Origin of the sequence: Mycobacterium sp. 1274756.6 (genome assembly GCF_001668625.1) — a bacterium.
GTDB lineage: Bacteria > Actinomycetota > Actinomycetes > Mycobacteriales > Mycobacteriaceae > Mycobacterium.
In genome coordinates this window covers 1-44,537 of the sequence record NZ_LZLJ01000042.1, presented here as the reverse complement: position 1 = coordinate 44,537, position 44,537 = coordinate 1, and the positions used below count along the sequence as shown (strand labels likewise).

Here is a 44,537-nt window from a genome sequence, read left to right as displayed (position 1 = left end):
TCGTGGATGGTGGAGGCTCGCGAGTCGGGTATGTCGACCACCGAATCCATCCGGATCGGTGCTGCGCACCACCGGGCGTTTGCGTTCGTCGGGCAGGTGGATCTCGCCGAGCCCGATCCGGTTCTGCAGCCGCTTCATCCAGCGCGGGGCCCACCAGCAGTCGTCGCCGAGCAGCTTCATCACCGAGGGCACCAGGAACATCCGCACCACGGTGGCGTCGAGCAGCAGCGCAGCCATCAACCCGAACGCCAGATACTTCATCATCACCAGGTCGGAGAAGACGAACGAGCCGGCGACCACGGCCAGCACCAGGGCCGCCGCGGTGATCAGCCGCCCGGTGGTCGCGGTACCGATCCGGATGGATTCGGTGGTCGACATACCCGACTCGCGAGCCTCCACCATCCGGGAGACCAGGAACACCTCGTAGTCGGTGGCCAGCCCGTAGCCGACCGCCACGACAAGCGCGATGATCACCACCATCAGCGGTGTCGGGGTGAAGTTCAGTATCCCGGAGAAATGCCCGTCGACGAAGATCCAGGTCAAGATCCCCATCGTCGAGCCGAGCGTCAGCACGCTCATCACCGCGGCCTTGATCGGCAACACCAGCGACCCGAACGCCAGGAACATCAGCAGCATGGTGGTGGTGAGCAAAACCACCAGCATCAGCGGTGCCTTGGCGATCAGGCTGTGGATGCTGTCCTGCTCCAGCGCGGGCGTGCCGCCCACCCAGACCGTCAGCCCCTTGGGCGGGGTGATGTCACGCAACTCCTTGATCTTGTGCGCGGCCTCGTTGCGGTTCTCCAGCCCGCTCTGGATCACCCGGATCGAGTCGTCTTTGGGATGACCGTCGACGCACGGCCCGTCGGCGATCTCCGGACACGGCCGCTCCTCCCAGTGGTCGTCGGTGAACCCGGAGATCGCGCCCGCCTTACTGCGGATGTCGTTGACCTGCGCGTCGGTGACCTTGCTGCCGTCGGTGCTGCTGATCACCAGGGTCAACTGTTCGGTGCGGTAACTGGGGAACAGGTGGTCGAAGTCCTCCTGGGCCACCCGCGCCGGGTTGTCCGGCGGCAGATACTTCTCACTCATGCCGCCCAGCGCCATCTTGTTCAGCGGGATGATCAGCATGATCATGCCGATGATGATCGGGATGGCGAAGATCAACGGGCGTTTCATCACGAAGTTGGTCAACCGGCCCCAGAACCCGGCCTCGACCTCCTCGCGGGTCTTGGTCTTCTGGGTCTTCTCGGCGAACCAGTCGACGATGCGGCGCAGGAACGGGGTGTCGCGCAGCAACGGGATGCGCAGCAACGTGCGCACCCCCAACGCGTCGACGTGGCTGCCCAGCACACCGAGGATGGCCGGCAGCAGCGTGATCGACAGCAGCGCCGCCAGCGACACCGCGGCGATCAGCGCGTAGGTCAGCGACTTGACGAAGCCCTGCGGCAACAACAGCAGGCTGGCGCCGGAGGCGATGATCAGCACCGCCGAGAACACCACGGTGCGCCCGGCGGTGATCACCGTGCGCCGCACCGCGGCCTCGGTGTCATAGCCCTCGGCGATCTCCTCGCGGAACCGGCTGACCACGAACAGCCCGTAGTCCACCGCGATGCCCAACCCGATCAGTGAGACGACCGGTTGGGCGAAGAAATGCACCGGGCCCAACATGGCGATCCCGCGCAGGATGCCCATCGCCCCGGCGATGGACAGCCCGCCCACCAGCACCGGCAGCACCGCGGCGACCACCCCGCCGAACACGAAGAACAGCACGACGGCCACCAGCGGCAGCGCCAGCACCTCCATGCGGCGCTGGTCGGTGGCGATGGTGCCGGTCAACGCGTCGGCGATCGGCTGCAGCCCCGCCAGCTCCACCCGGCCGCCGTTGAGTTTGGCCAGGTCGGGGGCGACCCCGCCGGTGTCGGCGCGGTAGTTGTTCAAGATCTCGTCGTCGTCGTCGCCCTTGAGCGGAATCGACACGAACGTGTGTTTGCGGTCCTCGGTGGCCATCCCCTTGACCACCGGGTCTTCGCTGGTGGGGGCGCGCAGCCAGCCGACCCAGCCCACGACCTGGTCCTCGTGCTCGTCGACGAAGGTGTTCAACTCGTCGACGATCTCCTTCTGCCAGGCCTTGTCGTCGACGGTTTTGCCGTCCGGTGGGGTGAACACGGCCACCACGTGGCTGGTGCGGTCCCGTCCGTAGGTGTCGTCACCGGCGATGGAGGCCTGCACCGATTCGCTGCCGTCGTCGTAGAAGCCGCTCTGGGTGACGTGGTCGCCCAGGCTCATCCCGAAAACACCGCCGCCGAGGCACACCGCGACCATCACGCCGATCACGATGAACCGGTATCGATAGACGATCCGACCCCACCAGGCGAACACCTAAACTCCTTGCTGATTCTGCGCCGATTCGCGCAATGGGTTCATCGATCCTCCCGGGTTCTCCAGTTGTCACACCCGCGAGGACAGGAGTGAAGTCAGCGGCCGGAACGGCTGCAACCACGCCCCCTGCTCTGGTAGCGAATCGAGACCGATCCGCGGCAGCGGCTCCCGGAATACACCAGCGATGTCCTCCAGGTCTACAAACTCCAAGGTATCCGAGGCTAGCGCCCAACTGGCATGTTCGCGAAATCCCAGCACCTGGACGGGGGTGCCGGTCGCGGCGATCTCCTCGAGCGGTTCGCGGAAGGCCTGACCGTCGGCGGAGGCGACCACGAGCGCGGCCAGCCCCTGCCCGTTGCGCAGCGCGATGTGCTCGAGCATGTCGGTGTCGACGTCGCTGTCCTCGTCGAGCTTGGGCTTGGCGAACACGGCGAACCCGACGTTGCGCAGCGCCTCGACCCAGGGCCGGACCACATCGGCGGTGCCCGGCGCGATGTTGGTGAACACCGTGGCCTCCGGTTCGACCACCGCGCCGGGGCGCTGCGCGGCGACATCGCCGGTGCGGGTCAGCAGCCAGCGGCCCAGCGCGTCGAAGCGGGGCCGCTCCACCCCGGTGGGGCGGCGGCCCAGGATGGAACCCAACCCCATGTCGAGGTTGGGGGCGTCCCACACCAGCAGCACCCGCTGCGGCTCGTCCTCGTCGCTCACCCCGGTGGCCTCTCCCAGATCAGTTCGGTGACCGCGCGGCCGGCCTCCCGCGCCTTGCTCTCGTATTTGGTGACCGGCCGGGCCACCGAGATCGGCAAGGCGGTGCCGGGGCCGGCCCGGCGCAGCCGCGGCTCGGCGTCGCCGACCTCGGCGATCTGCTCGGCGTAGTCGGCGTGATCGGTCGCGGCGTGCAGCACCCCGCCGGGGCGCAGCCGGTCGGCGATGAGCGCCACCGTGGGCGCCTGCAGCAGCCGGCGTTTGTGGTGACGCGCCTTGGGCCACGGATCCGGGAAGAACACCCGCACCCCGGTCAGGCAGCCCGGGGTGAGCAGGTCGTGCAGCACGTCGACGGCGTCCCCGCGGATCAGCCGGATATTGGGGACGTTCTCCCGCTCGATCCCGCTGAGCAGCTGCGCCAGTCCGCGCCGGTAGACCTCCACGGCCAGGATGTCGAGCTCGGGTTCGGCCTGCGCCATGGCCAGGGTGGCGCTGCCGGTGCCGCAGCCGATGTCGAGCACCAGCGGGGCGCGGCGCCCGAACCAGGCCGCGGTGTCCAGCGGCGCGGGCGGGCCGGTGTCGGCCGGGGAGCGCACCTCGGTGCCCAGTTCGGGCCAGCGCTGCTCCCAGATCCGGCGCTGGGCGTCGGAGAGCGCCGAGCGCCGCGACCGGAAACTGGTGGTGCGCGGAAACATGCCGCCGCGCTGCGGGGCCGCGGACTGCGGCGGGGCCGCTTCGTCTTGCGCATGCACCCGTCCATGGTGGCCCATCGGCGCCGCCGCGCTCAGCCCGGAGGCCCAGATTGATACCCAACAGTTGCCTGGGTGACTCGCGCCCGGCCCGGGCCCGCCCCACCATGGCGGGGGATGGCGACGGCCGAGGGGGGACCGGAGGGAACGAAGATGTCCACCGAGGACGGGGGCGCGTCCGGGGCCGGGCCCCGCGCGCGGCTGCACCGGGCCGGCCTGCAGGTGGGCTATCTGGCCCGGTACCGCTGCGATGCCCTGCGCAGCGCGCTGCAGCACGAGACCACCGAGCTGCCCCGGCGGGACCTGGCCGGGTTCCCCGCGCGGGTGCGCCGGCTGGCCGCCGCCACCGTCGCGGAGGTCGACGCCGACATCTCCGCGACCCTGGCCGGCGTTGTCGCGCTCACCGCCCCGGCGGTGACGTTCCCGCAGGCCGGGCCGTGTCCACAGCCGCAGCTGCCCGACCCGCCGGCCGCGCGCCCGCTGGAGGCGCGGCTGACCCGGCTGCTGGGGACCGGATTCGGGATGGGGGCGGGGCTGTCCCTGACCCGGCTGCTCACCGAGATCACCCCCGCGACCACGCCCGCGGAGCTGGCCGCGGGGGCGACGGCCGGGCTGGCGGTCGCGTCGTGGCTGGTGAGCGTCCGCGGCCTGTTGCAGCGGCGGGCGCTGCTGGAACGGTGGGTGGGGGAGGTGGCCGCGACGTTGCGGGCGGTCACCGCGCAGCGGATCGCGACCCGGATGCTGGCGGCCCGAACCGTGCTCGCGGCGGTGTCGGCCGAGCGTATGCGCCCGCTGCACCCCGACGGCGCTGGTCACGATAACCTCTATTAAAGGGTTATTAAGGACCGCGCAACCGACACAGGAGAGTTCCATGACCTCAGCGACCGTCCCCGGGTTGCAGAACGCGCCGACCACCCATCAAGGGCTGCTGGACTGGGTGCGGGAGATCGCCGAGCTCACTCAACCCGACCGGGTGGCGTTCGCGGACGGCTCCGACGAGGAGTGGCGCCGGCTCAGCGACCAACTGGTCGAGGCGGGCACCTTCCAGCGGCTCAACGACGAGCTGAAACCCAACTCCTATCTGGCGCTCTCCGACCCGGCGGACGTGGCCCGGGTGGAGTCGCGCACCTTCATCTGCACGGAGCGGGAGATCGACGCCGGACCGACCAACAACTGGATGGACCCGGCCGAGATGCGCGCGAAGATGACCGAGCTCTATCGCGGCTGCATGCGCGGGCGCACCATGTGGGTGGTGCCGTTCTGTATGGGGCCGCTCGGCGCCGAGGACCCCAAGCTCGGGGTGGAGATCACCGACTCCGAATACGTCGTCGTCTCGATGAAGATCATGACCCGGATGGGTAAGGCGGCGCTGGACAAGCTCGGCGACGACGGGTTCTTCGTCAAGGCGCTGCACTCGGTGGGCGCCCCGCTGGAGCCCGGCCAGACCGACGTGCCGTGGCCGTGCAACGACACCAAATACATCACCCACTTCCCGGAGACCCGCGAGATCTGGAGCTACGGCTCCGGCTACGGCGGCAACGCGCTGCTCGGCAAGAAGTGCTACTCGCTGCGCATCGCTTCGGCGATGGCCCACGACGAGGGCTGGCTGGCCGAGCACATGCTGATCCTCAAACTCATCTCCCCGGAGGACAAGGCCTACTACATCGCGGCGGCGTTCCCGTCGGCGTGCGGCAAGACCAACCTGGCCATGATCCAGCCCACCATCCCGGGCTGGCGCGCCGAGACCCTCGGCGACGACATCGCCTGGATGCGGTTCGGCGAGGACGGCCGCCTGTACGCGGTCAACCCCGAGTTCGGCTTCTTCGGGGTGGCGCCGGGCACCAACTGGTCGTCGAACCCGAACGCGATGCACACCATCGAGGGCGGCAACACCATCTTCACCAACGTCGCGCTCACCGACGACCGCGACGTGTGGTGGGAGGGCCTGGAGAACGAGCCGGAACACCTGATCGACTGGAAGGGTCAGGACTGGATCCTGCGGGAAGCGGAAACCAAGGCCGCCCACCCGAACTCGCGCTACTGCACCCCGATGTCGCAGTGCCCCATCCTGGCCCCGGAGTGGGACGACCCGCAGGGTGTGCCGATCTCGGCGATCCTGTTCGGCGGCCGGCGCAAGACGACGGTGCCGCTGGTGACCGAGGCCCGGGACTGGCAGCACGGGGTGTTCATCGGCGCCACCCTGGGCAGCGAGCAGACCGCCGCCGCCGAGGGCAAGGTCGGCACCGTGCGCCGCGACCCGATGGCGATGCTGCCGTTCTGCGGCTACAACGTCGGCGACTACTTCGCGCACTGGATCAACCTGGGCAAGAACGCCGACGAGACCAAGATGCCGAAGGTGTTCTTCGTCAACTGGTTCCGGCGCGGCGAGGACGGCCGGTTCCTGTGGCCGGGCTTCGGGGAGAACTCCCGGGTGCTCAAGTGGATCATCGAGCGGGTCGAAGGCCGCGGCGAGGGCACCAGCACCGCGATCGGCACCGTGCCCAGCGCCGACGACCTGGACCTGTCGGGCATGGACATCGACGCCTCGGACGTGAACGCGGCGCTGGCCGTCCACGTCGACGAGTGGCGCGAGGAGCTGCCGCTGATCGAGGAGTGGTTCTCCTTCGTCGGCGACCGGCTGCCCTCCGGCATCCGCGACGAGTTCGAGGCGCTCAAGCAGCGACTCGACGACGCCGGCTAGGCGCCGCTTTCTCGGCGGCGCTCCGTCGGCGCCGGCGAGTGCAGAACCAGGGAGCGATCCGGGCGATTTCTCCTACCTGAGGGTGCACTCGGGGTGGCACGGCACGGTCCTCACAGGCCGCCGCGGGCCACCAGCTGCGCGGCGATCACGTTGCGCTGGATCTCGTTGGTGCCTTCGCCGACGATCATCAGCGGCGCATCACGGAAATAGCGTTCCACGTCGAATTCGGTGGAGTAGCCGTAGCCGCCGTGGATGCGAACGGCGTTGAGCGCCACCTGCATCGCCATCTCGGAGGCGAACAGCTTGGCCATTCCCGCCTCGAGGTCGGCGCGCTCACCGCTGTCGTAGCGGTCGGCGGCGTGCCGGGTGAGCTGGCGGGCCGCGGTGAGCTGAGTCGCCATGTCGGCCAGGTAGTTGCCGACGCTCTGATGCTTCCAGATGGGTTTGCCGAAGCTCTCCCGCTGCTGGGCGTAGGCCAGCGCGTCCTCCAGCGCCGCGGTGGCCACCCCCAGCGCCCGCGCGGCCACCTGGATGCGCCCGGTCTCCAGCCCCTTCATCATCTGGGCGAACCCGCGGCCGGGCACCCCGCCGAGAATCGCCGCGGCCGCCACGCCACAGTCGTCGAAGACCAGCTCGCAGCTCTCCACCCCCTTGTAGCCCAGCTTGGGCAGGTCCCGCGAGACCGTCAGCCCGGCGCTGGGATTCTCCACCAGCAGCACCGAGATCCCGGCGTGCGCCGGGCTGGCCGCCGGATCGGTCTTGGCCAGCACCGCGATCAGCCCGGAGCGGCGCGCGTTGGAGATCCAGGTCTTGGCCCCGGTGATGCGCAGCGTGCCGTCCCCGCCGTCGACGGCGGTGGTGGTCATGTTCTGCAGGTCGCTGCCGCCGCCGGGTTCGGTCAACGCCATCGTGGCCCGCACCTCGCCGGTGGCCAGCAGCGGCAGGTAGGTCCGTTTCTGTTCGGCGGTGCCGAACAGGTCCAGCAGCCGGGCGACGACGGTGTGCCCGCCCATCGCGCCGGCCAGGCTCATCCAGCCGCGCGCGAGCTCCTGGGTGACCAGCGCGTAACACCAGGTCGACACCGGCGTGCCGCCGTGCTCCTCCGGCACCGCCAGCCCGTAGATGCCGAGCTGTTTCATCTGCTCGATCCAGGCTTCGGGGTAGGTGTTGGCGTGTTCGACCTCGCGCACCGAGGGTTTGACGTCCCGGTCGATGAACGCGCGCACGGTCTCCACCAGCAGGGATTCCTCGGTGGTCAGCTCGGTGCGCACCGGCGCTCCTTCGGTTGTGCCAGTATCGGTACCGCCATGGTGACCCAAGCGGAGGCGGCATGAACGACGGGCCCTACTTCGACGAGCTGTCGGTCGGGCAGGTCTTTGACCAGGCGCCGTCGATGACGTTGTCCGCCGGGGTGGCGGCGGTGCACCAGTCGATCGTCGGGGACCGGCTGCGGCTGTCTTTGGACGGCGAGCTCGCCGCGGCGGTCACCGGGGCGCCGGGCCCGCTGGCGCACCCGGCTTTGGTCACCGACGTCGCGATCGGGCAGTCCACCCTGGTCACCCGGCAGGTCAAGGCCAACCTGTTCTACCGCGGGCTGGTCTTCCACCGCTTCCCGGTCCTCGGTGACACGCTGCGCACCCGCACCGAGGTGGTCGGGTTGCGGGCGAACTCGGTGCGGCCCGGCCGGGCACCCACCGGGCTGGCCGCGCTGCGGATGACCACCGTCGACCAGCAGGATCGGCTGGTGCTGGACTTCTACCGGTGCGCGATGCTGCCGGCCCGCAAGCCGGTCACCGAACCGGCCGACGACCTGACCGAGGTCGGTGCCGACGCGGCGCTGCCGCCGGTCGACCCGACGGAGCACTGGGACGCCGCGGAGTTCCGCAGCCGGGTGCCCGGACCGCACTTCGACCCCGAGTTGGCCGGCGTCCGGCTGGTCAGCAGCGCCGACGTCGTCAGCAGTGCCCCTGAACTCGCCCGCCTCACTCTGAACGTCGCTGCCGCGCACCACGATTCGCGGGGGCGTGGGCGACGGTTGGTCTACGGTGGGCACACCATCGGGCTGGCCCTGGCGCAGGCCGGCAGGCTGCTGCCGAATCTGGCCACCGTGTTGGCCTGGCAGTCCTGCGACCACACCGCGCCGGTGTACGAGGGCGACACCCTCCACAGCGAACTGCACGTCGAATCCGCCGAACCCACCGACCGGGGCGGGCTGCTGCGCCTGCGGTCGCTGGTGTACGCCGCGGCCGGCGCCGACGACGCCGCGGACCGACCCGTGCTGGACTGGCGGTTCTCCGCGCTGCAGTTCTAGAGCGTCAGCCGAACGGCAGGTCGCGAAACGGGCTGTCCCGGTAAGGATCCGGCTCTTTCGGCAACCCCAGCACCCGCTCGCCGATGATGTTGCGCTGGATCTGGTCGGTGCCGCCGCCGATCGAGGTGAAGTAGGCGTTGAGCGCGCGGAACGTGACGCCGTCACCGATCGGGTTCTCCGGGCCGGCGAGCATGGCCTCCGGCCCGACGATCTCGGTCTCCACCCGCGCGGTTTCGTGCAGGATCCGCGACATCGCGATCTTGCCCAGCGCGGAAAGGGTGGCCGCCTCGGCACGGTCGGCGGTGGCCTTGGCTCGCCGGGTGTTCCAGCGGTTCACCGTCGCCAGTGCCGCCAGCCGGGCGATCTGCTGGCGGAGGTGCGCGTCGTGCAGGCAGCCCAGTTCCCGCGCCAACTCGACCAGCCGGTGCTCGCCCTGCGGGCGCTGGCCGCGCTGGGTGGTGCGGGCCAGATCGCCCATCAGCCTGCGCTCGTAGCCCAGCGCCACCTGCAGCACCGACCAGCCCTCGCCGGGCGCGCCCACCCGGTCGGCGTCGGCGACCCGCGCGCCGTCGAGGAAAACCTCGTTGAACTCCGACTCCCCGGTGATCTGATGGATCGGGCGGACCTGCACCCCGGGCTGCCGCATCGGCAGCATGAAGAACGTGATGCCCTGGTGTTTGGGCACATCCACGTCGGTGCGCGCCACCAGCATGCCGTAGTCGGCGGTGGTGGCGAACGAGGTCCACACTTTCTGCCCGGTGATCACCCACTCGTCGCCGTCGCGTTCGGCGCGGGTGCGCAGACCCGCCAGGTCGCTGCCCGCCCCCGGCTCGCTGTAGAGCAGACACCACTTGCTCTCCCCGCGGATCGACGGCGGGATCAGCCGACGCTTCTGCTCGTCGCTGCCGCGGTCGTGCAGCGTGCAGGCGAACAGGTTGGCCCGGTCATGCCCGGAGCCCGGCGCCCCGGCGGACCGGAATTCCGCTGCCACCAACCGGGACTGGGCGTCGGACAGGCCGCGGCCGTACCATTCCGGTTCCCAGCTGGGCACCGCCCAACCGGCGTCGACCACCGCCTGGGCGTAGCGCGCCCGCTCGGCGTCGGGCGACCAGTTGGCCGCGAGCCACTCCCGTACCTCGTCGCGCAGTTCCGCATCGGTTGCCACGGTCATGCTCCGATCTGCTGTAGGTAGCGTTCCCGGTGCCAGGCGGGGGCGCCCAGCAGTTGGGCGTCGCTGCGGGCCCGGCGCAGATACAGATGCGCCGGATGCTCCCAGGTGAAGCCGATCCCACCGTGCACCTGGATTCCGGTCGCGGCGACGAAGACGAACGCCTCCGAGCAGTAGGCCTGCGCCAGCGCCAAATCGGCGACCGCCGAGGGGGAGCCGTCGGCGAAGGCGGCGGCGACATGACGGGCGGCCGAGACCGCCGACTCGGCTTCCAGCAGCATGTCGGCGCAGAGGTGCTTGACCGCCTGGAAGCTGCCGATCGCCCGACCGAACTGGAACCGGGACCGCGCGTAGTCCACCGCCATCCGCATCGCCCGGTGCGCGCCGCCGGCCTGCCCGGCGAGCAGGGCGATCGCGGTCTTATCCAGCGCCTCGGCCAGCGCCGCCGCGCCGGAGCCGGCCGTCCCGATCAGCCGGGCCGGGGTGTCGACGAACTGCACCCGGTACTGCTTGCGGGTCTGGTCGACGGTGCTCACCGCCGTGCTCGTCAGGCCCGCCGCACCGGCGTCGACGGCGAAGATGCCCGGTCCGGCGTCGGTGGCGGCCAGCACGTACAGCAGATCCGCCCGGCCGGCGTCGAGCACGTAGTGCTTGTAGCCGGTCAGATGCCAGGCGTCGCCGATCGCACCGGCGGAGGTGGCGATGCGCGCCGGGGGCCGCGCCGAACCGTCCTCGGCGAAGGCCACGCTGACCACGACCTCGCCGGCGGCGATGCGCGGCAGCACGGCGGCCTGCTCGGCGGTGTCGCCGGTGGCGGCGAGCAGCGCCGGTGCCAGCACCGCGGTGGACAGGAACGGCGCGACCAGCAGCGCCCGACCCATCTCCTCGGCCGCGACGGCCAGCTCCACGGGCCCGGCGCCGGCCCCGCCGTAGGTCTCCGGGATGGTCAACCCGAGCAGGCCCGTCGTCGCCAGCTGTCCCCACACCTGCGGGTCGAATCCGGTTTCGGTGGCCATCAGGGCCCGCACGGCGGCCTCGGTGCTGTGTTTGGCCATCAGGTCGGCCACCGCGCTGCGCAGCGCACTGTGTTCGGACATTCGATCAGCTCCCCGTGGCGAACGCGGCGTGCAGTGCGCGGCACTGACTGGCGAAATAGTTCTGCGACACCGTCTTCCAGGGAGCCAGCAAGTCGAATCCGTGGAAGGCGCCCGGGACGACCTCGAGCTGACAGGCCACGCCGGCGCTGATCAACCGGTCCGCGTAGGCCAGGCATTCGCCGTGGAACAGGTCGTGGGTGCCCACACCGATCCACGCCGGCGCCACCCCGCGCAGATCCTCGCGGCGGGCCGGCACCGCCACCGCCGGGTCGGCGTCACCGAGATAGCACGCCCAGGCGAACCGGTTGGCCGCCGGGGTCCACAACCGGTAGCGCCGATTCGGCGGCAGCCCGGCGCTGCGGTCGTCGAGCATCGGATACGACAGCACCTGTAACACCGGGTCGGGCAACGTCGCGTCGTCGCGGGCGCGCAACGCCAGCGCCGCGGCCAGTCCACCGCCGGCGCTGGCCCCGCCGACCGCCATCCGCGCCGGGTCCACGGTCGGCATCGCGGCCAGCCGGGTCAGTGCGGCGGCGCCGTCGTCCAGGGCGGCGGGATAGGGGTGCCGCGGCGCCAGCCGGTAGTCCAGGGCGGCGACGGTGGCGCCGAGCAGCGCGGCCAACCGCCGGCACAGCCGGTCGTCCTGGCGGGCCGTGCCGAGTACGTATCCGCCGCCGTGCAGCCACAACAGCGCGGGGGTGGGGCTCGCTGGCCGAGGCGGCTGGTGCAGGCGTAGTCGCGCGCCGGTGGGCAGGGTGAGCACCTCGACACCCCGGATGGGCGGGGCCAGTCGCGACCCGGCGCGGACGAGCCGCAGGTTGCGCCGGCTCAGCGAGGCGCGCGGGATCAGCCGGGACAACCCGGTCAGATCGCTGTGGACGCCGCTCACGGTGCCGCCTCCAACCGGTCGACCTGCGCGGTGAACAGGTCCAGCACCCGGTCGTCGGTCTCGGGTTCGGCGTCGGTAGCGGTTTGGCGGCGGTCCATCGCCTCGACGAGCACACCGCGGTAGTAGCCGGCCAGCACCCGGGCGGTCAGGTGGTTGGTGCCGCCGGTGGCGGCCGACGGTGCGGTCACCCGCACGGTGTAGCCCAGCGACCAGGGCGGCGCCCCGTCGATGCGCAGCGGCTCCACCGTCGCGTGGCCTTCTTGGCGCTGCCCGGCGCTCTGGTTGACGATCGTGAACTCGCGGCAGCGCCCGAGGTAGTCCGCCAGCGGCAGCGGCTCGGGAGCCACGCTGAGCATCACCTCGAAGGCTTGCATGGAGTCGACGCCGAAGCGGGACAGCACCGCGTCGGCGACCTGTTCGGAGGCGGCGGGCTCACCGAGCAGATCGGCGCATTCGCTGGGGCTGAAACTCATGTCGTGCGGCGGCCCGAACGTCTTGTCGTCGGAGCTGTCGAGCGAGTTGATCCAGATGGCGTCGGCGCCGAGATCGGGGAACGCCGAACGATCGACGAGCATCTCCTCGGCCAAGGTGGTGATGTCGGGTTTGGTCGACGGCTTCTGCTCCGCGCCGCCGCCGCGGCCGACGACCACGACCGCTCCGATCGCGAGGACGAGCACCGCGCCCACCCCGGCCAGGGTCAGCCACAACGCTTTCCGCGACCTCGCGGCGGGCGGTGGCCCCGGCGCGTCGTCGGGCAGCCACAGCGGCCAGCCGGGCGGCACCGGCCCCCACGCGGGGTCGGGCTGCCAGGACGGGTCGGGAACCCAACCGGTCGGGGCGGGCGGCCAGTTCGGCGGCGGGTTGAAACGCATCTCGGCTGGTCCTGCTCTCGAGTGGGGTGGTGCCCGCAGCCTAATGCCCGCTCAATGCCCGGCCGAGCGTGAAACCAGGTTCACGATGGGCCTCGAGCGTGAACCCAGCCGCACGTTCGGCGCGGGCGGAACGCGGCATCGGGGCAGCCGGCTCAGGGGGCGGCTTCGAGCTTGTCGACCTGGGCGTTGAACAGCCGCACCAGATCCTCGACCTGGTCGGAACCTGACGTGGTCGGGTCGGATTTGCCCGACACGATCTGCTCGGAGGAGGCCTCCACCAGCACCCCGCGGTAGTACCCGCTGATCGCGGTGGCGTCCATCGCGGTGGAGAACGGGATCCCCGGCACCGACGAACTGGTGGTGGTGCGGTAGCCGACCGCCCAGGACGGGATGCCGTCGACGTCGAGCGGGCTGACCTCACCGTCCATGTCCATCGACTTGTCCAGCCCGGGCAGGCTGGTGCTGATCGTGAACGACCGGCACTTGTCCAGATAGTCGTGGACGTCGCGCTGGTCGCCGCCGAGCACCAGGTTCACCCCCACCGAGCGCATCCCCTTGGAGTCGCGGCTGGACAGCCGGGCCGCCGCGCGCTGGGTGGCGGTGGCCGGGCCGCCCAGCAGGTCGGCGCACTCCTGCGGGCTGACCGTGATGTCGCCGGGCATCAGGTCGTCGTCCTCGTCGCTGTCGTTGAGGAAGTCGCGCCACTCGCCGTCGGCGATGTCGGGGAACACCGACCGGTCGACCAGCAGATCCTTGCTCAGCGTGGTCAGGTCGGCCTTGGCCGAGGGTTTCGCGCCACCGCCGCCGCGCGCTGCCAGGACGACCAGGGTCCCGGCCGCCAGCACGACCACCACGGCCAGCGCGGCCAGGCCCAGCCACAGCCCGGTCCGCGACTTGGCCGGACCCGGGTAGCCGGGTGGGTGCGCGCCGGGGTAGCCCGGCGGGTACGGCGCCGAGGCGCCGGGGTAGCCCGGCGGGGTCGCCGGCGCCCCGGGGTAGGGCGAGGCTCCCATCGGGCCGGGCGCGGCGTCGTCGACCCAGAACTGCCAGCCGGGCGGCGCCGGGCCCCACGCCGGCTCGGGTTGCCACTGCGGATCCGGGGCCCATCCCGGCGGGGTGGGCGGCCAGTTCGGGGGTGGGTTGAATCGCATGCAGGGGCTCCCGCTCGTCCGTCGTCTGCGGCCAGGTCTTCAGCCAGCCTAAACAACGCACCGGGCGCCGTCGCCGGGCTCGGCGGCCGCGGCGCCGGCCCGCGGCAAACCCCCAACCTGCCGATCCGCTGGCGTGCCGGGGGTAAGCTGCGGCACATGGCTAAGCCGGAAACCAGTTTGGTCGGCCGTGCGCGCTGGTTGCTGCGGGCCCGCCCGAGCGACTACATGCTGGCGCTCAGCCAGGCGTCGGCGTCGCTTCCGGTGATCGGCAGGCACCTGGAGCCACTCGGCGGGGTGACCGCGATGAGTGTGTGGGGCACCCGCCACCTGCCGGATTTCCTGTCCACCACCGCGCGCACCTGGCTGGCGCCCGGCAGCGGCGCGCTGCGTCGTCAGGAGCGCGAGCAGGTCCGGCCCGCCGCCCGCGACGCGCTGCGCGACCTGCTGCCCGCCGACGCGCTCGCCACCGACTGGCCCGAGCCGGACCGCACACCGCCCGCGCTGCGGGCGCTGCAGCACCGCCGCTACCTGCACCGCAGCGCGGTGCGCTACGGCAGCCAACCCACCCAGCTGCTGGACGTGTGGCGTCGTCGCGACCTGCCCGGCGGGCGGGCGCCGGTGCTGATCTTCGTCCCCGGCGGGGCCTGGGTGCACGGCAGCCGCACCCTGCAGGGCTACGCGCTGATGGCGCACCTGGCCCAGCAGGGCTGGGTCTGCCTGTCGGTCGAGTACCGGGTCGCGCCGCACAACCCGTGGCCCAGCCACCTGGTCGACGTCAAGACCGCGATCGCGTGGGCCCGCGCCAACGTCGACAAGTTCGGCGGGGACCGCAACTTCGTGGCGATCGCCGGCTGTTCGGCGGGCGGGCACCTGGCCGCGCTGGCCGGGCTGACCGCCGGTGACCCGGCCCTCGGCGCGGATCTGCCGGAGGGGGCGGACACCTCGGTCGACGCGGTGGTGCCGATCTACGGCCGCTACGACTGGCAGGACCGGTCCACCCGGGAACGCGAGCAGTTCGTCGACTTCCTGCAACGGATCGTGGTGCAGAACTCGATCCGGCGGACCCCCGAGGTCTTCCGCGACGCCTCGCCGATCGCGCGGATCCACCCGCAGGCGCCGCCGCTGCTGGCGGTGCACGGCAGCCGCGACACCGTGATCCCGGTGGAGCAGGCCCGCGTGTTCGTCGACCGGTTGCGGCAGGTGTCGCGCGCCGAGGTGGGGTATCTGGAACTGCCCGGCGCCGGCCACGGCTTCGACATGACCGACGGTGCGCGGACCGGGACCGCGGTTACCGCAATCGGACTGTTCCTCAACGAGATTCATCGCAACAGCGCGAAAGTCGGCGTTAAAGCGGCGATCTAGCCCAGCTGGGCCCGGGCCGACGGTATCGTCCCGGGCAGGAGGTACCGCGGTGAAACGGTTGAGTGGCTGGGATGCGGTCTTGCTCTACAGCGAGACGCCCAACGTCCACATGCACACCCTCAAGGTGGCGGTGATCGAACTCGACGCCGAGCACCGCGACTTCAACGTCGAGCAGTTCCGGGCGGTGCTGCGCGGCCGGCTGTACAAGCTGGAGCCGTTCCGCTACCAGTTGGTCGACATCCCGTTCAAGTTCCATCACCCGATGTGGCGGGAGAACTGCGAAGTCGACCTGGACTACCACGTGCGGCCGTGGCGGCTGCCCGCGCCGGGCGGCCGGCGTGAACTCGACGAGGCGATCGGCGAGATCGCCAGCACCGCGCTGGACCGCAGCAGGCCGCTGTGGGAGATGTATTTCATCGAGGGGTTGGCCAACAACCGCATCGCGGTGGTCGGCAAGATCCATCACGCGCTGGCCGACGGGGTGGCCTCGGCCAACCTGATGGCCCAGGGCATGGACTTACAGCGCGGCCGCGATGTGGTGCGCGACTATCCCACCGACCCGCCGCCGACCCGCGGTGAGCTGGTCCGGTCGGCCTTCCGCGACCACCTGCGCCAGCTGGGCCGGATCCCGGCCACCATGCGCTACACCGGCGCCGGGCTGGGCCGGGTGCGCCGCAGCGGCCGACGGCTTTCCCCGGAGTTGACCCGCCCGTTCACCCCGCCGCCGAGCTTCATGAACCATGTGCTCACCCCGGGCCGGCGGTTCGCCACCGCCACGCTGGCCCTGGCCGACATCAAGGCGACCGGCAAGACCCTCGGTGTGACGATCAACGACATGGTGCTGTCGATCGCGGCGGGCGCGTTGCGCACCCTGCTCCTGCGGTACGACGGCAACGCCGACCACCCGCTGCTGGCATCGGTGCCGATGGGATATGACTTCTCCCCGGAACGGATCTCCGGCAACCGGTTCAGCGGCGTGTTGGTGCCGCTGCCGGTGGACAGCGACGACTCGTTGGAGCGGGTGCGGCGGGTGAGCGCGGCGGCCACCGAAGCCAAGGAGACCAACCAGCTGATCGGCCCCGAGTTGATCACCCAGTGGGCGGCCTACTTCCCGCCCGCGGCGATGGAGGCGCTGTTCCGGCGGATGTCGCTGTCCGAAGGCCAGAACAAGACCCTCAATCTCAACGTCTCCAACGTGCCCGGCCCGCGCGCGCACGGCCGGGTCGGCGGGGCATTGGTCACCGAGATCTATTCGGTGGGTCCGCTCACCGCGGGTGCCGGCGTCAACATCACCGTGTGGAGCTACGTCGACCAGCTCAACATCTCGGTGCTGACCGACGCGGTGACCCTCGACGACCCGCACGAGATCACCGCGGCCATGGTCACCGAGTTCGCCGCGATCCGCCGCGCCGCCGGGCTGCCCGAGGAGCTCACGGTGATCGAGGCCGCGATGGCGCCGGCCTGACCGTCGTCGCGGGTCAGCCGATCACCGGGAAGCGGCGCTCGGCGGCCAGTTCGTCGAGGGCGTCCTGCATCACCGAGCGCACGTGGGCGTCGACGGCTTCGATGTCGGGGTCCTCGCCGAACTCGGCGACGATGTCGATCGGCTCCAGCACCTGGGTGACGATCTTGGTGGGCAGCGGCAGGTTCGGCGGTACCACCGCGGACAGGCCGAACGGGAACCCGAACGACACCGGCAAGATTTTGGCGCGCATCAGCTTGTCCAGCCGCAGCGCTTTGGCCAGCCACTCGCCGCGGGACAGGAACAGCTGGCTCTGCTGGCCACCGATGGACACCGACGGCACGATCGGCACGCCGGCGTTGAGCGCGGCCCGCACGTAGCCGGTGCGGCCGTCGAAGTCGATGACGTTCTCCGAGAGGGTCGGCCGGTAGACGTCGTAATCTCCGCCGGGGAAGACCACCACCACGCCGCCGGAGCGCAGCGCGGCCTCGGCGTTCTCGTGGTTGGCGTGGATGAAGCCCATCCGGATGAAGAAGTCCGCCGTGGCGCCGGTGAGCAGGATGTCGTGGCTGAGCGTGTAGACCGGCCGGTCGTAGCCGAACTTCTCGTAGAAGCCGGTCGCGAACACCGGCACGTCCATCGCGAACAGTCCGCCGGAGTGGTTGGCCACCACCAGGGCGCCGCCGGGCGGGAACGACTCCAGACCGCGGGTCTCGGCGCGGTGGTAGCCCTTGACCACCGGACGCAGCCAGCCCATCACCCGCTCGGTGAAGCCGGGATCCCACTTGGCGGTTTCGGAACGATCGCTCTCACGTGCACTCATAAGGCCGCCAATCCTACCCAGGGGCCCCGGCCGATACCATCGGCGAGGTGAGCGAAACCGGCGTCGACGTGGCGGCCTACCTGCACCGCATCGGCTACGACGGACCCACCGATCCCACCGCGGACACCTTGGCGGCGCTGGTGATCGGACACACCATGCACATCCCGTTCGAAAACCTCGATCCGCTGTGCGGTGTCCCGGTGATCGACCTGGGTCCGGCCGCGCTGACCGCGAAGCTGGTCACCGCCGGGCGCGGCGGCTATTGCTATGAACACAACACGCTGCTGCGGTATGTGTTGGCGGAGTTGGGGTTCGGCGTCGACGCGTTGGGCGCCCGGGTGGTGTGGGGAAACCCGGAGGGGCCGGACGGCCCGCCGCCCGCCGAGACCCATCAGGCGCTGGCGGTGCGGCTGCCCGGCGACGACGGCGGTGAGGATCCGTGGCTGGTCGATGTCGGATTCGGCGGGCAGACCCTGACCTCGCCGATCCGGTTGCGTCCCGACGCGGCCCAGCAGACCCGCCACGAGGACTACCGGCTGCGCCGCCGCGGCGGCGGCTACCTGCTGGAGACCCGGCTGCCGGCTGGCTGGACGCCGCTGTACACCTTCAGCACCGTCCCGCGCCCCCTGATCGACCTGCAGGTGGGCAGTTGGTACGTCTCGACCTATCCGGAGTCGAAGTTCGTCACCGGGCTGAGCGCGGCGATCACCACCGCCGATGCGCGCTGGAACCTGCGCGGCCGGCACCTGACCGTGCACCTTCGCGACGGCCACACCGAGCGGACCCGGCTGGACTCCGCCGAGCAGGTGCTCGACGTACTCGCCGACCGGTTCGGCCTGCCGGTGTACGGGATCGACGGGCTGGCCGCCCGGGTCGCGGAGGTGCTGGACAGCTGACGGGCCGGGCCTAGGCTCGACGGCCATGGCCACCGTCTACTACACCGCCGCCAGCCTCGACGGCTTCATCGTCGACGACGCCGACAGCCTGGACTGGCTGACCGGCCGCGCCATCGACCCGGACGCCCCGTTCGGCTACCGGTGTTTCGCGGAAAGCGTTGGCGCGCTGGCGATGGGCTCGGCGACCTACGAGTGGATCGCGGCCCGCGAGCCGCACGACTGGATGTACCCGCAACCGACCTGGGTGCTGACCCGACGCCCGCGGATCATCCGCCCGGCCCACCCGGTGCGGACCTTCGACGGCGCGGTGACCGACCTGCACCCCGAACTGGTCGAGGCCGCCGACGGCAAGGACGTGTGGATCGTCGGCGGGGGAGTGGTGGCCGCCCAGTTCGTCGCCGCGGGTCTGGTCGACGAGGTGGTCGTCAGTTACGCGCCCTGCACCCTCGGCTCGGGGGCACCGGTGCTGCCGGTGCGCTCGGAGTGGGCGCTGGCCGAGTCCGGTGTCAACGGCGATTTCCTGTGCGCACGCTGGCGTCGCGCCGAGCGGTGAGCGGCCGCCCGCCTCAGCGGTGCGCGGTCACGTGCGCCAGCGCCCCGGAACAGCGCAGCGTGTCCACGGTGAGCCCGGCGTCGGTCAGCCAACGCCGCAACTCCGCCGCGGTGCCGCCGGGACCGAACACCCCGGCTCGGCGCAACGCCTCGATCGCCAGATCGTGACGCCACCCGGCGCCGCGCACCACCGCGAGCGCGACCAGCCGGCCGCCGGGCTTGAGGCACCGGGCGAGTTCGGCGACCGCGGTCGCCGGATCCGGTAGGCAGTGCAGCCCGTTGAACGACACCACCACGTCGAATTCGTTGTCCCCGAACGGCAATGCCTCGATATCGGCGATGGCGAATTCGATGTCGAGGTCGCCGAGTTCCGCGGCCCGGCGCCGGGCGCGGCTCAGCATGTCCGGTGAGATGTCCGCGGCGACGTAACGCAACCGCTGCGCCGGCCGCAGGCCCCGCAGCGCGACCCCGCTGCCGCACGGGATGTCGAGCACGGCGGCGCCGTCGGGCAGGCCACCGAGGTCGGCGATGGCGTCGTAGAACATGGTGACGTCGGTACCCCAGACCAGCCGGCCGAACGGCCGGGCGATCCAAGCGTTTTCCACCCCGTAGCTGTAGGCGGCGACGTTGGCCCGGTCGAACAGGGTCTGCTGGCCCCACCGGGTACGTTGGGAACTCATACCGCCACTCTACGGCCGGTCAGGCCCGGACAGGCAGCCTCAGCCGGCAGGCGCCCGGTTCGGCGAAGGCCACCAGATCGGCGTCCGCCGGTGCGCCCAACTCCTCGAGCATGCCCACCACGATCCCCCGGTGCACCCGGCAGATGATCTCGGGATGCCGGCGGGCCGCGCTGAGCAGCGGGCAGCGGCGCAACGCCACCCCGCCCGCCTTGTCGGACTGCTCATCGGGGGCAAAGCCCAAGCGGGCCAAGGCATCCAACACAACCCGGCGGGGTTCGCTCGCGCCGCCCGCTTCGACCAGCGTGCGCCCCCAGTCCGCGCCGGCGCTTTCCGCGTCGCGTTCGGGTTCCGGGCTCACCCGGGCCAACTGACCGGCCAGCACGGTGGCCAGCGCGGCGAACGCGCCGCCCTGCACGGCCGGATCGGTCGCGGTCGGCCGGTACCGCGCGGCGGGGCGTCCGCGCCCACCGGTCGCTGCGGTGGTGCGCTCCACCAGCCCGAGTTCGACCAGCGCCTCGAGATGCTCGCGGATGGTGTTGGTGTGCAACCCCAAGGCGGCCGCGATATCGGCGACCCGCACCGGCGCGCGGTTGCGGACCTGGTCGAGCACCGCCCAACGCTGCGCGGAGAGCGGGGTCTGCGCCACCGGGGCGGGCGTCGGGGCCGGCCCCAGCAACCCGGGGTTTTCCACGGAAATAACTGTAGTAAATTCGGGGGTGTTCGGCCACACCGGGTGAGCCGCACCCACCGAGCTAGATCCACCCAGCGGAGAGGAGGCCGACACATGTCTGCCAACGAGGTGATTGTCGCGTCCACGGCGGCCGACGGCGAAGCGGTTGAGGCGGTGAAGAACCACCACGCGGAGACCATCGGGCGGGTGGCGATGCTCACCGACACCATCCTGTCGGCGGTCGAGCGCGGCGGCGACGTCGAAGGCGCCCGGGCGGCCCTGCTCGGCTTCGCCGCCAACGACCTGCTGCCGCAGCTCGCCGCCGCCGAAGAGCGGCTCTACCCGGCCGCGGCGCGCACCGACCGGATCCGGCCGCTGATCGAGTCGCTGATCGCCCGCAAGCGCGGCCTCGGTGTGCTGGTGGAACGCATCCGCACCGAACGCTCCCCGGTGCGGGCGGCCGCCGACGCCCACGCGCTGCGGGTGCTGCTCGAGGCGCAGCTGGGCGACGAGTCCGACCGGATCCTGCCGGTGCTCGCCGCCGACCGGGAGGTGTCGGTCGCCGACCTGGCCGCCGGGCTGACCGCGCTGGTCGGCCACGGCGACGACGCGCACGGCGGCCACACCTGCACCTGCGCGGAGAACGAGTCGGAGATTCCGGTGCTCGACGTGCGCCAGATCCCGCACGCGATCCGGCACGCCACCGTTTTCGGCGCCTTCGACGCGGTCCCGCCCGGGGCGGCGATGGAGCTCATCGCCCACCACGACCCGATCCCGCTGTTGCACCAGCTGGAGCAGCGGTCCGGCGGCGGTCTGGTCGTCAGCTACATCGAGCGCGGCCCCGAGGTGTGGCGGCTGATGCTCGGTCGGCGCTGACCCGACTAGCTGACCCGACGAGCCGACCCGACGAACAGCGAAACGGCGCCCGCAACCAACAGGTCGCGGGCGCCGTTTGTGGTTCAGCGGGTCACGCGGCGCGGCTCAGGCCGCGGGCCAGGTGCTGGCGCACACCGCGGCGGTGTGCGCCCCGCCGCCGGCGCCGGGGCGAGCCCGGGCGGCGGGGAGTGCGGTCGGTGGCCCGATTGGTGAACCGGTGACCTGCGACGTTGAGTTCGATCGTCCACATCGTCGCGCCTCCTCTCCGGGCCGTCACCGACCCATTAAGCACGTCTAATCATAGAGTTCTCTTAATTTCGGGGCCAATCGGGGCACTGTGTGTTGCCTCACCGCGGCGATCCCGCCCGCCGTCGCGCCGGACGCGGGCTTTCCGCGCCAACGCCGCCGTCGGCGCCGCCGTGAACGGCTACGCTCGGCATCAGTCGAACCCGAAAGGTGTCGTCATGGGCCACTACAAGAGCAACGTGCGCGATCTGGAGTTCAACCTCTTCGAACTGTTCACCCTGGAGAAGGTGCTCGGCTCCGGCGAGTTCGAGGAACTGGACGCCGAGACGATCCGCGAGATGCTCGCCGAAGCGGCCCGCCTCGCCGAGGGGCCCACCGCGGAGTCCTACGCCGAGACCGACCGCAACCCGCCCACGTTCGATCCCGACGAGCACCGGGTCCACCTACCGGAGCCGTTCAAGGAATCGCTGCGGGCGTGGCAGGCCGGCGAGTGGTTCCGCATCGGGCTCTCCGAGAACGTCGGCGGGGTGCCCGCGCCGGCCATGGTCGCCTGGGCGATCAGCGAATTCCCGCTCGGCGCCAACCCGGCGGTCTTCATGTACCTGGCCGGCCCGCTGTTCGCCGACATCCTCTACACCCTCGGCAACGAACAGCAGAAACACTGGGCGACCCTGGCGATCGAACGCAACTGGGGCGCCACCATGGTGCTCACCGAACCCGACGCCGGCTCCGACGTCGGCGCGGGGCGGACCAAAGCCGTCGAGCAGCCCGACGGCACCTGGCACATCGACGGGGTCAAGCGGTTCATCACCAACGGCGACACCGACGACCTGTTCGAGAACATCATGCACCTGGTGCTGGCCCGCCCGGAGGGTGCCGGGCCCGGCACCAAGGGCCTGAGCCTGTTCCTGGTCCCCAAGTTCCTGCCCGACCCCGAGACCGGGGAGCCCGGCGAACGCAACGGGGTCTTCGTGACCGGCCTGGAGCACAAGATGGGGCTGAAGGCGTCAGCCACCTGCGAGCTGACCTTCGGCCAGCACGGGGTGCCGGCCACCGGGTGGCTGGTCGGCGACAGCCACCGCGGCATCGCCCAGATGTTCCAGGTCATCGAGTACGCGCGAATGATGGTGGGCACCAAGGCGATCTCGGCGCTGTCGACCGGCTACCTCAATGCGCTGGAGTACGCGAAGACCCGGGTGCAGGGCGCGGACCTGACCCAGATGACCGACAAGACCTCCCCGCGGGTCACGATCATCCACCACCCCGACGTGCGGCGCGCCCTGATGATGCAGAAGGCCTACGCCGAAGGCCTGCGGGCGCTGTACATGTTCACCGCGGCCTACCACGACCCCCAGGTCGCCGAGACCGTCTCCGGCGCGGACGCCGAACTGGCCGCCCGCGTCAACGACCTGCTGCTGCCGATCGTCAAGGGGGTGGGCTCCGAACGCGCCTACCAGTACCTGACCGAGTCGCTGCAGACCTTCGGCGGCTCCGGCTACCTGCAGGACTACCCGATCGAGCAGTACATCCGCGACGCCAAGATCGACTCGCTCTACGAGGGCACCACCGCGATCCAGGCCCAGGACTTCTTCTTCCGCAAGATCGCCCGCGACCGCGGGGTCGCGCTGACCCACGTGGTCGAGCAGATCCGCGGGTTCCTCGACGCGGAGAACGCCCGGCCCGAGCTGGCCGACGCCCGCGCCCGGCTGGCGACCGCCGTCGACGACGTGCAGGCGATGACCGCCGCGCTCACCGGCTACCTGATGGGGGCCCAGGAGGACGCCCGCCAGCTCTACCGGCTGGCACTGAAATCAGTGCCGTTCCTGCTGGCCTGCGGGGACCTGCTGATCGGCTGGCTGCTGCTGTGGCAGGCCGAGGTGGCGCTGGAGGCGTTGGACAAGAGCCCCGACGCCGCCGACCGGGACTTTTACGCCGGGAAGGTCGCGGTGGCCAACTTCTTCGCCAAGAACGTGCTGCCCCGCCTGACCGACGAGCGCGCCACCGCCGAGAACGTCGACCTGGCCGTGATGGACCTGGCCGAGGAGGCCTTTTAGTCCGTCGGGCCGGCTACTGCTGCTGACCCTTCAGGCTGCCCACGTCCAGGGTGCCGCCCGCACCGGAGCCCACCTCCTCGCCCTCGGCGGCGGCTTCGGCGTTCTCCCCGTTCTCGACGATGTCGCCGTCGCGGAACAGGATGCCCTTGGCGATCGCCCGCCACTGCGGGGTCTTGCGCAGCAGGAACTCCAGGTCCATGCAGAAGTGCTTGTACTCCTCGCCGAGCGCGTTGGCCATGATCGCCCGGGACTCGGCGTCCGGCTCGATCGACATGCGCTGGCTGTACCAGCTGATCGCCTCCGCCTCCTCGGTGAGGTTCGCGCACATCCGGGCGAAGGTGCGGGTCTCCGCGGAGAGTTCGGCTGCCGGTTCGTGGTACTGGTCGAAGCCCATGGCTCCAGTGAACCACGGATTGAGCCGGCGCCGGGGCGGGCTACGCCCGACCGATTCGTGCGGGGTCCGACGCCGCCGAGCGCGGAGCGACCCGGCGTCCAAGTCCGCGCAATCTCTGCGGGAAGGGTCCCCGCCCGCCCCTTAGGGTCGGTTCCATGCACCGGATCCGTGCGCTCAGCCGGGAACAGCGGGGCACCGCGTGACGGTGGTGATCCCGGCTCCGGGTCCGCTGCACGGCCCGAGCCTGCCGGAGCCCGGCGAGCCGGGCTGGACGATCTGGCCGCGCCGGATCTGGCCGGCCGAGCCGATCGCCGCCGCGCCGGCGAAGGTGGTGGCGGCCGCCGCGGCCGCCGCGCTCGCGGGCACGCTGGTGTGGCGGGTGAGCGTGTTCAGCATCGGCTACCTGCTGGCCGGGCTGCTGGTGTTCGGCGCGGTCTACGGCACCGCCGGGCGGATGCCCACCCGCGCCGAGCGCGGCGGCATAGCTCTGACGCTCACGCTGTTGACCGTGCCCGCGGTCCTGGCCGCCGAGTGGGTGAACACACTCTGCGTCGCGAGCGCCTGGATGGTCGGCTGGTGCACGCTGGTCGGGGGGACCGGTTGGGGCTCGGTGCTGGTCGGACCGCTGTTGCCCTGGGTGCTGACCGCGCGGGTGGCCGGCTGGACCCGACGATCGATGCGGGACATCGCGGTGCCCGGCGGGCGGCGCGATCTGTGGCGAATCCTGCTGGTGCTGGCCGTCACCGCGGGGCTGTTGACGGTGTTCGGTCTGCTGTTCGCCGGCGCGGATGCCGCCTTCGCCCACCTGATCGACGCGTTGACGCCGCGCCTTGACGGTCCCGACCTGGCCGGTCGCGCCGGCGTGTTCGCCGTGGTGGCGGCGTTCGTGCTGTTCGGTGCCTACCTGCTGCGGTTCCCGCCGCGGCTCGGTCGACTGACCTGGTCGCCGCGGTCCGCGGTGGCCCGCTGGGAGTGGGCGGTGCCACTGGCGGCGCTGGACCTACTGGTCGCCGCGTTTCTCACGGTGCACCTCAGCGTGCTGTTCGGCGGGCACCGGCATGTGCTGGACACCGCGGGCCTGACCTATGCCGAGTACGCCCGGCAGGGCTTTTGGCAGCTGCTGGCGGTCTCGGCGTTGACGCTGCTGGTGATCGCGGCGACGGTGACCGTGGCCGGCCGGAGCACACCGGCCGATCGTCGGCTCCTCCGAATCCTGATCGGGACGCTGTGTGCGCTGTCGGTGGTGATCGTCGGTTCGGCGGTGCATCGGATGTGGCTCTACCAGCAGGCCTACGGGTTCACCGAGCTGCGCTTGTTGGTCATCACCGTGGAGTTCTGGCTGGCGGCGGCGTTCGTTCTGGTGTGCGTGGCCGGTGTCCGGATGTCGGGGCGGTGGCTGCCCCACGCGGTGTTGCACGCCGGTGCGCTGGCGGTGCTCGGCTTGGCGCTGATCAACCCGGACCGGTTCATCGCGGAACACAACATCGACCGCGCGGCGCGCACCGGGCAGTTGGACACCGCCTACCTCGGGCAGCTCTCCCCGGACGCACTGCCCGCGGTGGCGGCGCTGCCCGAGCCGACGCGGCGTTGCGTGCAGGCCGAGATCGGTGCGGTCGGGATTGAACCGTGGTACCAATTCAACCTGTCGCGGCACCGGGCCCAGCACCAGGCGCCGGCGGATCGGGCCGGTTGCCCGACGCGAACCCGCTGAGCGTGGACCGCCGGCTCAGTCCTCCATCGTGTAGCCCATCGGCATGAGCACACTCTTGTGTTGGGTGAAGTGCTCCACGCCCTCCGGGCCGTTCTCCCGGCCGATGCCGGAGTTCTTGAACCCGCCGAACGGCGAGCCCGGGTCGAAGGCGTACCAGTTGATGCCGTAGGTGCCGGTGCGCACCCGCTGGGAGATCTCGATGCCGCGGGGCACGTCGCTGGTCCACACGCTGCCGGCCAGGCCGTAGTCGGAGTCGTTGGCGATGGCCACCGCGTCGTCGACGCTGTCGTAGGGGATGACGCACAGCACCGGCCCGAAGATCTCCTCCTGGGCGATGGTCATCTTGTTGTCCACGTCGGCGAAGACCGTCGGCTGCACGAAGTGCCCGTCGTCCAGGCCCTCCGGGCGCCCGCCGCCGCAGACCAGCCGGGCGCCCTCCTCGATGCCCTTGGCGATGTAGCCCTCCACCCGGGCGCGCTGCTTCTCGTTGATCAGGGGGCCGATCTGGGCGGCCGGGTCGTCGGGCAGCCCGACCGGCAACGCCTCCACGACCCCCTTGACCGCGTCGACGATCTCCTCGTAACGGGAGCGCGGCGCCAGGATCCGGGTCTGGTTCACACAGCCCTGCCCGGCGTTCATCACCCCGGAGAACACCATCATCGGCACCGCGGTGGCCAGGTCCACGTCCTCCAGGACGATCGCGGCGGACTTGCCGCCCAACTCCAGCGTGCACGGCTTGAGCAGGTCGGCGGCGCGTTTGCCGATCTCCTTGCCCACCGCCGAGCTGCCGGTGAAGCTGAAGCAGTCCACGTCGGGGTTGGCGGTCAGCGCCTGCCCGGTCTCCACGCCGCCGGGCACCACCGACAGCACCCCCTCGGGCAGGCCGGCCTCGGCGAACACCTCCGCCAGCGCGTTGGCCGACAGCGGGGTCTCCGCGGCGGGCTTGAGCACCACCGTGCACCCGGCCAGCAGCGCCGGACCCAGCTTGTTCACGGCCAGGAACAGCGGCACGTTCCACGCCACGATCGCGGCGACCACACCGAGCGGCTCGCGGGTCACCAGCGTCTGCCCGTAGGAGCCGTTGCGGGTCTCCCGCCAGGTGACGTCGTCGGCGGCGCCGGCGAAGTAGGTCAGCGACCCCAGCGCGCCCAGCCACTGCATGGTCTCGACGATGGCCGGCGGTTGGCCGGTCTCGTCGGCCAGCAGTTTGGTGAACAGCTCTTTGCGTTCCTCCATCAGCGTGACCGCCTTGGCGATCACCGCGGCGCGCTCGGCGGGCGGGGTGGCCGGCCAGGGCCCGTTGTCGAAGGCGGCGCGGGCGGTGGCCACGGCGGTGTCGACGTCGGCCTTGGCCGCCAGCGGCACCTTGCCGACGTACGCGCCGGTGGCGGGGGAGTGCACCTCGATGACCTCGTCGGTGGACGGCTCGGTCCAGGTTCCGCCGAGGAAAAGCTTGTCGTACTCGGTGGGGGTGCTCTCGGGCATGGCGTGGGTGCTCCTTGGTCGTTACCGGGGTCGCTGCCGGGCTCGCTCTCGGCGGCGTAGGTCACACCCTACTCAGCCCACGGCAAGATTAGAACCTGTTTCAGTCAGGCGGTTGCAGCACCAGCACCAGGTTGCTCACCGCGAACTCGCGCAGCACCGGCACCCGGGTCAGCCACCACGCCCATCGCGGGTGGTAGCGGGGAAAAGCGGCGACCAGCGCCCCGCTGTGCCGGGCCCAGTCCAGCCCGGCGGCAGCCGAGACCGCGAACAGTGACGAGCCGTAGTTGTTCTTCGGCGGATGCCCGTGTTTGCGGGTGTAGCGGGCCGCGGCGCGCGCCCCGCCCAGATAGTGGGACAAGCCCATTTCGTGGCCGCCGAACGGCCCCAGCCACACCGTGTAGGACAGCACGGCCAGCCCGCCCGGGCGGGTCACCCGCAGCATCTCGGCGCCGAGCAGCCACGGGCGCGGCACATGCTCGGCGACGTTGGAGGACAAACAGATGTCCACGCTGGCGTCGGCGAACGGCAACGCCATGCCCGAGGCGCGCACGAACGTGGCGGCCGACGGCCCGGCGGGCCCGCCGGCGTGCATCTCCGAGGGGTCCGGCTCCACCCCGATATAGCGCAGCCCGGCGTCGGCGAACGCCGCCGCGAAATAGCCCGGGCCGCCGCCCACGTCGAGCACGGTGCGCCCGGCGGCCGGCTCGCCGTGGAGGCCGCGCCACAGATCGCACACCATGGTCGCGGTGTCGGCGGCCAGCGGGCCGTAGAAGCGGGCCGGTTCGGTCTGTTCGTAGCGGAACGCGCCCAGCAACCGCAGTGAGCGGCGCAGGGTGGCCCGCCCCGCGAAGCGGGCGGTTGACGAGGAACCGGCCATCACGGCTCAGCCTACGGCGACCATTAGGCTGGACCCCGATGCCAACCGCCGCCGTCGAGCCGCCGGGAGTCGAGCCGTCGCGCTCGACCCCCGACCGGGTCGGCTCGGTGCTGCTGCTGTGCTGGCGCGACACCGGCCATCCGCAGGGCGGCGGCAGCGAGACCTACCTGCAACGCATCGGCGCGGAGTTGGCCGCCGCCGGCGTCGCGGTCACCCTGCGCACCGCCCGCTACCCGGGGGTGGCACGCCACGACGTGGTCGACGGGGTGCGCATCGAACGGGCCGGCGGCCGCTACACCGTCTACCTGCGGGCGCTGGCGGCGATGGCCGGCGCCCGACTGCGGGTCGGCCCGCTGCGCCGGGTGCGCCCCGACGTGGTCGTCGACACCCAGAACGGGGTGCCGTTCCTGGCCCGGCTGCTCTACGGCCGCCGGGTGGTGGTGCTGGTGCACCACTGTCACCGCGCCCAGTGGCCGATGGCCGGGAAGCTGATGGGCCGGGTCGGCTGGTTCGTCGAATCCCGGCTCTCCCCGCGACTGCACCGGCGCAACCAGTACCTGACGGTCTCGCTGCCCTCGGTGCGCGACCTGGTTGAACTCGGGGTGCAGCCGGACCGGATCGCGGTGGTGCGCAACGGCCTCGACCGCGCACCGGCGGAGTCGCTGGCCGCGGCCCGCTCCGCGCAGCCGCGGGTGGTCGTGCTGTCCCGGCTGGTGCCGCACAAGCAGATCGAAGACGCGCTGGACACCGTCGCGGCGCTGCGCCCGCAGCTCCCGGCGGTGCACCTGGACGTGATCGGTGACGGCTGGTGGCGGCGACGGCTCGTCGAACACGCCGACCGGCTGGGCATCCGCGACGCGGTCACCTTCCACGGCCACGTCGACGAGAACACGAAACACGCGCTGCTGCAACGCTCCTGGGTGCAGCTGCTGCCGTCCCGCAAAGAGGGGTGGGGGCTGGCGGTGATCGAAGCGGCCCAGCACGCGGTGCCCACCATCGGCTACCGCTCCTCCGGCGGGCTGTGCGACTCGATCGTCGACGGGGTGACCGGGCTGCTGGTCGACGACCGCGGCCAGCTGGCCGCGGCGCTACGGCAACTACTGACCGACCCGGTGCTGCGCGACCAACTCGGCGGCAAAGCCCAGGCCCGCAGCGCCGAATTCTCCTGGCGCCAAAGCGCCGAATCGATGCGCACCGTGCTGGAGGCGGTCGCCGCGGGCCGCCAGATCAGCGGCGTCGTGTAGGCGGCTCAGACCCGCAGCGCGAGCTCGTAGCCGATCGGTACCACCACGACATAACCGAGCACCCCCACCGCGATCCCGATCAACGGATTCCAGCGCCGCCACGCCGCCAACGCCGCGCCGGCGGCGGCGCCGGCCAGCCCGCCGCCGACCGCCAGCCACGGCAGCAACACCAGCAGGTTCTGGCCGCGCGCCGAGAGCTGACAGACCCACTCGGTGTCGTCGCCGTGGCAGGGATCGGTGGCCATCGCCAGCGGCAGCATCAACACCAATGCCACCGCGCTGCCCGCCACCGCCAACGCCGTGGTCACCGCGACCAGCCAACCCCACTGGCGCCGCCTGCGCTGCGCGGCGCGGTCGGCGGGCGCATCGTTCACCCGGTCAGTCAACCACGCCGGACTCCGGGGTGCGGGCCCGCCGGGGCCGGCTCACCACGGCGGTGAGCACGATCAGCACCAGCCACAGCCCGTGTGCGGCCAGCACCGTGCCGCGCCGTAGGGCCGACGCCCCCTCGGCGTGGCCACCCACCCGGTAGAGGACCAGGTCGCCGTCGCGCACCGCCACCGGAAGCCGGTCCAACGTCCGTGCCGCCGCGCCGAATTCGCCGGCGCTGTCCGCCTCGACGACCACCCAGCCCACCCCGGCGGCCGCCAGCTCGGCCGGTGCGGCACCGCGGTGCAGCAACTGCTGCACCGCCCGCGCGTGGTCGCCCTCCCCGCGCACCGTCCGCCCGGAGACACTCAGATCCCCGGAGGAGAGCACCTCGGCGCGCACCCAGCGCGGCAACGGATCGAGCACCGGCCCGGCCCAGGGGAAGTGGCGCATCGGCCCGGCGGGCAGCACCGCCACCGGCCGGGGATCGGCGTTGATCGCCGCGGCCACCGCCGCCCACCCGGCCGGGTAGGACACCGGGGTCAGTCGCCCGCCCACCCCCCAGGCCAGATCCGGCAACACCGCCACCAGCGCCGCACAGCACAGCGCCGCCGCGACCGCGGGCCGCAACCAGCGGCGCAGCGCGACCACCGCGCCCGCGGCCGCCAGGGTGTAGCCGGGCACCGCCAGGGCCACCCATTTCTGTCCGTCCCGCAGCAGCCCCAGGCCGGGCGCCGCGTCGACCGCCGCGTGCAGCACCGCCAGCCCGGGCCCGGTGGCCAGCAGCGCGGGCACCACGATCGCCGGGCCCGCCAACACCAGCAGCGGCACCGCCGCGGCCCGCCGCGCCGCCACCGGCAACCCCAGCGCCACCACCGCGAGCAGCACCAGCGTCGCCACCACCGCGAACCACCCGGTCCGCGAGCCGGGCACCGCGTCGCCGTTCCAGATCCCGCCGAGCCCGGCCAGGCTGCCCAGCGTGCCCAGCCCCGGCTCGGCGCGGGCGGCGAACGCCACCACGCCGGTACCACCGGTCAGCGCCGGACCCAACGCGGCGGCCAGCAACCACGGCGTCGCCACCACCGCGGCGGCGCCGCCGGTCAGCGCGGCGCAACGACCCCGCGGCAGGCCCGGCCCGGGCGCGGCCACCGCCGCCAGCGCCACCGTCGCCGCCAGCAGCAGCCCGCTGGGGGTCAGCCCGGCCACCGCCAGCCAGAACACCGGCGCCGCGACATCCCGACCCCGGGTGCCGGCCCGGCCGCGCAGCCGCAGCACCGCCGCCGCCGACCACGGCAGACAGCCGTAGCCCAGCAGCAGGCTCCAATGCCCCTGCAGCAGCCGCTCGGCCACGAACGGATTCCACACCGCCACGGTGATGCCGACCAGCACCCCCGGGATGCCCGACTCCGGCAGCACCAGCCGCACCAGCCGCCCGGCGCCCACCCCGGCCAGCAGCACCGCGCCGACCAGCACCGCCTTGACCACGACGCCACCGTCGATCAGCTGGGAGGCCACCGCCATCGCGACGTCCTGGGGCACCGCGCGCGGGGCGGAACCGGCCAGTCCCAGCGCCGCGTCGGACAGATACGAGCGGGGGGTGGACACCGCGTCGCGCAGCAGCCAATACCCCGGCCGCAGCAGCGGCGCGGTCACCAGCAGGGTCAACGCCAGGGCATAGCCCGCCCCGGACCAGCGGCGCGCCCGGGTCACCCGGCGGCTAGCCGCGCGGCGGCGGTTCCGGGGAGCCCGGCTCACCGGGCGGGTCCGGCGGGCGGGTGGGCAGCTTCTCGGTGGCCGCTTCGGCCGCCGGCATCGGCTCCTCGGCCTTGGCGCGGCGGTTCAGCAGGCTGTCGAACAGGCCCTCGAAGAAGCCCTGCTCGGTGGTGTCGAGACCCGGGTCGACCAGCGCGGCCTCGCTGCGCACCGCGAAGGTCGCCAGCAGCACCCCGCCGACCAGCGCGATCAGGCCCGACGCGGCCAGCGTGATCGGCAAGATCCGCGACCACAGCGCCAGCCAGTCCCGCTGATCGCGGGCGATGCCGACCTGCTCCTCGACGGTCTGCTCGGTGGAGGTGACGGTGTAGTCCGCCAGCGTCGCCTCCGGCTTCAGCGGCTCGCGGGCGTAGTAGTGCTGGGCGCGTTCCTTGGCCTTGACGATGGTGCCCGACACCGGATCCACCCACAGCGTGCGCTGCGCCGCGTAGTAGCGGGTCATGGTGATCTCCTCGTCGGGCTCACCCTCGACACCCCACTGCGCGGCCGTGGTGGTGACCTCGCCGTCCTCGTTGTCGCTGTAGAGCGAGGGGTACTTGATCGGCTTGGTCAGCTTGCCCTCGGAGTTGTAGCCGACGTTCTGGGTGAAGCGGTACGCGGTGAGTCCGTTGACGTCGTCCTCGCCCTCGTAGTTGGCGTCGAACGCCTCCTGCGCGATCGGGTCGAAGTACGGGTAGCTCTTCTTCTCGGTGTGGAACGGGAACCGGTAGGCCAGCCCCTCGTGGGCCAACGGCAGCGGTTTGGGCGGGTTGTCGTCTTCGATGCTGCGCGGCTGCTGCACGGTGCCACCGGGGTGGTTGTCGTCGGAGACGGCCTCGGCGGTCTCCCGGTTGAGGGTGACGGTGTCGACCATCGCCAGCAGCAACCCGCTGTCCTTCTGCTTGTCGGTGCGGCGCACCGTGGAGCCGACCTGCAGGGTGACCACGTCGGCGTTCGCCGGGGATTCGACGCTGACCTGCTTCTGCGACACCAGCGGGACGTCCTCGTCGATGACGAAATGCTCACCGGCCAGCGACGCGGGATCCAATGCCGTGCCGCGGCCCTCGCTGACCAGGGTGGTGTCGATGTCGAGGGGGACTTTGGTGATCTGGCTGACCGTGTAGGTCGGCAGCAGCAGGGCGGCGATCAGCAGCGCGGCACCCAGGCCCAGCGCGCCGTACACCGTGACCCGCAACATGACTGCTCTGCTCACGTTGCCGTGCCCTCCTTCTGATCCGAGGCCTCCGAGGTCTGCGGGCCCCGGAGCGTCCGACCTGTGGGTACCCCCCGCGCAGGGAGAGCAGCCAGGCAAACTCTCCCGACCCTAACAGCAGAATTTAAGCGCCTCCTAACGGTCCCCGGGCGGGGTTGCGGCGAACAAATCCGGCCGTGGCCGAGCCGGGTCCCGCCCGCACCGGCAGACTGTCAGCCATGACCGTTGATGCGCAGGTCGGCGGGACCCGCAGTTTCCTGCCCGCCGTGGAGGGCATGCGGGCCTGCGCCGCCATGGGGGTGGTCATCACCCACGTGGCGTTCCAGACCGGGCACTCCAGTGGGATCAGCGGGCGGCTGTGGGGCCGGTTCGACCTGGCGGTGGCGCTGTTCTTCGCGCTGTCCGGCTTCCTGCTGTGGCGGGGGCACGCCGCCGCCGCCCGCGGCCTGCGCCACCGGCCGGCCACCGGGCACTACCTGCGGTCGCGCATCGTGCGGATCATGCCCGCCTACCTGGTGGCCGTGGTGGTGATCCTGGCGCTGCTGCCCGACGCGGTCGGGGCCAGCCGCACCGTGTGGCTGGCCAACCTGACCCTGACCCAGGTGTACGTGCCGCTGACCCTGACCCCGGGCCTCACCCAGATGTGGAGCCTGTCGGTGGAGGTCACCTTCTACCTGATGCTGCCGCTGCTGGCGCTGGCGGCCCGCCAGCTGCCGGTGCGCGGCCGCATCCCGGCCATTCTGGCCATGTCGGTGGCCAGCCTGGGCTGGGGTTATCTGCCGATCCACGCCGCGGAGGGGCTCAACCCGCTGAACTGGCCGCCGGCCTACGGCAGCTGGTTCGGGGCGGGGATGCTGCTGGCCGAACTCACCGTCAGCCCGCCCGGCTGGGTGCACCGGCTGGCGCAGCGCCGGCTGATCATGGCCGCCATCGTGGTGGTCACCTACCTGCTATCGGCGTCGCCGATCGCCGGCCCGGAAGGCATGACGCCGGCGACCGTCGGGCAGTTCGTGGTGCGCACCGGGCTCGGTGCGGTGCTGGCCGGGGCGCTGCTCGCCCCGCTGGTGCTCGACCGGCCCGACACCAGCCACCGGATCCTGGCCAGCCCGCTGATGGTCACCCTCGGCCGCTGGTCCTACGGCCTGTTCATCTGGCACCTGGCCGCGCTGACCATGACCTTCCCGATGATCGGCAAGTTCGCCTTCGCCGGCGACATGCCGGTGGTGCTGGCGCTGACCCTGCTACTGGGCTTCGCGATGGCCGCGGTGAGCTTCGCGCTGGTGGAGGAGCCCTGCCGGCTGGCGCTGCGCCGCTGGGAGTACCGGCGCACCCGCCGGGTGGCGCCGCTGGCCAGCGCGATCAGCGACGAACCCGCGATCGAGTTCCCCGCCGACCCCGTCGTCGGCCCCGACCCGGCCGGCCCGGCCGCCCCCGAATCGACACCGACCCAGACCGCACCGACAGCAGGGAGCCGCAGATGACCGAGACCCGCCGTGCCGTGATCGTCGCCGGGGCGCGCACGCCGTTCCGCCGGGCGTTCACCGACTTCACCAAGCTGGACACGATCGCGCTGGGGGCCGCCGCGGTCGCCGGGCTGCTGGGGCGGGTGGGGCTGCCCAAGACCGAGATCGAGGCGATGGTGTGGGGCGGGGTGATCCTGCCCAGCGGCGCACCCAACGTGGCGCGTGAGATCGCGCTGGACCTCGACTTCGACCCCGGCTGTGAGGGCTACACCGTCACCCGGGCCTGCGCGTCGGGGCTGCAGGCGATCACCTCGGCGGCGGCCGCCATCGAACGCGGCGAGTACGACGTGATGATCGCCGGCGGCAGCGATTCCACCTCCAACGCCGAGATCAAGATGCCGCAGAAGGTGGTGCACGCCGCCGCGCCGGTCGCCTTGGGCAAGCCGGGCTGGCGGGACTACCTGCAGGTGCTCGCCGAGCTCGCGCCGTTCACCGACATCTGGCCGCGCCAGCCCAAGATCGCCGAACGCACCACCGGGGAGGTGATGGGCGAGTCGGCCGAGAAGATGGCCCGCATCCACGGCGTCACCCGCGCCGAACAGGACGAGTTCGCCGCCCGCTCCCACCACCGCGCCGCCGCCGCCATCGCGTCCGGCCGCTTCGACGACGAGGTCGTCGCGGTCACCACCGACAAGGGCGCCACGATCAGCGCGGACGGCCAGGTGCGCGCCGACACCAGCGTGGCCAAACTCGCCCGCCTCAAACCGGTCTTCGCCGCCGACGGCACGGTCACCGCCGGCAACGCCAGCCCGCTGACCGACGGGGCGGCGGCGGTGCTGCTGATGAGCGAGGCCAAGGCCCGCGCACTGGGACTGACCCCGCTGGCGGCGTTCCGGTCGTGGAGTTACGTCAGCGTCGACCCCAAAGACCAGGTGCTGATCGGCCCGGCGATCTCGATGCCGCACGCGCTGGCCAAGGCGGGCATGAAACTGGCCGACGCCGACCGGGTCGACATCCACGAGGCGTTCGCCGCCCAGACCCTCTCGGTGCTGCGGGCGTTGGACAGCCGCGACTGGGCCCGCGACCGGCTGGGCCGCGACGAGGCGGTCGGCAGCGTCGACCCGGATCGGCTCAACGTGCACGGCGGGTCGGTGGCGTTGGGCCACCCGTTCGGGGCCACCGGCGCCCGGATGGTCACCACGATGGCCAACGAACTGGGCCGCACCGACGCCGAGACGGCGCTGCTGGGTATCTGCGCCGCCGGCGGCATCGGCGCCTCGGCGGTGCTCGAGCGGGTTTGAGCTGTACCCGGGCCGATCAGCCGGCCAGCACCGCGCGCAGGTGGGCGGCGAAGTCGGCCGGGTCGCCGCCCATCCCCGAGCCGTCCTCGGCGAGGAAGCCGGCGTGGCCGCCGGGGAACACGCTCGGGCTCAGCCCCAGCCGGTCGGCGAGGGCGGTAGTGGTGCGGCCGGTGACGATGTCACGCGATTTCTCGCCGATGCCCAGCACCAGCCTGGTCGGGGTGTCGCGCAGCGCCACCAGGTCGGGCTGCCAGCCGATGCAGGGCCGGTTCTGCCACAGCAGCGGGTCGGTGCGGTCGCCGTTGTCGGCGGTCGGCAGACCGAACGCCGCCGGGTCGGGGGCGGGAGCGGTCAGGTCCGCCGCGGTGAACGGGCCGCGATGGGCGACCAGGGTCAGAAACTGCGCCATCGCCGGGCCGAACCCCTCGCGGTCGTAGGTGGCATACATCCGCTCGGCGACGGCGGTGGCGTACGCCCGGTCGGGCAACACCGCGTAGAGCGGTGGTTCGTGGGCGACCACGGTGCGCAGGGGCCCGCCGGCGACCACCCAGGCCAGGGCGTTGATCGCGCCGCCGCTGCTGGCGAAGACGTCGGCCCGCTCGACGCCGGCGGCGTCGAGCACCCGCTGCAGGTCCGCGGCGTGGTCCTCGGGGGTGTTGATCCGGCGCGGGTCGTCGACGGTGCTGCGCTCGCAGCCGCGCGGGTCGTAGGTGAGCACCGGCCGGTCGGTGAACTCGGCGGCCAGCCCGGCGAAGTGCCCGGCCGCCATCGGGGAGCCGATCAGCATCAGCGGGGTGCCGCCGCGGTGTTCGCCGTGCACGTCGTAGGTGAGCACCGCGCCGCGGCCGGGCACGGTGGCGGTGCGTGGGCGGGTCACGCCGACCCTCCGCCGCGGTGCCAGTCGGCGAGTTGTTCGTCCCAACGAGCCCGGTCCACGATCGGCGGTAATGCGGTGGCGGTCACGGCTCCTCCTCGAACCCGCTGATGTTCACGGCGTCAACATTGTTAATGTGGACACTGTACACACGAACTGGAGGGGCTCGTCAAGACCATGGCGGCAACACGCGGCGACCACACCCGCTACCACCACGGCAACCTGGCGGCGGCGCTGGTGGAAGCGGGACTGGCCGCCACCCGCACCGCCGGAGCGGCCGGGCTCGGTATCCGCGAGATCACCCGCCGGGTGGGGGTGACCCCCAACGCCGCCTACCGGCACTTCGCCGACCGGCGGGCGCTGGCGGCGGCGGTCTCCGGCGCCATCCAGGAGCGGATGGCCGACCGGATGGCCGGGGTCGGGGCCGCCGCCGGTTCGTCGGCCGACGCGGCGGTGGCCCGGCTGCGGGCGGTCGGGCTGGGCTACATCGGTTTCGCCCTCGACGAGCCCGGCTGGTTCAGCGTGGCGTTCTTCGGCGACACCGATGACGCCGAGGCGGCGTCCGAGGCCGGGGCGGCCCCGCCCTACCTGCGGCTCGTCGAGGCGCTCGACGGGTTGGTGGCCGCGGCGGTGCTCACCCCGGAGCGCCGCGACGGCGCCGAGTGGCCCTGCTTCGCCGCCGTCCACGGCTTCGCCGAACTGGCGTTGCACGGGCCGTTGCGCGCCGCACCCCGCGCCGACCTCGACCGGCTGGCCGCCCGCACCGTCGACGCCGTCATCGCCGGTGTCCTCGACCCGGGATCGGCAGACTGGGGGCAGCAGGCGTCGCAGCGAAAGGCACGGCCGAGACCATGAGCAACACCGAGACCCACCCCGTCGAACTGCACGGCCGGGCCGGCCCCTGCCCGCGCGACGACGCCGGCTACCCGCTGGTCGAGGTGCTCACCTCCCGCGCTGTGCCGCTGGGCGGGCCGCGGGCGATGACCGTGCGCCGCACCCTGCCGCAACGGCAGCGTTCCCTGATCGGCGCCTGGTGCTTCGTCGACCACTACGGCCCCGACGACGTCGCCGCCACCGGCGGCATGGACGTCCCGCCGCACCCGCACACCGGTCTGCAGACGGTCAGCTGGCTGTTCGACGGGGAGATCGAGCACCGCGACAGCGGCGGCGTGCACGCCCGGGTGCGGCCCGGCGAGCTGAACCTGATGACCGGCGGACACGGCATCTGCCACTCGGAGGTCTCCACCGCGGCCACCACCACCCTGCACGGCGCGCAGCTGTGGGTGGCGCTGCCCGACGCCGCGCGCGGTGCCGACCGCGACTTCCAGCACCACGCCCCGCCGGTGACCCGGCTCGGCGGCGGCTCCGCCAAGGTGTTCCTCGGCGAGCTGGCCGGACACCGCTCCCCGGTCGCCACCTTCACCCCGCTGCTGGGCGCCGAGCTCACCGTGGACCCCGGCGCGCGGATGCCGGTCGCGGTGGACCCGGCCTTCGAACACGGCGTGCTGGTCGACAGCGCCGCGCTGCACCTGGCCGACACCGCCCTCGCGGGCGGCGATCTCGGCTACGTCGGCGCCGGGGAGGCGACGCTGACCCTGACCAACCCGACCGACCGGCCGGCCCGGGCGCTGCTGCTCGGCGGGGCGCCGTTCGACGAGCCGATCGTGATGTGGTGGAACTTCGTCGGCCGCAGCCACGAGGAGATCGTCGGCTACCGCCGGGAGTGGCAGGACGAAGCCGACCGGTTCGGTCGGGTCGCCGGTTACCCCGGCGCCCGACTGCCCGCACCGCCGCTGCCCAACGCCCGGCTGCGGCCCCGCCGCAATCCCCCTGCGCCGTGACCGTCGTCACAGTACGGTGGGCGGTGGAGGTGCGCACATGTCCACGACCCGAAACCACTACGGTTCACTGACCGGCTTGAACTGGGCGAGCATGCCGCTGAAGCTGTTCGCCGGCGGCAACGCCAAATTCTGGGACCCCACCGACATCGACTTCTCCCGGGACCGCGCGGACTGGGAGCGCCTGACCGACCGCGAGCGCGACATCGCCACCCGGCTGTGCGCCCAGTTCATCGCCGGGGAGGAGGCCGTCACCACCGACATCCAGCCGTTCATGGCCGCGATGCGCGCCGAGGGCCGCCTCGCCGACGAGATGTATCTGACCCAGTTCGCCTTCGAGGAAGCCAAACACGTCCAGGTGTTCCGGCTCTGGCTCGACGCCGTCGGCATCGCCGACGACCTGCACCGCTACCTCGACGACCTGCCCGCCTACCGGCAGATGTTCAACGAGGAACTGCCGCAGGCGCTGCACGCGCTGAGCGCCGACGCCTCACCGGCCGCCCAGATCCGCGCCTCGGTGACCTACAACCACATCGTGGAGGGCATGCTCGCGCTCACCGGCTACCACGCCTGGCAGCGGATCTGCACCGAACGCGACATCCTGCCCGGCATGCAGGAACTGGTCCGGCGCATCGGCGACGACGAGCGCCGCCACATGGCCTGGGGCACGTTCACCTGCCGCCGCCACGTCGCCGCCGACGACGCGAACTGGGCGGTGTTCGAGGACCGGATGAACGAGTTGATCCCGTTGGCCCTGAAGGTCACCGAGGGCGTCTTCGACATCTACGGCGACGACATCCCGTTCGGCATGACCGTCGAGGAGTTCACCAGCTACGCCAGCGACAAGGGCATGCGCCGGTTCGGCACCATCGCCAGCGCCCGCGGCCGGCCGCTGGAGGAGATCGACCTGGACTACTCGCCGCTGCAGCTGGAGGACACCTTCGCCGACGAGGACCGCGAGGCGCTGGCCGCGCTGGGCTGACCGGCGTGCCGGCGGATCCTCAGCCCACCCACACCGTCTTGGTGTTGCAGAACGCCAGGATGCCGTTGCCCGCCAGTTCCCGGCCGTACCCCGAGCGCTTGATGCCGCCGAACGGCAACTCCGGGTAGGACACCGTCATCCCGTTGATGAACACCTGCCCGGCCTCGATCTCGTCGATGAACCGCTGCTGCTCGTCCGCGTCGGTGGTCCAGGCGTTCGAGCCCAACCCGAACGGGGTGGCGTTGGCGACCTGCAGCGCCTCGTCGATGCTGTCCACCCGGTACAGCCCGGCCACCGGCCCGAACACCTCCTCGGTGTACAGCGCCATCTCCGGGGTGATACCGGTGACCACCGTGGGCGGGTAGTACCAGCCCGGGCCGTCGGGGCGCGCGCCGCCGCAGGCGATCGTCGCACCCGCGGCCACCGCGTCGTCGACCTGCTGGGCCACCTCGTCGCGGCCGGACTCGGTGGCCAGCGGACCCACGTCGGTGTCCGGGTCGGTCGGGTCACCGACGGTCAGCGCCTCCATGCCCGCCACGAACTTCGCCGCGAACTCGTCGTAGACGTCCGTGTGGACGATGAACCGTTTCGCCGCGATGCAGGACTGCCCGTTGTTCTGGACCCGGGCGGTGACCGCGGTCCGGGCGGCGGCGTCCAGATCGGCCGAGGGCATCACGATGAACGGGTCGCTGCCGCCGAGTTCGAGCACCGTCGGTTTGATCTCGTCGCCGGCGACCGCCGCGACAGCCCGGCCGGCGGGCTCGCTGCCGGTCAACGTCGCCGCCGCCACCCGCGGGTCACGCAGGATGCCCTCCACCTTGTCCGAGCCGATCAGCAGGGTCTGGAAGCAGCCGTCGGGGAACCCGCCCCGGCTGAGCACATCGGCGAGATACAGCGCGGTCTGCGGGACATTGGAGGCGTGCTTGAGCAGCCCGACGTTGCCGGCCATCAGGGCGGGCGCGGCGAACCGCACCGCCTGCCACAGCGGGAAGTTCCACGGCATCACCGCCAGCACCACCCCCAGCGGCAGGTGGCGGGTGTAGGCCCGGGCCGCGCCGACCGCCTCGGCGTCGGCGGGCACGTCGGCCAGCAGCGCCTCGGCATTGTCGGCGTAGTACCGGAACCCCTTGGCCGACTTGAGCGCTTCGGCCTTGGCCGAGGCCAGCGTCTTGCCCATCTCCAGGGTCATCATCGCGGCCACCTCGTCGGCCTCGGCCTCGAGCAGATCCGCGGTCGCGCGCATCCACTCGGCGCGCTGAGCGAAGCCGGTGTGGCGGTAGTCGCCGAACCGGGCGTGCGCGCGCGCCACCACCGCCTCGATCTCCTCGTCGGTCGCCGGCGTGAAGGTCTTGACGACCTCACCGGTCGCGGGGTTGGTGGTGGCGATGGACACGGAACCTCCTTGGTAGGCGCGCGGTCAAGCGCTCGCGGCGGGCGGATGTGCCTCACCCCGGAGCGTAACCGGTCTCACATACGGCCCGATCGGAGTCCGATGCCACCACGCCCGATCGCGGCGTAATTCGGCCGGGGTGGTGAACCGGTAGCGGTAGAGCTGGGCGCGCACATAGCGGGGCGGGGCGTGCGGGAACGGGTTGTGCGCCAGCAGCCGCAGCGTCGGCGCGTCGTTGTGCAGCAGCCGCAGCAGGAACGGCTCCAGCCAGTCCTCGGCGTAGGACGGGGAGATGGCCGCGAACCACATCAGCCAGTCCAGGCGCAGGTGATACGGCGCCCACTGCCGGGGCAGCCGGCGCGGGTCGCCGGGTTTGCCCTTGAAGCCGTACTCGCGCCACACCGTCGCCTCGGTGAGCTCCGCGTCCGCGGTGCCCTCGATGACCACCTCGTAGCGGCTGCGGCCGACGCTGCCGAACGCGCCGTAGGTGTTGACCAGCCGGCAGGGGTTGAACGAGGCGTTCATCCGCTGCCGCGACGAGATGAGGTTGCGCACCGGCCAGTAGCTGAGCGCCACGATCAGCGCGGTCGCGGCCGCCACCGCCACCACGAACCAGGTCGGCGCCGCGGGTAGCGCCGGGGTCTCGCCGGGCCACACCAGCACCCCGCCGGCCAGCACGATCGTCAGCCAGTTCAGCCAGGCGAAGTTGCCCGAGGCGACCAGCCACAGCTGGGTGACGATGATGATCGCCGCCGCGCCCGCGGCGATCGGCTGCGGCGCGAACAACCCGAACGGCACCACCAGTTGCGCGACGTGGTTGCCGGCCACCTCCACCCGGTGCAGCGGTTTGGGCAGGTGGTGGAAGAACCAGCTCAGCGGGCCGGGCATCGGCTGGGTCTCGTGGTGGTAGTCCAGGCAGGTCAGGTCCCGCCAGCACGGGTCGCCGCGCAGTTTGATCAGGCCGGCGCCGAACTCCACCCGGAACAGCAGCCAGCGGAACAGCCACAGCACCAGCACCGGCGGGGCGACGTCGTCGTTGCCGAGGAAGATCGCCAGGAAACCGGCCTCCAGCAGCAGCGACTCCCAGCCGAACGCATACCACTGTTGCCCGACGTTGACGATCGACAGGTAGGCCACCCACAGCGCCAGCCAGGCCAGCATCGTCGCCCACAGCGGCACCAGGTTGGTGGCGCCGGCGACGATCGCGGTGGCCAGCAGCGCACCCGTCCAGCAGACCGCGGCGAAGAACCGGTCGGAGTAGTGCCAGTGGAAGACGCTCGGCGCCTGGCGGAAGGAGCGCCGGGCCAGGAACCGCGGGATCGGCAGGATGCCCCGCGCGCCCAGCAGCGGCCGGAACTGCAGCGCCGCCGCGAGGAAGGCGACCAGGTAGATCGCGGCGATCCCGCGTTCCAGCAGCAGCCGACCCAACCAGTACTGCGGTGCGCTGAACCAGTCCATGCCGTCAGCTCCTCGGGCGGATCTCGCCTCCCAGGGTAGGAGCGGACACCGGCGCCGGCATCACTGCGGCCGCCGGCCGCGCGGCAGCACCGCCACCGCCACCGCGAGCACCGACAGCAGCGCCATCAGCTGCACCCCGGCGGCGTGCCCGATGTAGCCGTCCACCGACCGCCACGGGTAGCGGGCCAGCACCGCGCCGGCCGCGGTCAACCCGCCCGCAGCCGACCCGAGCAGCACGGCGGCGAACCGCTCGGGGCGCAGCAGCCGGCGCAACCCGAGCAGGGCCGCCCCCACCGCCGCCCCCGCCGGCCCGGCGATCAGGGTGGCGGCGGCCAGGACACCCAGTGCCGCGGCGACCGCCCCCGGCGCCCATGGCCGGGCCTGCGGCCCGGCGTCGTCGCGGCGGCGCCGCCGCCACCCGGCGAGCAGCGCCAGCAGCGGCAGCAGCGCCAGCCCGCCGGCCAGCCCGGCCCGATACCAGCTGTTCGACGGAAAGCTCAGGGTGACGGTGCCCGCGGTGCCGGCCGGGACGACCCAGCCCTGCTGCCAGCCGTTGACGGTCACCGCCGTCAGCGGCCGGCCGGACTCGGTGTGCGCCACCCAGCCCGGGTTGACGCTCTCCGGCACCACCAGCACCCGGTCTCGATCGGCGGGGCGCAGCCGCACCTCGCGGCGATCGGCGCGCCACACCCCGGTCGCGGCGGTGTCGGTGGCGGCCGGCGCCGCGGCGGGGGCGTGCGGGTCGCTCAGCCGGGCGCCGTCGACCACGAAGGCCGAGCCGGGACTGACCAGCAGTTCCTGATGGCCCGGCGGCAGCGCGATCGGGGCGGTGTCGCAGGGGCGGGCCGCGACCGGGTGCCCGTCGAGCAGGTCACCGACGGTGGTGCTGATCGTGGTGGGTACGAACCGGCCCGCCACCGCCACCACCGGGCCCTGCCCGCAGCCGATCGTCACCGGCCGGGACCGGTTGGCCGCCGGGTCGGCGGCGGCCACCGGCTCGTGGTCGGGCCCCAGCGCGGTCACCTCGGCCAGCCCGGGCGGTTTGAGCTGATCGAAGCCGAGCGCGGTGCGGTCGATGACGTCGTCCCAGTCCAGCAGGCTGACGCTGACGGTGTCGGTGACGTGCGGCGCCAACCGCAGGGTGTGCGGGCCCGCGCCGCGCGGCAGCGGCCGCACCTGCGGGCCGTTGCCGAGGTTGACCGCCACCATCGTGGGCCGGGTCGGCACCTCGGAGCGGGCCGCGGTCAGCCGCACCCCGCTCACCGGCACCGGTTCGGGCAGCCGCAACGTCACCGTCGGCGGGGTCTTGTGCTGCACCACGCGCTGCGGGGCGCTCCAGGCGGTGTCCGGGTCGCCGTCGGCGGCGGCATAGGCCGAGCCGAGCACGTCGATGAGGTCGGAGTCGCCGACGGCGCGGGCGGCGCCGGGCTCGGCGATCAGGTCGGCCAGCGGCGGGCCCTGCCGCGGCCGCAGCCACACCGTCGGGGTCACCGACACCGGCCGGCGCACCGTCAGGGTCCGGCTGAACACCTCCTGCTCCTCGGGGGCGAGGCTCATCGGCGCGGCGCACCGCAGGCCGCTGGGACTGTCGGCGCAGCCCACCCGACCCAGCAGCTCCGATCCCAGGTCCCAGGCGCCGACCGCCGAACCGGGCGGCGGCCCGGGCACCTGCAGGGTGTGGCGCAGTTCGACCGGGTGGGCGAAGCCGGACGCGTCGTAGGCGGTGACCGCCAGGTCGGTGATGCCGAACTGCACCCCGGAGGAGCCGTCGTCGGTGGCCACCGCGGTCAGCCGCACCCAGGGGGTCTCGCCGTAGGGCAACGCCGCGCTCAGCGGTTGGCCGGCCTCGTCGAACTGCAAGGAGGTGGTGCCGTTGGGGGTCTCCACCTGGATGCGGCGCACCTGCGCGCCGACCGCGGTGGCGCTGGGGGTGACGGTGATGGTGCCGCTGGTCAGCGGGTGGTCGAAGTCGATCTGCAGCCACTGCCCGACCGCCGCCTGCAGCGAGTTGGACACCCAGGCGGTGCCGGAGTCCCCGTCGACGGCGGCGGCCGGGGAGGTCGCCGGGTTGACGTCGGGCAGGGCGGTGGCGTCGGCGGCCGAGCTGGAGACGCTGATCCGTCCGCCGGTCCAGGCGCTGACCACCCGGTGGGCGCCGGGCACCGGATAGTCGGGCACCCGGTTGTGGGTGTGGCGGATGTCGTCGAGCGCCCGCGCCGCCGACGAGTGGTGGTCGACGCGGCCGTAGTCGGTCTCCCGGGCGACCGGGGTGTCGGTCACCGTCACCACCGGCGCGTCCAGCCCGGCGCTGCGGGCGTCGGCGGTGAGCAGCGCCGGGCCCAGCGGCGGCTCGCCGCGCAGCCGCCGGCGCTCGTCGAGTCGCAGCAGCACCTCCGGCCCCCCCGGGCCCCGGGGGGGGGCGGGGGCGGGGGGCCAGGTAGGGGGCACCCGGGGGGGGGGGGGGCGGGGGGGGCGGGGGGGGGGGGGGCGCCGGCGCGGCGCGGGGCGGGGCGGCCCCGGGGGGGGGGGGGAGCGGAAGGGGG

At 72.2% G+C, this 44,537-nt stretch carries 37 protein-coding genes and 1 pseudogene; 16 read left to right on the top strand and 22 right to left on the bottom strand.

Annotation, left to right across the window (positions count from 1 at the left end; all coding sequences use genetic code 11):
* From mmpL3 to trmB, 3 genes are all read right to left on the bottom strand, one after another.
* Nucleotides 1-2,379, bottom strand: a 2,379-nt coding sequence (gene mmpL3, locus A5643_RS05420) for a trehalose monomycolate exporter MmpL3 (protein ID WP_082948746.1), incomplete at its 3' end; no start/stop codon positions are given.
* Nucleotides 2,380-2,448: 69 nt separating this feature from the next.
* Complete coding sequence (locus A5643_RS05415) at nt 2,449-3,105, bottom strand: NYN domain-containing protein (protein WP_066852719.1); 657 nt, start codon at nt 3,103-3,105, stop codon at nt 2,449-2,451.
* Complete coding sequence (gene trmB, locus A5643_RS05410) at nt 3,084-3,854, bottom strand: tRNA (guanosine(46)-N7)-methyltransferase TrmB (protein ID WP_066852707.1); 771 nt, start codon at nt 3,852-3,854, stop codon at nt 3,084-3,086. Before trmB ends, A5643_RS05415 begins: the two co-directional genes overlap by 22 nt.
* A 96-nt stretch (nt 3,855-3,950) precedes the next feature.
* Between trmB and A5643_RS05405 the strand changes: the two genes are divergently transcribed.
* The gene (locus A5643_RS05405) at nt 3,951-4,664 is read left to right on the top strand and encodes a hypothetical protein (RefSeq protein WP_156628547.1); all 714 of its coding nucleotides are present in this window, start codon (nt 3,951-3,953) and stop codon (nt 4,662-4,664) included.
* A gap of 40 nt (nt 4,665-4,704) precedes the next feature.
* Nucleotides 4,705-6,534 (top strand): phosphoenolpyruvate carboxykinase (GTP), encoded by a 1,830-nt coding sequence (locus A5643_RS05400; protein WP_066852702.1) that lies wholly within the window; start codon nt 4,705-4,707, stop codon nt 6,532-6,534.
* Between the two features lie 110 nt (nt 6,535-6,644).
* Here the strand turns inward: A5643_RS05400 and A5643_RS05395 are convergent, their stop codons facing one another.
* Entirely contained in the window at nt 6,645-7,805 is a 1,161-nt protein-coding gene (locus tag A5643_RS05395) for an acyl-CoA dehydrogenase family protein (protein ID WP_066852699.1), read from the bottom strand.
* Between the two features lie 59 nt (nt 7,806-7,864).
* Between A5643_RS05395 and A5643_RS05390 the strand changes: the two genes are divergently transcribed.
* Nucleotides 7,865-8,845 (top strand): MaoC family dehydratase, encoded by a 981-nt coding sequence (locus A5643_RS05390; protein WP_066852696.1) that lies wholly within the window; start codon nt 7,865-7,867, stop codon nt 8,843-8,845.
* 4 nt (nt 8,846-8,849) lie between these two features.
* Here A5643_RS05390 and A5643_RS05385 read toward each other — a convergent pair whose 3' ends face one another.
* From A5643_RS05385 to A5643_RS18850, 5 genes are all read right to left on the bottom strand, one after another.
* Entirely contained in the window at nt 8,850-10,016 is a 1,167-nt protein-coding gene (locus A5643_RS05385) for an acyl-CoA dehydrogenase family protein (RefSeq protein WP_066852693.1), read from the bottom strand.
* Nucleotides 10,013-11,110, bottom strand: coding sequence for an acyl-CoA dehydrogenase family protein (locus A5643_RS05380; RefSeq protein ID WP_066852690.1), 1,098 nt, complete (start codon nt 11,108-11,110; stop codon nt 10,013-10,015). Before A5643_RS05380 ends, A5643_RS05385 begins: the two co-directional genes overlap by 4 nt.
* A gap of 4 nt (nt 11,111-11,114) precedes the next feature.
* A complete protein-coding gene (locus A5643_RS05375; protein WP_082948745.1) occupies nt 11,115-11,999 on the bottom strand; it encodes an alpha/beta hydrolase fold domain-containing protein in 885 nt (294 codons plus the stop codon).
* Entirely contained in the window at nt 11,996-12,871 is an 876-nt protein-coding gene (locus tag A5643_RS05370) for a hypothetical protein (protein WP_066852687.1), read from the bottom strand. The genes A5643_RS05375 and A5643_RS05370 overlap by 4 nt, the downstream gene beginning before the upstream one ends.
* A 152-nt stretch (nt 12,872-13,023) precedes the next feature.
* Nucleotides 13,024-14,022 (bottom strand): hypothetical protein, encoded by a 999-nt coding sequence (locus A5643_RS18850; protein ID WP_066852685.1) that lies wholly within the window; start codon nt 14,020-14,022, stop codon nt 13,024-13,026.
* A gap of 156 nt (nt 14,023-14,178) precedes the next feature.
* On the opposite strand from A5643_RS18850, the gene A5643_RS05360 reads away from it, so the two are divergent.
* Nucleotides 14,179-15,384: an alpha/beta hydrolase gene (locus A5643_RS05360; protein ID WP_066852682.1), complete on the top strand. Its 1,206-nt coding sequence runs from the start codon at nt 14,179-14,181 to the stop codon at nt 15,382-15,384.
* 49 nt (nt 15,385-15,433) lie between these two features.
* Nucleotides 15,434-16,849: a WS/DGAT/MGAT family O-acyltransferase gene (locus tag A5643_RS05355; protein WP_066852679.1), complete on the top strand. Its 1,416-nt coding sequence runs from the start codon at nt 15,434-15,436 to the stop codon at nt 16,847-16,849.
* Between the two features lie 13 nt (nt 16,850-16,862).
* Here the strand turns inward: A5643_RS05355 and A5643_RS05350 are convergent, their stop codons facing one another.
* Nucleotides 16,863-17,669 carry a 1-acyl-sn-glycerol-3-phosphate acyltransferase gene (locus A5643_RS05350; RefSeq protein WP_066852677.1) on the bottom strand — a complete coding sequence of 269 codons (807 nt, stop codon included), beginning with the start codon at nt 17,667-17,669 and terminating at the stop codon, nt 16,863-16,865.
* A gap of 47 nt (nt 17,670-17,716) precedes the next feature.
* Between A5643_RS05350 and A5643_RS05345 the strand changes: the two genes are divergently transcribed.
* Together A5643_RS05345 and A5643_RS05340 are read left to right on the top strand one after the other, a co-directional pair.
* Nucleotides 17,717-18,565, top strand: coding sequence for an arylamine N-acetyltransferase family protein (locus A5643_RS05345; protein ID WP_066852674.1), 849 nt, complete (start codon nt 17,717-17,719; stop codon nt 18,563-18,565).
* Between the two features lie 25 nt (nt 18,566-18,590).
* Nucleotides 18,591-19,118 carry a dihydrofolate reductase family protein gene (locus A5643_RS05340; protein WP_066852671.1) on the top strand — a complete coding sequence of 176 codons (528 nt, stop codon included), beginning with the start codon at nt 18,591-18,593 and terminating at the stop codon, nt 19,116-19,118.
* Between the two features lie 13 nt (nt 19,119-19,131).
* On the opposite strand, the gene A5643_RS05335 is transcribed toward A5643_RS05340, so the two are convergent.
* Together A5643_RS05335 and A5643_RS05330 are read right to left on the bottom strand one after the other, a co-directional pair.
* Nucleotides 19,132-19,797: a class I SAM-dependent methyltransferase gene (locus A5643_RS05335; RefSeq protein ID WP_066852669.1), complete on the bottom strand. Its 666-nt coding sequence runs from the start codon at nt 19,795-19,797 to the stop codon at nt 19,132-19,134.
* Between the two features lie 19 nt (nt 19,798-19,816).
* Entirely contained in the window at nt 19,817-20,488 is a 672-nt protein-coding gene (locus A5643_RS05330; RefSeq protein WP_066852666.1) for a helix-turn-helix transcriptional regulator, read from the bottom strand.
* Nucleotides 20,489-20,581: 93 nt separating this feature from the next.
* Here A5643_RS05330 and A5643_RS05325 point away from each other — a divergent pair, with 93 nt between their 5' ends.
* Nucleotides 20,582-21,343: a DUF2249 domain-containing protein gene (locus tag A5643_RS05325; RefSeq protein ID WP_066852663.1), complete on the top strand. Its 762-nt coding sequence runs from the start codon at nt 20,582-20,584 to the stop codon at nt 21,341-21,343.
* Between the two features lie 464 nt (nt 21,344-21,807).
* Nucleotides 21,808-23,643, top strand: coding sequence for an acyl-CoA dehydrogenase (locus A5643_RS05320; protein ID WP_066852660.1), 1,836 nt, complete (start codon nt 21,808-21,810; stop codon nt 23,641-23,643).
* Nucleotides 23,644-23,656: 13 nt separating this feature from the next.
* Here A5643_RS05320 and A5643_RS05315 read toward each other — a convergent pair whose 3' ends face one another.
* Nucleotides 23,657-24,037: a ferritin family protein gene (locus A5643_RS05315; RefSeq protein WP_197497656.1), complete on the bottom strand. Its 381-nt coding sequence runs from the start codon at nt 24,035-24,037 to the stop codon at nt 23,657-23,659.
* Between the two features lie 199 nt (nt 24,038-24,236).
* On the opposite strand from A5643_RS05315, the gene A5643_RS05310 reads away from it, so the two are divergent.
* Entirely contained in the window at nt 24,237-25,748 is a 1,512-nt protein-coding gene (locus A5643_RS05310) for a DUF4153 domain-containing protein (protein ID WP_231995464.1), read from the top strand.
* A gap of 15 nt (nt 25,749-25,763) precedes the next feature.
* Here A5643_RS05310 and A5643_RS05305 read toward each other — a convergent pair whose 3' ends face one another.
* Both A5643_RS05305 and A5643_RS05300 read right to left on the bottom strand, forming a co-directional pair.
* Nucleotides 25,764-27,233, bottom strand: coding sequence for an aldehyde dehydrogenase (locus A5643_RS05305; RefSeq protein ID WP_066852657.1), 1,470 nt, complete (start codon nt 27,231-27,233; stop codon nt 25,764-25,766).
* Between the two features lie 100 nt (nt 27,234-27,333).
* Nucleotides 27,334-28,110 carry a class I SAM-dependent methyltransferase gene (locus tag A5643_RS05300; protein ID WP_066852655.1) on the bottom strand — a complete coding sequence of 259 codons (777 nt, stop codon included), beginning with the start codon at nt 28,108-28,110 and terminating at the stop codon, nt 27,334-27,336.
* Nucleotides 28,111-28,217: 107 nt separating this feature from the next.
* On the opposite strand from A5643_RS05300, the gene A5643_RS05295 reads away from it, so the two are divergent.
* Entirely contained in the window at nt 28,218-29,354 is a 1,137-nt protein-coding gene (locus A5643_RS05295) for a glycosyltransferase family 4 protein (protein ID WP_231995465.1), read from the top strand.
* A gap of 5 nt (nt 29,355-29,359) precedes the next feature.
* Here the strand turns inward: A5643_RS05295 and A5643_RS05290 are convergent, their stop codons facing one another.
* From A5643_RS05290 to pgfA, 3 genes are read right to left on the bottom strand one after another with little or no spacing between them, the layout of a single operon-like run.
* The gene (locus A5643_RS05290) at nt 29,360-29,728 is read right to left on the bottom strand and encodes a hypothetical protein (protein WP_066852650.1); all 369 of its coding nucleotides are present in this window, start codon (nt 29,726-29,728) and stop codon (nt 29,360-29,362) included.
* A gap of 4 nt (nt 29,729-29,732) precedes the next feature.
* On the bottom strand, nt 29,733-31,433 hold the full coding sequence (locus A5643_RS05285; RefSeq protein WP_066852710.1) for an MmpA family trehalose lipid delivery protein: 1,701 nt from the start codon (nt 31,431-31,433) through the stop codon (nt 29,733-29,735).
* A 7-nt stretch (nt 31,434-31,440) separates the two neighbouring features.
* A complete protein-coding gene (gene pgfA, locus A5643_RS05280; RefSeq protein WP_197497655.1) occupies nt 31,441-32,688 on the bottom strand; it encodes a cell envelope lipid trafficking protein PgfA in 1,248 nt (415 codons plus the stop codon).
* Between the two features lie 218 nt (nt 32,689-32,906).
* On the opposite strand from pgfA, the gene A5643_RS05275 reads away from it, so the two are divergent.
* Nucleotides 32,907-34,169 carry an acyltransferase family protein gene (locus A5643_RS05275; protein WP_082948744.1) on the top strand — a complete coding sequence of 421 codons (1,263 nt, stop codon included), beginning with the start codon at nt 32,907-32,909 and terminating at the stop codon, nt 34,167-34,169.
* Nucleotides 34,166-35,452 carry an acetyl-CoA C-acyltransferase gene (locus A5643_RS05270; RefSeq protein ID WP_066852645.1) on the top strand — a complete coding sequence of 429 codons (1,287 nt, stop codon included), beginning with the start codon at nt 34,166-34,168 and terminating at the stop codon, nt 35,450-35,452. The genes A5643_RS05275 and A5643_RS05270 overlap by 4 nt, the downstream gene beginning before the upstream one ends.
* Before the next feature lie 16 nt (nt 35,453-35,468).
* Here A5643_RS05270 and A5643_RS05265 read toward each other — a convergent pair whose 3' ends face one another.
* Nucleotides 35,469-36,329, bottom strand: coding sequence for an alpha/beta hydrolase (locus A5643_RS05265; RefSeq protein WP_066852643.1), 861 nt, complete (start codon nt 36,327-36,329; stop codon nt 35,469-35,471).
* Between the two features lie 174 nt (nt 36,330-36,503).
* On the opposite strand from A5643_RS05265, the gene A5643_RS05260 reads away from it, so the two are divergent.
* Genes A5643_RS05260 through A5643_RS05250 form a run of 3 tightly spaced genes read left to right on the top strand, consistent with a single transcriptional unit; the run spans nt 36,504 to nt 39,146 of the window.
* Nucleotides 36,504-37,181, top strand: a complete 678-nt coding sequence (locus A5643_RS05260) for a TetR/AcrR family transcriptional regulator (protein WP_066852641.1) — start codon at nt 36,504-36,506, stop codon at nt 37,179-37,181.
* Nucleotides 37,178-38,167 carry a pirin family protein gene (locus A5643_RS05255; RefSeq protein WP_066852639.1) on the top strand — a complete coding sequence of 330 codons (990 nt, stop codon included), beginning with the start codon at nt 37,178-37,180 and terminating at the stop codon, nt 38,165-38,167. The genes A5643_RS05260 and A5643_RS05255 overlap by 4 nt, the downstream gene beginning before the upstream one ends.
* Nucleotides 38,168-38,204: 37 nt before the next feature.
* Nucleotides 38,205-39,146, top strand: a complete 942-nt coding sequence (locus A5643_RS05250) for a R2-like ligand-binding oxidase (RefSeq protein WP_066852637.1) — start codon at nt 38,205-38,207, stop codon at nt 39,144-39,146.
* A 19-nt stretch (nt 39,147-39,165) separates the two neighbouring features.
* On the opposite strand, the gene A5643_RS05245 is transcribed toward A5643_RS05250, so the two are convergent.
* The 3 genes and pseudogenes from A5643_RS05245 to A5643_RS05235 form a co-directional block, all read right to left on the bottom strand.
* Nucleotides 39,166-40,539: an NADP-dependent succinic semialdehyde dehydrogenase gene (locus A5643_RS05245; RefSeq protein ID WP_066852635.1), complete on the bottom strand. Its 1,374-nt coding sequence runs from the start codon at nt 40,537-40,539 to the stop codon at nt 39,166-39,168.
* A 24-nt stretch (nt 40,540-40,563) separates the two neighbouring features.
* Nucleotides 40,564-41,994 carry a lipase maturation factor family protein gene (locus A5643_RS05240; RefSeq protein WP_066852633.1) on the bottom strand — a complete coding sequence of 477 codons (1,431 nt, stop codon included), beginning with the start codon at nt 41,992-41,994 and terminating at the stop codon, nt 40,564-40,566.
* Between the two features lie 60 nt (nt 41,995-42,054).
* A pseudogene (locus tag A5643_RS05235) lies at nt 42,055-44,455 on the bottom strand (discoidin domain-containing protein); the annotation flags it as partial.
* Between the last annotated feature and the right edge of the window lie 82 nt (nt 44,456-44,537).

Bases quoted from the DNA above. Each gene is read 5' to 3' on its own strand.
- A5643_RS05325 (WP_066852663.1), top strand. From the start codon at position 20,582: ATGTCTGCCAACGAGGTGATTGTCGCGTCCACGGCGGCCGACGGCGAA.
- A5643_RS05270 (WP_066852645.1), top strand. From the start codon at position 34,166: ATGACCGAGACCCGCCGTGCCGTGATCGTCGCCGGGGCGCGCACGCCG.
- A5643_RS05370 (WP_066852687.1), bottom strand. From the start codon at position 12,871: ATGCGTTTCAACCCGCCGCCGAACTGGCCGCCCGCCCCGACCGGTTGG.
- A5643_RS05400 (WP_066852702.1), top strand. From the start codon at position 4,705: ATGACCTCAGCGACCGTCCCCGGGTTGCAGAACGCGCCGACCACCCAT.
- A5643_RS05385 (WP_066852693.1), bottom strand. From the start codon at position 10,016: ATGACCGTGGCAACCGATGCGGAACTGCGCGACGAGGTACGGGAGTGG.
- A5643_RS05260 (WP_066852641.1), top strand. From the start codon at position 36,504: ATGGCGGCAACACGCGGCGACCACACCCGCTACCACCACGGCAACCTG.
- A5643_RS18850 (WP_066852685.1), bottom strand. From the start codon at position 14,022: ATGCGATTCAACCCACCCCCGAACTGGCCGCCCACCCCGCCGGGATGG.
- A5643_RS05340 (WP_066852671.1), top strand. From the start codon at position 18,591: ATGGCCACCGTCTACTACACCGCCGCCAGCCTCGACGGCTTCATCGTC.
- A5643_RS05350 (WP_066852677.1), bottom strand. From the start codon at position 17,669: ATGAGTGCACGTGAGAGCGATCGTTCCGAAACCGCCAAGTGGGATCCC.
- A5643_RS05380 (WP_066852690.1), bottom strand. From the start codon at position 11,110: ATGTCCGAACACAGTGCGCTGCGCAGCGCGGTGGCCGACCTGATGGCC.
- A5643_RS05240 (WP_066852633.1), bottom strand. From the start codon at position 41,994: ATGGACTGGTTCAGCGCACCGCAGTACTGGTTGGGTCGGCTGCTGCTG.
- A5643_RS05320 (WP_066852660.1), top strand. From the start codon at position 21,808: ATGGGCCACTACAAGAGCAACGTGCGCGATCTGGAGTTCAACCTCTTC.
- A5643_RS05390 (WP_066852696.1), top strand. From the start codon at position 7,865: ATGAACGACGGGCCCTACTTCGACGAGCTGTCGGTCGGGCAGGTCTTT.
- trmB (WP_066852707.1), bottom strand. From the start codon at position 3,854: ATGGGCCACCATGGACGGGTGCATGCGCAAGACGAAGCGGCCCCGCCG.
- A5643_RS05335 (WP_066852669.1), bottom strand. From the start codon at position 19,797: ATGAGTTCCCAACGTACCCGGTGGGGCCAGCAGACCCTGTTCGACCGG.
- A5643_RS05360 (WP_066852682.1), top strand. From the start codon at position 14,179: ATGGCTAAGCCGGAAACCAGTTTGGTCGGCCGTGCGCGCTGGTTGCTG.
- A5643_RS05315 (WP_197497656.1), bottom strand. From the start codon at position 24,037: ATGGGCTTCGACCAGTACCACGAACCGGCAGCCGAACTCTCCGCGGAG.
- A5643_RS05300 (WP_066852655.1), bottom strand. From the start codon at position 28,110: ATGGCCGGTTCCTCGTCAACCGCCCGCTTCGCGGGGCGGGCCACCCTG.
- A5643_RS05405 (WP_156628547.1), top strand. From the start codon at position 3,951: ATGGCGACGGCCGAGGGGGGACCGGAGGGAACGAAGATGTCCACCGAG.
- A5643_RS05305 (WP_066852657.1), bottom strand. From the start codon at position 27,233: ATGCCCGAGAGCACCCCCACCGAGTACGACAAGCTTTTCCTCGGCGGA.
- A5643_RS05275 (WP_082948744.1), top strand. From the start codon at position 32,907: ATGACCGTTGATGCGCAGGTCGGCGGGACCCGCAGTTTCCTGCCCGCC.
- A5643_RS05250 (WP_066852637.1), top strand. From the start codon at position 38,205: ATGTCCACGACCCGAAACCACTACGGTTCACTGACCGGCTTGAACTGG.
- A5643_RS05255 (WP_066852639.1), top strand. From the start codon at position 37,178: ATGAGCAACACCGAGACCCACCCCGTCGAACTGCACGGCCGGGCCGGC.